Origin of the sequence: Megasphaera vaginalis (ex Srinivasan et al. 2021) (assembly GCF_000478965.1) — a bacterium.
Classification (GTDB): domain Bacteria; phylum Bacillota; class Negativicutes; order Veillonellales; family Megasphaeraceae; genus Megasphaera; species Megasphaera vaginalis.
Genome location: NZ_AWXA01000051.1, coordinates 1 through 57,554, shown reverse-complemented (window position 1 = coordinate 57,554; position 57,554 = coordinate 1). Strand labels below are relative to the sequence as shown.

At 49.6% G+C, this 57,554-nt stretch carries 52 protein-coding genes, 1 tRNA gene and 2 pseudogenes; 39 read left to right on the top strand and 16 right to left on the bottom strand.

What is annotated here, in order from left to right; all coding sequences use genetic code 11:
• Positions 1-44 precede the first annotated feature (44 nt).
• The 9 genes and pseudogenes from yajC to HMPREF1250_RS08855 all read left to right on the top strand — a co-directional run.
• A pseudogene (yajC, locus tag HMPREF1250_RS08895) lies at positions 45-311 on the top strand (preprotein translocase subunit YajC); the annotation flags it as partial.
• Positions 312-411: 100 nt separating this feature from the next.
• A complete protein-coding gene (locus HMPREF1250_RS08890) occupies positions 412-972 on the top strand; it encodes a 5-formyltetrahydrofolate cyclo-ligase (protein ID WP_023054366.1) in 561 nt (186 codons plus the stop codon).
• 30 nt (positions 973-1,002) lie between these two features.
• Positions 1,003-2,253 (top strand): protein translocase subunit SecD, encoded by a 1,251-nt coding sequence (secD, locus tag HMPREF1250_RS08885; RefSeq protein WP_023054350.1) that lies wholly within the window; start codon positions 1,003-1,005, stop codon positions 2,251-2,253.
• Positions 2,250-3,182 (top strand): protein translocase subunit SecF, encoded by a 933-nt coding sequence (gene secF, locus HMPREF1250_RS08880; RefSeq protein WP_023054341.1) that lies wholly within the window; start codon positions 2,250-2,252, stop codon positions 3,180-3,182. The genes secD and secF overlap by 4 nt, the downstream gene beginning before the upstream one ends.
• A 57-nt stretch (positions 3,183-3,239) precedes the next feature.
• Positions 3,240-3,449: a hypothetical protein gene (locus HMPREF1250_RS08875; RefSeq protein WP_036243137.1), complete on the top strand. Its 210-nt coding sequence runs from the start codon at positions 3,240-3,242 to the stop codon at positions 3,447-3,449.
• 267 nt (positions 3,450-3,716) lie between these two features.
• Positions 3,717-6,380, top strand: coding sequence for a valine--tRNA ligase (locus tag HMPREF1250_RS08870; protein ID WP_023054378.1), 2,664 nt, complete (start codon positions 3,717-3,719; stop codon positions 6,378-6,380).
• 8 nt (positions 6,381-6,388) lie between these two features.
• Positions 6,389-7,699 (top strand): bifunctional folylpolyglutamate synthase/dihydrofolate synthase, encoded by a 1,311-nt coding sequence (locus HMPREF1250_RS08865; protein ID WP_023054305.1) that lies wholly within the window; start codon positions 6,389-6,391, stop codon positions 7,697-7,699.
• 55 nt (positions 7,700-7,754) lie between these two features.
• The gene (locus tag HMPREF1250_RS08860) at positions 7,755-9,026 is read left to right on the top strand and encodes an O-antigen ligase family protein (protein ID WP_023054294.1); all 1,272 of its coding nucleotides are present in this window, start codon (positions 7,755-7,757) and stop codon (positions 9,024-9,026) included.
• Positions 9,027-9,132: 106 nt separating this feature from the next.
• Positions 9,133-9,771, top strand: a complete 639-nt coding sequence (locus HMPREF1250_RS08855) for a redox-sensing transcriptional repressor Rex (protein ID WP_023054357.1) — start codon at positions 9,133-9,135, stop codon at positions 9,769-9,771.
• Between the two features lie 144 nt (positions 9,772-9,915).
• Here HMPREF1250_RS08855 and HMPREF1250_RS08850 read toward each other — a convergent pair whose 3' ends face one another.
• Entirely contained in the window at positions 9,916-10,677 is a 762-nt protein-coding gene (locus HMPREF1250_RS08850; protein ID WP_023054304.1) for a transglycosylase domain-containing protein, read from the bottom strand.
• 265 nt (positions 10,678-10,942) lie between these two features.
• Here HMPREF1250_RS08850 and HMPREF1250_RS08845 point away from each other — a divergent pair, with 265 nt between their 5' ends.
• From HMPREF1250_RS08845 to HMPREF1250_RS08830, 4 genes are all read left to right on the top strand, one after another.
• Positions 10,943-12,175 (top strand): argininosuccinate synthase, encoded by a 1,233-nt coding sequence (locus HMPREF1250_RS08845; protein WP_023054315.1) that lies wholly within the window; start codon positions 10,943-10,945, stop codon positions 12,173-12,175.
• An 11-nt stretch (positions 12,176-12,186) separates the two neighbouring features.
• The gene (gene argH / locus HMPREF1250_RS08840) at positions 12,187-13,620 is read left to right on the top strand and encodes an argininosuccinate lyase (RefSeq protein WP_023054286.1); all 1,434 of its coding nucleotides are present in this window, start codon (positions 12,187-12,189) and stop codon (positions 13,618-13,620) included.
• Positions 13,621-13,797: 177 nt separating this feature from the next.
• Positions 13,798-13,956, top strand: coding sequence for a rubredoxin (rd, locus tag HMPREF1250_RS08835; protein WP_023054348.1), 159 nt, complete (start codon positions 13,798-13,800; stop codon positions 13,954-13,956).
• 87 nt (positions 13,957-14,043) lie between these two features.
• Positions 14,044-15,072 carry an alpha-hydroxy-acid oxidizing protein gene (locus tag HMPREF1250_RS08830; protein WP_023054383.1) on the top strand — a complete coding sequence of 343 codons (1,029 nt, stop codon included), beginning with the start codon at positions 14,044-14,046 and terminating at the stop codon, positions 15,070-15,072.
• A gap of 42 nt (positions 15,073-15,114) precedes the next feature.
• Here HMPREF1250_RS08830 and HMPREF1250_RS08825 read toward each other — a convergent pair whose 3' ends face one another.
• Complete coding sequence (locus HMPREF1250_RS08825; RefSeq protein ID WP_023054361.1) at positions 15,115-16,581, bottom strand: amino acid permease; 1,467 nt, start codon at positions 16,579-16,581, stop codon at positions 15,115-15,117.
• 217 nt (positions 16,582-16,798) lie between these two features.
• Between HMPREF1250_RS08825 and HMPREF1250_RS08820 the strand changes: the two genes are divergently transcribed.
• The 3 genes from HMPREF1250_RS08820 to HMPREF1250_RS08810 all read left to right on the top strand — a co-directional run bounded on the left by HMPREF1250_RS08820 (position 16,799) and on the right by HMPREF1250_RS08810 (position 19,905).
• On the top strand, positions 16,799-17,071 hold the full coding sequence (locus HMPREF1250_RS08820) for a chorismate mutase (RefSeq protein WP_036243164.1): 273 nt from the start codon (positions 16,799-16,801) through the stop codon (positions 17,069-17,071).
• A gap of 1 nt (position 17,072) precedes the next feature.
• Positions 17,073-19,235 carry an ATP-dependent RecD-like DNA helicase gene (locus tag HMPREF1250_RS08815; RefSeq protein WP_023054346.1) on the top strand — a complete coding sequence of 721 codons (2,163 nt, stop codon included), beginning with the start codon at positions 17,073-17,075 and terminating at the stop codon, positions 19,233-19,235.
• Positions 19,236-19,317: 82 nt separating this feature from the next.
• Entirely contained in the window at positions 19,318-19,905 is a 588-nt protein-coding gene (locus HMPREF1250_RS08810) for a ComF family protein (protein WP_023054340.1), read from the top strand.
• Between the two features lie 160 nt (positions 19,906-20,065).
• Here HMPREF1250_RS08810 and HMPREF1250_RS11855 read toward each other — a convergent pair whose 3' ends face one another.
• A complete protein-coding gene (locus tag HMPREF1250_RS11855; RefSeq protein WP_023054358.1) occupies positions 20,066-20,854 on the bottom strand; it encodes a DUF2326 domain-containing protein in 789 nt (262 codons plus the stop codon).
• On the opposite strand from HMPREF1250_RS11855, the gene HMPREF1250_RS12230 reads away from it, so the two are divergent.
• The 3 genes from HMPREF1250_RS12230 to HMPREF1250_RS08795 are packed head-to-tail and all read left to right on the top strand — an operon-like array spanning position 20,841 to position 24,326.
• Positions 20,841-21,071 (top strand): SHOCT domain-containing protein, encoded by a 231-nt coding sequence (locus HMPREF1250_RS12230; RefSeq protein WP_328512816.1) that lies wholly within the window; start codon positions 20,841-20,843, stop codon positions 21,069-21,071. The genes HMPREF1250_RS11855 and HMPREF1250_RS12230 overlap by 14 nt on opposite strands.
• Positions 21,072-21,120: 49 nt before the next feature.
• Positions 21,121-22,764: a recombinase family protein gene (locus HMPREF1250_RS08800; RefSeq protein ID WP_023054349.1), complete on the top strand. Its 1,644-nt coding sequence runs from the start codon at positions 21,121-21,123 to the stop codon at positions 22,762-22,764.
• Positions 22,761-24,326 (top strand): recombinase family protein, encoded by a 1,566-nt coding sequence (locus HMPREF1250_RS08795; RefSeq protein ID WP_023054281.1) that lies wholly within the window; start codon positions 22,761-22,763, stop codon positions 24,324-24,326. Before HMPREF1250_RS08800 ends, HMPREF1250_RS08795 begins: the two co-directional genes overlap by 4 nt.
• A gap of 420 nt (positions 24,327-24,746) precedes the next feature.
• On the opposite strand, the gene HMPREF1250_RS08790 is transcribed toward HMPREF1250_RS08795, so the two are convergent.
• Positions 24,747-26,123 (bottom strand): DUF389 domain-containing protein, encoded by a 1,377-nt coding sequence (locus HMPREF1250_RS08790; RefSeq protein WP_023054283.1) that lies wholly within the window; start codon positions 26,121-26,123, stop codon positions 24,747-24,749.
• Positions 26,124-26,371: 248 nt separating this feature from the next.
• On the opposite strand from HMPREF1250_RS08790, the pseudogene HMPREF1250_RS12315 reads away from it, so the two are divergent.
• The 6 genes and pseudogenes from HMPREF1250_RS12315 to HMPREF1250_RS08765 all read left to right on the top strand — a co-directional run.
• Positions 26,372-26,578 (top strand): annotated as a pseudogene (locus tag HMPREF1250_RS12315) (amidase domain-containing protein); the annotation flags it as partial.
• A 425-nt stretch (positions 26,579-27,003) separates the two neighbouring features.
• Positions 27,004-27,402: a hypothetical protein gene (locus HMPREF1250_RS08785; protein WP_155914516.1), complete on the top strand. Its 399-nt coding sequence runs from the start codon at positions 27,004-27,006 to the stop codon at positions 27,400-27,402.
• A 108-nt stretch (positions 27,403-27,510) separates the two neighbouring features.
• Positions 27,511-28,509 carry a permease gene (locus HMPREF1250_RS08780; protein WP_023054308.1) on the top strand — a complete coding sequence of 333 codons (999 nt, stop codon included), beginning with the start codon at positions 27,511-27,513 and terminating at the stop codon, positions 28,507-28,509.
• An 11-nt stretch (positions 28,510-28,520) separates the two neighbouring features.
• On the top strand, positions 28,521-28,853 hold the full coding sequence (locus tag HMPREF1250_RS08775) for an ArsR/SmtB family transcription factor (RefSeq protein ID WP_023054297.1): 333 nt from the start codon (positions 28,521-28,523) through the stop codon (positions 28,851-28,853).
• Positions 28,854-28,924: 71 nt separating this feature from the next.
• A complete protein-coding gene (locus tag HMPREF1250_RS08770; protein ID WP_023054298.1) occupies positions 28,925-29,344 on the top strand; it encodes a low molecular weight phosphatase family protein in 420 nt (139 codons plus the stop codon).
• Positions 29,334-29,561, top strand: coding sequence for a thioredoxin family protein (locus HMPREF1250_RS08765; RefSeq protein WP_023054309.1), 228 nt, complete (start codon positions 29,334-29,336; stop codon positions 29,559-29,561). The genes HMPREF1250_RS08770 and HMPREF1250_RS08765 overlap by 11 nt, the downstream gene beginning before the upstream one ends.
• A 125-nt stretch (positions 29,562-29,686) precedes the next feature.
• On the opposite strand, the gene HMPREF1250_RS08760 is transcribed toward HMPREF1250_RS08765, so the two are convergent.
• The 11 genes from HMPREF1250_RS08760 to HMPREF1250_RS08710 form a co-directional block, all read right to left on the bottom strand.
• Positions 29,687-30,289: an HD-GYP domain-containing protein gene (locus tag HMPREF1250_RS08760; protein WP_023054314.1), complete on the bottom strand. Its 603-nt coding sequence runs from the start codon at positions 30,287-30,289 to the stop codon at positions 29,687-29,689.
• Positions 30,290-30,316: 27 nt separating this feature from the next.
• Positions 30,317-30,823: an S-adenosylmethionine decarboxylase family protein gene (locus HMPREF1250_RS08755; RefSeq protein WP_023054374.1), complete on the bottom strand. Its 507-nt coding sequence runs from the start codon at positions 30,821-30,823 to the stop codon at positions 30,317-30,319.
• Between the two features lie 161 nt (positions 30,824-30,984).
• Positions 30,985-33,570: an ATP-dependent chaperone ClpB gene (gene clpB, locus HMPREF1250_RS08750; RefSeq protein ID WP_036243126.1), complete on the bottom strand. Its 2,586-nt coding sequence runs from the start codon at positions 33,568-33,570 to the stop codon at positions 30,985-30,987.
• Between the two features lie 262 nt (positions 33,571-33,832).
• Positions 33,833-34,480 (bottom strand): TetR/AcrR family transcriptional regulator, encoded by a 648-nt coding sequence (locus HMPREF1250_RS08745; RefSeq protein ID WP_023054330.1) that lies wholly within the window; start codon positions 34,478-34,480, stop codon positions 33,833-33,835.
• A gap of 13 nt (positions 34,481-34,493) precedes the next feature.
• Complete coding sequence (locus HMPREF1250_RS08740; protein ID WP_023054339.1) at positions 34,494-35,609, bottom strand: ABC transporter permease; 1,116 nt, start codon at positions 35,607-35,609, stop codon at positions 34,494-34,496.
• A gap of 3 nt (positions 35,610-35,612) precedes the next feature.
• Positions 35,613-36,734: an ABC transporter permease gene (locus HMPREF1250_RS08735; protein ID WP_023054296.1), complete on the bottom strand. Its 1,122-nt coding sequence runs from the start codon at positions 36,732-36,734 to the stop codon at positions 35,613-35,615.
• Entirely contained in the window at positions 36,731-38,488 is a 1,758-nt protein-coding gene (locus HMPREF1250_RS08730; protein ID WP_023054334.1) for an ATP-binding cassette domain-containing protein, read from the bottom strand. Before HMPREF1250_RS08730 ends, HMPREF1250_RS08735 begins: the two co-directional genes overlap by 4 nt.
• Positions 38,489-38,520: 32 nt before the next feature.
• Positions 38,521-39,510, bottom strand: coding sequence for an efflux RND transporter periplasmic adaptor subunit (locus HMPREF1250_RS08725; protein ID WP_023054279.1), 990 nt, complete (start codon positions 39,508-39,510; stop codon positions 38,521-38,523).
• 156 nt (positions 39,511-39,666) lie between these two features.
• A complete protein-coding gene (locus HMPREF1250_RS08720; RefSeq protein ID WP_023054376.1) occupies positions 39,667-40,311 on the bottom strand; it encodes a YigZ family protein in 645 nt (214 codons plus the stop codon).
• Between the two features lie 69 nt (positions 40,312-40,380).
• A tRNA-Val gene (locus tag HMPREF1250_RS08715) sits at positions 40,381-40,457 on the bottom strand.
• 52 nt (positions 40,458-40,509) lie between these two features.
• Positions 40,510-41,409: a DMT family transporter gene (locus HMPREF1250_RS08710; RefSeq protein ID WP_023054306.1), complete on the bottom strand. Its 900-nt coding sequence runs from the start codon at positions 41,407-41,409 to the stop codon at positions 40,510-40,512.
• 152 nt (positions 41,410-41,561) lie between these two features.
• On the opposite strand from HMPREF1250_RS08710, the gene HMPREF1250_RS08705 reads away from it, so the two are divergent.
• Positions 41,562-43,013, top strand: coding sequence for a nicotinate phosphoribosyltransferase (locus tag HMPREF1250_RS08705; RefSeq protein WP_036243123.1), 1,452 nt, complete (start codon positions 41,562-41,564; stop codon positions 43,011-43,013).
• A gap of 40 nt (positions 43,014-43,053) precedes the next feature.
• Here HMPREF1250_RS08705 and HMPREF1250_RS08700 read toward each other — a convergent pair whose 3' ends face one another.
• Positions 43,054-44,253 (bottom strand): nucleotidyltransferase family protein, encoded by a 1,200-nt coding sequence (locus HMPREF1250_RS08700; RefSeq protein ID WP_023054365.1) that lies wholly within the window; start codon positions 44,251-44,253, stop codon positions 43,054-43,056.
• A gap of 164 nt (positions 44,254-44,417) precedes the next feature.
• Between HMPREF1250_RS08700 and HMPREF1250_RS08695 the strand changes: the two genes are divergently transcribed.
• The 13 genes from HMPREF1250_RS08695 to purM all read left to right on the top strand — a co-directional run.
• Positions 44,418-44,954 (top strand): hypothetical protein, encoded by a 537-nt coding sequence (locus HMPREF1250_RS08695; RefSeq protein WP_036243120.1) that lies wholly within the window; start codon positions 44,418-44,420, stop codon positions 44,952-44,954.
• Positions 44,955-44,982: 28 nt separating this feature from the next.
• Positions 44,983-46,176, top strand: a complete 1,194-nt coding sequence (locus HMPREF1250_RS08690; protein WP_023054353.1) for an acetate/propionate family kinase — start codon at positions 44,983-44,985, stop codon at positions 46,174-46,176.
• Between the two features lie 134 nt (positions 46,177-46,310).
• A complete protein-coding gene (locus HMPREF1250_RS08685) occupies positions 46,311-47,000 on the top strand; it encodes an HAD family hydrolase (RefSeq protein ID WP_023054335.1) in 690 nt (229 codons plus the stop codon).
• 139 nt (positions 47,001-47,139) lie between these two features.
• Positions 47,140-48,105, top strand: coding sequence for a glycosyltransferase family 2 protein (locus HMPREF1250_RS08680; RefSeq protein WP_023054368.1), 966 nt, complete (start codon positions 47,140-47,142; stop codon positions 48,103-48,105).
• A gap of 26 nt (positions 48,106-48,131) precedes the next feature.
• Complete coding sequence (locus tag HMPREF1250_RS08675) at positions 48,132-48,929, top strand: C40 family peptidase (protein ID WP_023054300.1); 798 nt, start codon at positions 48,132-48,134, stop codon at positions 48,927-48,929.
• A 163-nt stretch (positions 48,930-49,092) separates the two neighbouring features.
• A complete protein-coding gene (gene alaS, locus HMPREF1250_RS08670; protein ID WP_196806867.1) occupies positions 49,093-51,696 on the top strand; it encodes an alanine--tRNA ligase in 2,604 nt (867 codons plus the stop codon).
• Positions 51,697-51,732: 36 nt separating this feature from the next.
• A complete protein-coding gene (locus HMPREF1250_RS08665) occupies positions 51,733-51,993 on the top strand; it encodes an IreB family regulatory phosphoprotein (RefSeq protein ID WP_023054302.1) in 261 nt (86 codons plus the stop codon).
• A 3-nt stretch (positions 51,994-51,996) separates the two neighbouring features.
• Entirely contained in the window at positions 51,997-52,416 is a 420-nt protein-coding gene (gene ruvX / locus HMPREF1250_RS08660; protein WP_023054289.1) for a Holliday junction resolvase RuvX, read from the top strand.
• Positions 52,416-52,691 carry a DUF1292 domain-containing protein gene (locus HMPREF1250_RS08655; protein WP_023054382.1) on the top strand — a complete coding sequence of 92 codons (276 nt, stop codon included), beginning with the start codon at positions 52,416-52,418 and terminating at the stop codon, positions 52,689-52,691. The genes ruvX and HMPREF1250_RS08655 overlap by 1 nt, the downstream gene beginning before the upstream one ends.
• Before the next feature lie 465 nt (positions 52,692-53,156).
• Positions 53,157-54,506 (top strand): NADP-specific glutamate dehydrogenase, encoded by a 1,350-nt coding sequence (gdhA, locus tag HMPREF1250_RS08650; protein WP_023054359.1) that lies wholly within the window; start codon positions 53,157-53,159, stop codon positions 54,504-54,506.
• Positions 54,507-54,860: 354 nt separating this feature from the next.
• Entirely contained in the window at positions 54,861-55,349 is a 489-nt protein-coding gene (gene purE, locus HMPREF1250_RS08645) for a 5-(carboxyamino)imidazole ribonucleotide mutase (protein ID WP_023054280.1), read from the top strand.
• A 36-nt stretch (positions 55,350-55,385) separates the two neighbouring features.
• Complete coding sequence (gene purF / locus HMPREF1250_RS08640; protein WP_023054355.1) at positions 55,386-56,804, top strand: amidophosphoribosyltransferase; 1,419 nt, start codon at positions 55,386-55,388, stop codon at positions 56,802-56,804.
• The coding region (purM, locus tag HMPREF1250_RS08635; protein ID WP_023054326.1) for a phosphoribosylformylglycinamidine cyclo-ligase at positions 56,791-57,554 on the top strand (764 nt) is incomplete at its 3' end. The genes purF and purM, both read left to right, overlap by 14 nt.

Sequence of the window (57,554 nt, the reverse complement as noted above, 5' to 3'; positions counted from 1 at the left end):
GCGCATCTTCATACGTATAAATTTTGGAGGTGAAAAGGATGGATATGGAACAATTACAGGCGTTTGCGCCTATTCTGCTGATGGTGGTCATTTTTTATTTCATGCTGTGGCGGCCGCAAAAGAAACAGCAGAAACGGCGGCAGGAAATGTTGGACAGCTTGCGCAACGGCGCGAAGGTAATCACTGCCGGCGGTATTTACGGCACGATTGTAGCGCTTCATGACGAGTACGTCATGCTTCGCGTTGCCGACAAGGTGGAAATAAAGGTTTCCCGCACTGCCATTACGCAAGTTCTGGGAAAGGGTGCAAAGACTGAAGGCAAGTCGCACAAAAAAGAAGACGTGTCTGATGAAAAGGTGACGGAAACCGCGGCGACACCGGCTGCTTCAGAAATGACGGAAACGACAAAACATGAAGAATAAGGTCCTGCTCCGGCAACGGATGAGGGAACTGTTACAACAGCTGCCTGCCGCAGTACAGTCGGCAGGCAGGGATGCTGTCTGCCGGTACGTGTCCGCTTTGCCGCAATATCGGCGGGCAGAACGGATTATGGCATTTCTCCACATGCCCGGTGAGGTCAGCCTCGATGCGTTGATCGCTGCGGCCGTTGTCGCCGGCAAAGAGGTCTACGTGCCGCGGTGTCTCGGTCCCGGGCTGATGGAGGCGGCCAGATTACCGTCACTGGCGGCTGCCGTCAGCGGCGCTTACGGTATTCGGACGGCACCGCCGGACAGTCCGGCTGTCGCGGCGACATCCTTGGATCTGATTCTCGTCTCCGGACTGGCCTTTGACGCAGCCGGGCATCGTCTGGGACGGGGCGCCGGTTTTTACGATCGTTATTTGCAGCCCTTGCGGCGTGACGTCAGCATTGCCGTAGCGTGGCAGGCACAGATCGTTGCGGCAGTACCGACAGAAGCGCACGATGTCCCGATGTCACTCATCGTGACGGAAGAAGGCTGTCATCATATTTAGGAAAGAAACGTACCCAAGAGAGGGGGATATATGTTGCGGAGCCGTAACATTTTAAAATTTTTCGGAGCAGTCATCATTATTTTAGCTGCCTTTATCATCTGCATTTATCCGCTGGCCAATTCCATCAAGCAGGGCCTCGATCTGCAAGGCGGTACGCATATTGTACTGGAAGCTGTCGATACGCCTGATGCTCCGGTAACGGAAGACTCCCTGGGGCGCGCCGTTTCTATCGTTGAACGACGTATCAATGAAATGGGGCTGACAGAGCCGATCGTCCAAAAAGAAGGCGCCCGCCGTATTATCGTCGAGCTTCCCGGTGAAAAGAATCCGGAAAAAGCGATCGAAACTATCGGCAAGACTGCCGTCATGGAATTTAAGGATGAAAGCGGTACGACCCGTCTAACCGGTTCCGATCTGAAAACGGCGAAAGAACAGATCGACGATGGCCATAAGAATGTCGTCGGCATCGAATTTACCGATGAAGGTGCCAAGAAATTTGCCGACCTGACGGCCTCCAATGTGGGACATAAGATCGCGATCACCCTCGATGGGGAAGTCTTGACGGCGCCTGTTGTCAACGAACCGATTACAGGCGGCAAAGCCGTCATTACAGGCAGTAAAACGCTGGAAGAAGCAAAAAATCTGGCTATCCTCCTGCGTTCCGGCGCATTGCCGGTAAAACTGCAAGTTCTGGAAGTCCGTACGATCGGACCGAGCCTGGGGCAGGATTCGAAGGAAAAGAGTGAAAGAGCTTTTGCCATCGGAATCCTGTTGATCATGATTTTCCTTGTCGTCATTTACCGCATGTCCGGCGTCGTCGCCAATATTGCTCTTCTTGTTTACGTGCTGATCCTGTTGGCGATCTTGAAGTATCTCGATGCTACGCTGACCTTGCCGGGGATTGCCGGGATTATTTTATCCATGGGATTTGCCGTCGATGCGAATATCCTGATTTTTGAACGATTCAAAGAAGAGGTGCTTGTCGGTAAGAGCTTGCGTACATCGATGGAAGCGGGCTTCCGCCGTGCCTTCAACACGATCCTCGATGCTAACGTTTCCGTTATGATCGCTGCCGTCGTACTGATTCTCATGGGCTCCGGTACGGTCAAAGGGTTTGCCGTCAACTTGGCTCTTGGCCTTATTGTCAGCATGTTTACGGCGATCCTTGTCAGCCGTTCGCTGCTTACGTGGTTTATCAATACGGGGTTGATCATGAATCCGTGGTTTTACGGACTGAACCGGCATCTTGACAAAGGCGGAAAAAAGGAGGGACAGGCATGAAATTCAACATTGTAGGTCATAAAAAATGGTGGTTTGCCCTCTCATCCGTTCTTGTCATTGCCAGTATCGTTTCGATTCTTATCAACGGGTTCAATTTCGGTATCGATTATACGGGCGGTACAATACTCGACCTTCATTTCAACCGGCCTGTCACGGTGGCGGAGGTGCGCCAGGTGACGGACGCCTCGCCGCTTGGCTTGGAAAGCAGCGTTATTCAGCTCTCCGGCGTTACGGATCAGAATTCATCTGCCGACGTTATGGTGCGCATGCGCAATTTATCCAGTGATGAAAGCAAGCAGGTCGCTACCGCCTTGGGAGATCGGCTCGGCGGCGCTGAGATCAGACGAACCGAATCGGTCGGCGCTGTTATCGGCTCGGAAGTGACGAAAAATGCCGTCATGAATCTGGCCGTCGCCTTTATTGCCTTGGCGGCCTATATCTCTTTTCGCTTTGAATACAAGATTGCCGTTTCGGCTATCGTTTCCATTCTACATGATCTGATTATGGTACTGGGCGTATTTTCGTTCTTTCACTTGGAGATCGACGCGTCCTTTCTGGCCGCGATTCTGACTGTCGTCGGCTATTCGATGAACGAAGCCGTCGTCATCTTCGACCGCGTTCGTGAAAATACGCGGACCCACAGGCGGACCGACACGTATGAGAAACTGGCGTATGACAGCATCGCGCAAAGTATTCATCGCAGTATCTATACGCTGACAACCGTTCTTTTTGCCTGCGGCGCGCTGCATTTCTTCGGCGGCGAATCGACGAAGAATTTTTCCCTGGTCATGCTCATCGGCTTTATCAGCGGTGCTTATTCGTCTATCTGCGTCGATACGTCCCTTTGGGTTGTTTGGAAGAATCATACGTCCGATCGCGGCAGCAAGTTACGGCAGGCGACTGCCGCCGAAGAAGGCGGAGAAAATTGAAGGCGAAATGCAGTCGTATCCTGAAAAATGGCCTGTTCGGTAGGAAGACAAGTATTCATGTCGCCGGAAGTCCTGCCCGCTTGTGCGGCAGCTCTGGTCGCGTTGGGAGATAAGCGTTTGGCATCAAGAAAGGGCGCATATTACAGGCTGATTATGAATGGGTTGCCGCCTGTTGCCGAAAAAGGCGCATTGTCTTTCATGGAACTGACAGACAGAAGAACCGTCTTGACAGGGACAGGTAAAGTTGCTACTATATTAACAATATAAAAAAGCAAAGACCGGAAGAAGCGGTAAGGAGCCGTCGTCAGAGAGATGCTTGTGCGGTGTGAAAGCATCGGCGGCTGTGCCGTATGTCACCCGTGAGCCGGCAGGAGGAAAGGCCTGCCCGGGAGCAGCCGTTATCTGTAGTTGAGCGGTCATGCTGGTGCATGGCAATATAGGTGGTACCGCGGAAGGGATTAAGCGTTCTTTCGTCCTACAGGAGATGATCCTGAGGCCGAAAAACGCTTTTTTTGTCGTGTAGGAGGAAGAGTTATGGAATGGAACAAGGAAAAACTTGAAGGGTATGCTCCCAATGAATTGGAAACGAAATGGTACGATTTTTGGGAACGGGAAGGCTACTTTCATGAAGCGCCGGATCCGGCAAAAGAACCGTTCAGCATTGTCATGCCGCCGCCTAACGTTACGGGGCAGCTGCATATGGGCCATGCGCTGGACAATACGTTGCAGGATATCCTCGTCCGGTTCAAGCGCATGGCCGGTTACAATGTGGCCTGGATTCCCGGCACCGACCATGCGGGGATCGCGACACAGGTCAAGGTGGAAGAACAGTTGGCTAAGGAAGAGGGAAAGACGCGCTACGATATTGGCCGCGACGAATTTCTGAAACGGGTTTGGGCTTGGAAAGAACAGTACGGCGGTCGCATTGAAAAACAGGTTCGCCGTCTCGGTTCTTCCTGCGACTGGAGCCGCAAGCGCTTTACGATGGATGATACCTGTGCCCGCGCTGTCCGTGAAGTTTTCGTTTCCCTCTATGAACGGGGACTGATCTATCAGGGCCAACGGATTACTAACTGGTGCCCTCACTGCAATACGGCGCTGAGCGATATTGAAGTCGATCACAGTGATGAACAGGGACATTTGTGGTATGTCAATTATCCCGTTGTCGGCGAAGACTGCTATGTCACGATTGCCACGACGCGACCGGAAACAATTATGGGCGATACGGCCGTTGCCGTCAATCCGCAGGATCCGCGTTTTGCCGGAATGATCGGTAAGAGGGTTGTCATTCCGCTGGTCCACCGTAAAGTTGAAATTATTGCCGACGAGTACGTCGATCCGGAATTCGGTACCGGCGCTGTCAAGATCACGCCGGCTCATGACCCGAACGACTTTGAAATGGGGCAGCGTCATCATCTGGAAGCAGTCATGATCATGAATCTCGACGGTACGATGAACAGCGCGGCCGGAAAAAAATATGACGGCATGACACGGGAAGAATGTCGCAAAGCCGTCGTTGCCGATTTACAGGAACTCGGCCTTCTCGATCATGTTGAAGAACTGAATCATGCCGTCGGGCATTGTTCGCGCTGCAAGACGATTGTCGAACCGTTTTCGACGAAGCAGTGGTTTGTCAAGATGAAACCGCTGACAACAGCGGCTCTTGACGCCGTAAAGGACGGAAAAACCGAATTTGTACCTGACCGGTTCAGCAAGACGTATAATCATTGGCTGGAAGACGTTCATGACTGGTGTATCTCCCGCCAGCTCTGGTGGGGACATCAGATTCCCGCCTGGTACTGTGCCGATTGCGGTGAAACGTCGGTAAGCCGCGAAGATCTGACGGAATGCCCCCATTGTCACAGCAAGCATATTACACAGGATCCCGACGTTCTCGATACGTGGTTCAGCTCGGCACTCTGGCCTTTTTCCACGATGGGGTGGCCCGACCGGACGGCGGATATCGAACAGTTTTTTCCGACGAGCGTGCTGGTCACGGGCTATGATATTATTTTCTTCTGGGTTGCCCGCATGATGTTCATGACCTGTGAATTCATGAAAGAGATTCCTTTCAGACACGTCTTTATCCACGGCCTCGTTCGCGACAGTCAGGGACGGAAGATGAGCAAATCTCTGGGGAACGGCATTGATCCTCTCGGCGTCTGTGAAGAGTACGGCGCCGACGCGCTGCGTTTTACCTTGGTGACGGGCAATACGCCGGGTAATGATATGCGTTTTTATATGGAACGGGTCGAAGCGAATCGCAATTTTGCCAACAAAATCTGGAATGCGGCAAAATTCGTTATCATGAATCTGGATGATTATGATGCCGGCTTTATTCCGGAAACGGATGATTTTACCTTGGCCGACCGCTGGATACTGTCGACTTTCAACGACACGGTTCGCAAGGTTACGGAGAAGCTTGATTCCTTCGAGTTGGGCGATGCCGCTGATGCCGTTTATAACTATATTTGGAATTCTTTCTGCGACTGGTATATTGAATTGGCCAAGCAGCGCCTCTATAAGCCGGATGATAAGGACAGCAGAAAGACGGTGCAATATGTCTTGATCTATGTTCTGACACATACGTTGGAACTGCTCCATCCGTTTATGCCTTTCGTAACGGAACACTTGTGGCAACATCTGCCTCATGAAGGGAAGAGCATTATTGTCGCACCGTGGCCCCAGGTACGGGCCGAATGGGACTTTTCCGCTGCTGCGGCAACGATGAATACTTTGATGGAGGCGATCAAGAACATCCGTAACATGCGTGCTGAAGCCAACGTGCCGATGGGCAAAAGGGCGCCGATCACCTTGGTTCCCGCCGATGACGTTATGGCGGTGACACTGCGCAGGTATGAGAACTATTTCTTCACGCTGGCCTTTGCCGACGGCGTCAATTTGTTGACACCTGCTGACGAAAAGCCGGAAAATGCCGTTGTCGCCGTTGTGCCTGGCATTGAAATATATCTCCAGCTGAAAGATCTGATTGATGTCGAAAAGGAAACGGCCCGCGTCCGGAAGGAACAGGAAAAAATGACGAAAGAAATTGAACGGCTCGTCAAAAAACTGTCGAATCAAGGCTTTCTGGCGAAGGCTCCGGCAGACGTCGTTGACAAAGAAAAAGAAAAGCTTGCCGGTTATCGGGAACGATTACAGGCGTTGACGCAACGTATGGAAACTTTGGAGAAATTGTAGGAAGGCGTATGATGACGTACGAAGAAGCTGTATATTATTTGGAACATGCTGCGGCCTTCGGCATTAAGCCGGGGCTGCAGCGCATTCGGGAACTGCTGCGGCGGCTGGATAATCCCCAGGATAAATACCGGACGATTCATGTGACGGGTACGAACGGCAAAGGTTCCGTTACGGCAATGATTGCGGCAGGTCTGACGGCGGCAGGCTGTAAGACGGGTCGGTACACGTCACCCCATCTGGAGGCGTATACGGAACGAATCCGTATAGACGGAGAGGATATAGCCCCGGACGACTTCGCCGCCGTTACCGCTGCCGTTGCCGCTGCGGTTGAGGCCATGGCCGCAGACCGTTGGGAGCGGCCGACAGAATTTGAAATGTTGACGGCTATGGCGTTTCTGTATTTTTTTCGGTGCCGCGTAGACTATGCCGTTATCGAAGTCGGACTCGGCGGCCTTCTCGATTCGACGAATGTGATTATGCCGCATCTCTCGGTCATAACTAATGTCGCCTTGGATCATATGGCGTACTGCGGCGATACGGTAGAGAAAATTGCCGTCCATAAGGCCGGTATCATCAAACCTGCCGTTCCTGTCGTGACGGCGGCGACAGAGCCGGCATTAGCTGTTATTGCGGAAAAGGCAAGAAACGGAAAATGCCCTCTTTATCGCTGCGACAAGGATTTTCACCTCGGCAGTTGTACCGTTCGCAGCGTGAGAAATACGTACGTCCAGGATAGTACGGTTATTTTCGACAAAGGAGACAGGCTGACCGTCACGACAGCGTTGGTCGGTGCGCATCAAGGGAGGAATGCGGCCCTTGCGGTTATGGCGCTGCGTCTTTTGCGGCCCTGTATCGGCGCTTTGACTGACGACGTGATCTGCAGGGCGCTGACAGGCGTTTCTTGGCCGGGACGCTTTCAAATAGTGGAACAAAACGGGCAGACCGTAGTAATTGACGGTGCTCATAATCCGGCCGGCATCGACACCTTTTGTCAGACCTATGACGCCGTCTTCGGCAAACGGCGGCGTGTCTTCGTCTTTGCCGTTCTGGCCGATAAGGATTACAGTCAGATGATGGGACGGCTGTTTCGGCAGGACGATCTTGTCTTTTGCGCTCCGGCGCCGTCACCGCGGACGGCAGATCCGGAAAAGCTCGTTGCCGCCATTCCTTGTCGCGCCGAGCCTTGCGCGACTTTAACGGTTGCGTTGGCAAGGGCCTTTGCCGCGGCGACGGCAGAAAAGGTGCTGGCCGTCGTCGGGTCTCTCTATATCCAGGGAGAAGTGCGGCGTTATCTGCGGCAGAAAGGATTTACCGTGTAAGTATCTGGACAACAGACAAAGAAGTTCGTATAATTGAAGTCAAAGGAGACACGTTATGAATCTGATGACTTTAAACCAGAGCAGTCCCCGGGACAAGGCGAGAAAACGCGTCGTCTATGCCCTTTTGGGGACTGCTTTTTTTCTGCCGTTGAATCTGATTGCCATGGAGATCTGTTTTGTGACGGCTGTATTGTGCGGCGCTTATTACCAATGGAAATATGGCGATGTTTTTCGGCGCCGCATGCCGCTGGCGGGTACTGTTCTCGCCTTCGCCGTCACGTCGTTCATTTCTCTGGCGGGGACGCCGCACTTCTTGTTGGCTTTGGCTTTTTACGCTTTCACGGTGCTGCAATACATTTTGCTTTATCAACTGACGACGGCCTTCGTCCGTGACAGCGAGAGGCATCTGTTTATCTGTTGTCTCCTGGCCAGCGGCCTTTGTGTCGCTGTTTACGGCTTGTATCAGTATGCTCACATGCTGACACTCAGGGAGGCGGAATGGGTCGATAATTCGACTTTTCCGTTGCTGCGGCGCCGTATGTACTCGACGCTGTACAATCCCAATTTGCTTTCGGCGTTCCTGCTGATGGTCCTCAGTCTCGCCGGAGCTTTCGCTTTAGAACGGCAAGATCGCCGTCAAAAGTTCGGCTGCTTCTGCTTGGCTGCCGTGTTTTTTCTCTGCCTGATATTGACTTATTCCCGCGGCGCCTGGATCAGCGTCGGTGCATTGGTTTTTTTCTTCGGTCTTTTCTGGGATAAGCGTATTTGGCTGCTGTTTTTGATCGTGCCTGCCGTGCTGTTGTTCTATCATGGCGGTGTTACGGAACGTCTCCTTTCTGTTTTCAGTCACCGTGATGCCGATACGTCCGTCGCTATGCGTCTCGACATGTGGAGTAGCGCGGTTTTGATGATTGCCGATCATCCTTTTTTCGGCATCGGCTGGGGCAGCTTCAAATATGTTTATCCCGTCTATAATGAATTGATCCAGGATGCGGGTATTGTGATTTTTCATGCCCATAATATGTACCTGAATATACTGGCTGAAACCGGCATCATCGGGTTCAGTGCCTTTATGTCCTTCTTTTTCGGCAATGGTTGGTATGCGTTCCGGTTTCTCCGCCGCCATGCGCTTCGTTCGCCGGAAGGGGCCTTCGCTATGGCTTTTATTGCCGCCGTTATGGCGTTAGCAATATGCAGTATCAGCGATTACGATCTCTTTAGTACTCAAATTTCACTTACTTTTTGGCTTCTGAGCGGCCTTTTTTCGGGGATATACGTAGATCATCGTAAAAAAATAAAAAAAAGTTTGCGAAATAATTCACAATAATATATAATAAGGACATATAAAAAGAAGTCCATATATATAGGTTATGGTTGCGTTCAGACACGGCCATAGCGAAAAATACGTCGTATTTTAGTTGGAGGTACCGTCCATGAGACAGAAGAAGGCAATATCGGATGCCGTCATCGAACGATTGCCGCTGTACTACAGGGATCTCTTATTGCTGCAGGATGCGGGAATTGATATCATATCGTCGGAAAAATTGGGAGAACGTCTGGGTATTACGCCGGAGCAGATCCGCAAGGATCTGACTTGTTTCGGTGCCTTCGGCAAAAAGGGCGTCGGTTATTATGTCAGTGAGTTGAGTCAGCAGATCGTTGAGATCATCGGCTTGGAACAACACTGGAAGATCGCCATTGCCGGTATTGGTCATTTGGGCTGGGCTTTGGCGAACTATAAGACCTTCGGCCGATTGGGATTCCGCACGACGGGGTTGTTTGACGTTGATCACCGCATTATCGGCCAGAACGTCGGCGGCATTGTCGTTACGCCGACCAGTGAAATGTCGGAAATCATTCGTCGTGAAGACATCCAGATCGGTATCATCACGACGCCGGCATCAGTGGCCCAGCAAGTGGCGGATCAGATGGTCGAAGGAGGGATACGCGGTATTTTTTCTTTTGTGCCGTTGCGGTTGAGCGTACCTGATCGGATTTTCGTCTTCCGCGAGGATCTGTCCATCGGTTTGAGCCGCATCTCTTATTACTTGACCAATAAAGCACGTGAATGATATTGTTTGAGACAACTCCCTGCGCCGGTATGGTGCAGGGAGTTTTATTTTGAAACAAAGGTTCGGTGGAACTACACGCATTGAATCTGCACGCCGTAGAGTCATTAGTATGCAGGAATACGATAATCCTTTGAGCCGCATGGATTATTTTGTGTTTTTTTGCAGATGAAGCGTTTCGGCGTAAGCGGCGACGGCTTCTTTTTTCGTAATGTATCCTTCTTCCGTCATGCCGGCCAGAACGATTCGTTGCCGGTCTTTGGCGGCGTTGTAATTTACCAACGGATTGTAGTAGGTCGGGGCCTGCAACAGGCCTGCCAGCAAGGATGCCTGCCCCAAAGAAAGATCTGACGGGGCTTTGCCGTAATAGGTATGGCAGGCTTCGGCGATGCCGGTGGCATTGGCTCCAAAGTAAGCTGTATTAAAATACATTTCCAAAATCTGATCTTTCGTATAATTTCGTTCCAACAAGATGGCGAGTATCAGTTCCTGGGCTTTTCGCGTTACCGTCTGTTCTTGGGAAAGAAGCATGTTTTTGACAACTTGCTGACTGATAGAACTGCCGCCTTCGACGGTTTTTCCTGATTGAAGATTAGTGGCCAGGGCGCGAAGGATCCCAATGGGATCGACGGCGCCGTGCTCGTAGAAGCGGCGATCTTCCGTAGCCAGTACGGCTTGCTGCAGAGATTTCGGTATTTCTCGCAGCGACGTCTTGGTTTTTCCCGCCTTTATTTTCGCCTCCATCGTTTCGCGAAAGTGCAGATAGATGTAGAGCGAATCGCCGGCGTTTTTTTCCGTTTGTTTGCTGACGGTCGTTCCGGATGTTGTGTGGTGGTTGTCCGTGAATGTTATCCACGCAAAGGTCATGGCGAAGACAAGGGCGAAAAGTATAGTGAATTTTAGTTTCATAAGGAGTCCTCCGTGAATCTATTGTATCATATTCTTGTGTAATAATTCTATCTTCGCCGTTCCTTGACGCACGCCGCTTCATATGATTTATCCGATTTTCTGCGAAATACGCCGGTAATGTGACCGGGAAGCAATTTGCAAAAAAATACACAAAAAATATTAATACGAAATACTTGCATAATATTTCAAACGGTAGTATACTGTCAGTCATAGATAAGAAATGTGCTTCGGCACACGAGTTCTGCATATGAGGGAGGAAATGAGAATGAATGAGATCAAGAAGATCGTTTTAGCATATTCCGGCGGGTTGGATACGTCCGTTATTATTCCGTGGCTGAAAGAACATTACGTTGGCGCCGAGGTTATCGCCGCTTGTGCCGACGTCGGCCAGCCCGATGATTTTCCGGCTATTGAAAAAAAAGCCTATGCTTCAGGGGCGGCAAAAGTTTACATCATGGATTTGAAAAAGGAATTTCTTGACGAATACGTTTGGCCGACGATTCAGGCCGGCGCCGTCTATGAGGGGAAATACCTCTTGGGGACGTCTTTTGCGCGGCCGCTTATTTCGAAAAAGCTTGTCGAAGTTGCCAAGGCTGAAGGCGCCGATGCCATTTGTCACGGCGCAACCGGCAAAGGAAATGATCAGGTGCGTTTCGAGTTGACTGTCAAGGCCTTGGCTCCGGAAATGAAACTCATTGCGCCGTGGAGAATGTGGGAACTAAAATCGAGAGAGGATGAGCTGAAATACGCTGAAGCGCATAATGTACCCATTGATTATCAATCGGAAGAAAATCCTTATCCCTACAGCATGGATTGGAATATCTGGCACTTAAGCCATGAAGGCGACGATCTGGAAAATCCCGCCAATGCGCCGAAGGATATGGTCTATATGGTTACGACACCGCCGGAAAAGGCGCCGGATACGCCGGCATATATCGAACTGACCTTTAAAGCCGGAAAACCGGTGGCTCTTGACGGCAAGGCCATGGATTCGTTGGAACTGATGCAGGCCGTCAATGAAGTCGGCGCGAAAAACGGCATCGGTATTGTCGATATTGTCGAAAACCGTTTGGTCGGAATGAAGAGCCGCGGGATTTATGAAAATCCCGGCGGGGCCATTCTCATGTATGCACACAGGGAATTGGAGTATCTTTGCCTTGATAGAGATACGTATCATTATAAAGAAAATGTAGCCAACAAGTATGCCGAACTCGTTTATGACGGCAAATGGTTTTCTCCGCTGAAAGAAGCGCTGGACAGCTTCATACAGTCTACGCAGCAAACGGTAACGGGGACGGTAAAGCTGAAGCTTTATAAAGGGAATATTATCAGCGCCGGCGCGCAGTCGCCGTATTCACTGTACAGTGAAGAATTCGTCACTTTCGGCGCTGACGAAGTGTATAACCAGAAAGACGCCGAAGGGTTTATTAATCTCTTCGGGTTGCCGCTGCAAATGAGAGCGTTCATGTTGCAGCAAATACGGAAGGAACAGGCGTAAGGAGTAACGTGATGAAATTATGGGGTGGCAGATTTACGAAAGCAACAGATAAAACAGCAGAGGCTTTTAATGCGTCTATTCAGTATGATTGCCGCATGTACGGCGAAGATATTTGCGGCAGTATCGCCCACGCTTCCATGCTGGCCAAACAAGGGATCATTACGACGGCCGATAAGGAGACAATCATTGCCGGACTGAAAGCAATTTATAAAGAAATAGAAGCCGGTGATTTTGCGTTTTCGATTGCCTTGGAAGATATTCACATGAACGTGGAGCAACGGTTGACAGAGGCTGTCGGTGAAGCCGGTAAGCGGCTTCATACCGGACGCAGCCGAAACGATCAGGTCGCGTTGGATACGCATTTGTATGTACGGCGGGAAATCGCTGCCGTGGCGAAGCTGCTGATCGCTTTGCAGCAGGCGATAATTGACGCTGCCGAAAAATACGGCGACGTTATCATGCCCGGGTATACGCACTTGCAGCGGGCGCAGCCCATTCTGTTCAGTCATCATCTGCTCGCTTATTTTTCCATGCTTTCCCGTGATTTCTGTCACCTGGAATACGTTTGGAAGTTAGCCGACATAATGCCGCTCGGCGCCGGCGCGCTGGCCGGCACGACATATCCTCTGGACCAGCAGTACGTTGCCGATTTGCTGCATTTCACAACCATTTATGACAACAGTCTGGATGCGGTCAGCGACAGAGACTATATTCTGGCTTTTCTGGAATTTGCAGCCAATTTGATGATGCATCTCAGCCGTTTATCGGAAGAATTTATTCTCTGGTCGTCATCGGAATTTAAATTTATAGAACTTGATGATGCGCATTGTACGGGGTCATCAATTATGCCGCAAAAGAAAAATCCCGATATCTGTGAACTGGTTCGCGGCAAAACCGGTCGTTTCTACGGGCATCTTATGGGACTTTTAACGGTAATGAAGGGGATCCCCATGGCCTATGACAAGGATATGCAGGAAGATAAGGAGGGGCTTTTCGACGCCGTCGATAACTTGAAATTCGCCTTGGCGATCTATGCCGACATGATCGGCGCCATGAAGGTCAATAAGGAGCGGATGCGCAGCGTGCTTGAAGAAGATTTTTCCAATGCCACCGATATGGCTGATTATCTGGTCAAGAAAGGACTGCCTTTCCGGGAGGCTCACGCCGTTGTCGGCAAGACTGTCCGTTATTGCATTGAATCCGGCAAGGTGCTGCAGGAACTGAGCCTTGAGGAATTCAAGGCGTTCAGTCCGGTTATCACTGCCGATATCCATCATTTTCTTTCTATCGATATCTGTGTGGAGCAGCGGAAGACATACAACGGCACGGCGCCGTCATCGGTTCGGCGGCAGCTTGCAGCCGCCGGAACGACGGTGGCTGCTGAACTGACCGTACAAGAGCGGTGGCAGTCCGTTGCAGATTCGCTGTATGAATTGGCGGACTGAAATGCGCTGTGCCTTGAATACGTCTGTCGTGCAAACAGGTGAAGTGAGGCTTGCGCGTTTATAATTTATTTCATCAAATTCGGCAATTTGCTGTTGCCAAAAAAATTTTTTCATGTTATGATATGACTGTAGTAATTAATAATAACAATCCGTTAATAATTTCGGGAGGTTTTTATCATGGATAAGTACGAATGCAGCGTTTGCGGTTATGTTTATGATGAAGCTGAAGGCGATGCCGATAACGGTGTTGCAGCAGGCACGAAATTTGCCGATTTGCCGGAAGATTGGGTTTGTCCTATTTGCGGCGCAGATAAAGATTCCTTCAATAAGCTTTAATAGGTATCTGTAATTTGGTACAATAAAACTACTATCATCGATAGTAGTTTTTTTTTACATAAAAGCGGCATAGAAGGAGGAGTTACAATGGACATGCAAGAAATACGTGTCAAGGCACGAGAAAAAATGAAGGGGTGCCACGTTTGTCCGCAGTGTGACGGCAAGGCCTGTATCGGCGAAATACCCGGGTTCGGCGGTCTGCGTACAGCGCGGTCTTTTATGCGCAATATTGAGGCTTTGCGTGAATACGGACTGGTCATGCGCAGCATGGTCGGCGTTGAAGAGCCGGATACGTCTGTGGAAATCCTCGGTCGAAAGTTGGCGCTTCCCGTTTTGGTGGCGCCTGTCGGCGGCATCGTTTTGAACGCAAAGGTTGACGGCGATCCGGCGGAAGTGGAACAAGCGTATGACGAAGCCGTTACGCAAGGGGCTATGGAATGCGGGACTTTGGCCTTTACCGGAGACAGCGGCGCGCCGTACATGTATGCTTCCGGTATACAGTCATGTGCGAAGCGGCCGGGTATCGTCATTCCGACGATTAAACCCCGCGAAGATGATAAGATCATCGAAAAAGCCGTGTTGGCAGAACGATCGGGAGCCTTTGCCGTTGCCTGTGATATTGACGCGGCGACGTTGATCAATATGCGGATTTTCGGACGGCCTGTCGGCCCCAAGCGTCCCGAAAGTATTCGTAAAGTTGTTCAGTCCATATCGCTGCCTTTCATCGTCAAAGGGATCATGTCTCCTGAAGAAGCGACAGCCTGTGCGGACGCGGGAGCAAAGGGTATCGTTGTCAGCAATCACGGCGGCCGTGTTCTCGACGGTATGGCCGGTACCGCCGATGTGCTGCCTGCTATTGCAGCAGCCGTCAAGGGGCGCCTGGCGATCTTTGTCGACGGCGGTGTGCGTCATGGTGAAGACGTGCTCAAAATGTTGGCTCTCGGCGCCGATGCCGTCCTCCTCGGCAGGCCCGTTTCCATCGCCGCTATCGGCGGCGGTGCGGCAGGTGTCAAGCTGGCGCTGGATACGATCCGCCGCGAGTTGGCTGATGCCATGATGATTACGGGTACGCAGAGCCTGCAGTCTGTGCCGCGGCATATTCTGCATAAGCTTTAAGGGTATAAAAAAGGTCCTCGCTTCCGCGAGGACCTTTTTTTGTCAGTCCAGGATATGCTGTTCGTTACCGCTGCGCGATAAGTCGACATTCTCCAGAGGAATGATACCGGTTTTATGTTTTGCCTTATGATATAAGTAAACGGCAAAGAAAACGGGAATACCGATATAAGCGACGCTGGCGCCGTACCAGTCGATCTCAGGTCCTGTAAAGGCCGAATAATTTTGTCCCGCCGTGACGATAAGGCAGAGGATCAAGGCCAAAATAGGGCCGAAAGGGAAGAAGGACGCCTTGTACGGCAAGGTGGATAAATCTTTGTTCTGCGCTTTGAAGGCGCGGCGGAACCGATAGTGACAGATGGCGATGCCGATCCAGGTGATAAATCCCGCCATGCCGCTGATATTGACAAGCCAGTCGTAGGCTTTGCCTTCACCGATCAGGGACGTGAGGAAAGCGGCGAGGCCGAAGATAACGGTAGCGAACAGCGCGTTCGTCGGTACGCCCCGCTTATTCAGCTTCAGGAAGCATTTCGGCGCCTGTCCCGTTTCTGCCATGGCGTAAAGCATGCGCGTCGATACGTACAAGCCGGAATTTCCCGCCGAAAGTACAGCTGTGAGGATAACGGCATTCATGATCGAAGCGGCGGCGACGAGGCCGAAGCGTTCGAATACCAGCGTGAAGGGGCTGATGGAAATATTTTCGATTGCCGTATTCAAAAGGTTTTCATCCGTATAGGGAATGAGAAAACCGATGATGATGAAAGAACCCAGATAAAAGAGGAGAATGCGCCAGAAAATGGAGTGAACAGCGCGGGGGATATTCTTTTCGGGATCTTCGCTTTCACCGGCGGCAATGCCGATCATTTCCGTTCCCTGGAAGGAAAAGCCGGCGACCATAAAGATGCTGAGCATTGCCGTAAAGCCGCCGACGAAGGGCGCTTCACCAATCGTCCAATTGACGAAGCCGGGCGACGGTTCGGGACCGACACCGATGATGAGAAGCGTGCCGACGGCGAGAAAGACGATGACTGTCAAGACCTTGATGCCGGCGAAGATAAATTCGCTTTCGCCGTACGAACGGGTGGAAAGATAATTTAAGATGAATAAGATGACGAGAAAAATACCGCTCCATACGGCTGCCGGCACATCGGGAAACCAATATTTCATGATCAGCGAACCGGCAACCAGTTCCGCTGCTACCGTAATGGCCCAGTTGAACCAATAATTCCAGCCGAGGGCGAAGCCGAGAGATTTGTCGACATACCGATTGGCGTAGGTTTCAAAGGAGCCGCTGACTGGCAGATACGCTGCCATTTCACCGAGGCTCGTCATGAGAAAATAGACCATGATGCCGATCAGCGAGTACGAGAGAAGAGCGCCGCCGGGACCGGCTGTACTGACTGTTTCCCCGCCGGCAACAAAAAGACCTGTGCCGATGGCGCCGCCGATGGCGATCATGTTCATATGGCGGGCTTTCAGACTGCGTCGCAGTTTTTGCTTGCTTTCTTCCATTCCATCACTACCTTCATGTAAAAAGTATGCTAAAAAATTGGTTTACGTTTTTATTATAGCGAATGAAGAGGTTCAATACAAACTCTTTTCATATATTTTCACGTGATGAAATGATAAAATATGAGGGAGAAGATAGTTTTTCCCTTGTCTTTATCGTATAATGAAAAATATATATTTAAAGGAATTATGTATTACAAATCGGTATGGAGTTGATACGATGGAGTTGGAAGTATGCCGTGCAGCTATTGATAAGATAGATCATCAACTGGCGCGGCTTTTGGAAGAACGGCTGCAATGGGTCGCCTCCGTCGCGGCGTATAAGCGGGCGCATCATATGGAAGTGTATGATCCCCGGCGGGAAAAAATCGTGTTGGACAGGATCGCTGCTTTGGCGCCGGATCCTGATCTTGCGCCGCACTTGCGCCGCATTTATCAAATGATCATGGATGAGAGCAAAGCCTATGAGCTGCAACGCATGAAAAGAGGATAAAATGACAGAAATTACGACGATTCAAGGCGTTATGGAACGCCTTCTGTTTGAAGCGCCCGATTCGGATTACCTTGTTTTTCGCCTTCGTCTGGAAAGCGATGATCTGTTATTGACCGTGACCGGGCACGGCAGCAAACCGCTTGTCGGGGACCGTCTTCGTATTTGCGGCGAATGGGTGCAGCACAAACGTTTCGGTAAGCAGTTTGCCGCTTCGGGATGGCAGCGTTTGGCGCCGGAGACGGCTGATGGGATCGAGAGTTTTCTGGCTTCCGGCGCCGTCGACGGCATTGGCCCCGCCTTGGCGCGCCGCATTGTGGCGGCATTCGGCATGGCGGCGATGGATATTATGGAGCGGGAGCCGGATCGTTTGCTGGAAATTGACGGTATCGGCAGGAAGAAGTTGGCCGTAATTACAGAAAGTTTCCGCGCCGAAAAAGAAGTCAACGGCGTAGCGCTTTTGTTGGAAGAGCATGGCGTAACGGGGCGATATGCTTCGCGGCTCGTACAGAAATACGGTGATGACGCGGCTTACGTTTTGGCCCATGAGCCGTATCGACTGATTCAGGAAATCGACGGTATCGGGTTTAAAACAGCCGACCAGATCGCCTTGGCCTTCGGCATGGAACCGTTTGCTGAAGAACGGCTGGCAGCCGGTATGACCTATATTTTGCAGGAACTGAATCGCAGCGGCCATGTCTGCGTGCCGGCAACTACTCTGACGGAGCGGAGTGCCGCCGTATTGCATGCCGACGAGGGACTGCTGCACGATGCCGCGGTAAGAGCCGTGCAGTGGGGGCAACTGGTTACTGCCGATTATGGCGGTACGATGTATGTGTATACGGCGGCGGCATATGAAGCGGAAACGCTCGTCGCCGAACGGATACGGGAAATGACGGCAATGAAGCCGTTACCTGTCAGGACGCACGTCTCACTGTTCTTGGATCGCCGTCAGGATACACGCCGTATCGTGCTGGCGGAAAAACAGCGGGAGGCCGTGGAGCGATCGCTGTCCTCTGGCCTGCTGGTTATTACGGGCGGTCCCGGTACGGGGAAGACGACGGTCGTGCAGACGATTATCCAGTTAGCTGAACAGGAAGGCTTAAAGATCGTCCTTTGCGCACCGACGGGACGGGCGGCTAAGCGGCTTTCGGAAACGACGGGACGGCAGGGGCAGACGATTCACAGGCTTCTGTGTCCTGCCGGTTACGTCGGCAGCAGACAGGTTTTTGAATATAATGAAACACATTTGCTGAAAGCTGACTTGGTTATTGTTGATGAAGTATCCATGCTTGACTTGGAGCTTATGGACAATCTCCTCCGGGCGCTGCCGCCTCACTGCCGCTGTATTCTCGTCGGTGATGCCGATCAGTTGCCGTCTGTCGGAGCCGGCGCCGTTCTCCACGATATCATTCGTTCGGAAACGGTTCCCGTCATCCGCCTCGAGACGATTTTTCGCCAGCATGACGGCGGTCGTATCGTTACCAATGCGCATCGCATCAATCGTGGTCAGTTGCCTATCGTCAATGAAGATGACGAGTTCCGTTTCGTAGAGATCAAAGAGGAAAAGGCAGGGGCCGAACAGATCAGTGCTCTTTATGCGGCAGAGAGCGCCGAACATGACGGTGTTTTTGCCGTCCAGGTCCTTTCGCCGATGTATCGTCAGGAATGCGGCGTCGATCAGTTGAACCGACTGATACAGGAACGTTGCAACGGGCCTGCACCGGATAAGGGTGAGATACAAGAGACCAAGGCCGTTTATCGTATCGGCGACAAAGTTATGCAGAAGCAGAATAATTATGACAAGGGCGTTTTCAACGGCGATATAGGCGTGATTTTTGCGGTGCAACAAGAGCGTATCCATGTACGTTACCCGGAGCAGGATGTGAAGTACGAAGGTCGGGAAATTGATGAGATCACGCTGGCATATGCCATTACGGTTCATAAGAGTCAGGGGAGCGAATACCATACCGTAATCATGGCGCTGACCGACAGCCATGCGATTATGTTGCAACGTAACTTGTTTTATACAGCCGTGACCAGAGCTAAGCGGAAGGTCATTCTTGTCGGGACGAAAGGAGCGCTGCACCGTGCCGTTGCCAATGTGCGTCAGAGACGGCGCTTTACGCTTCTGGCGGAGCGACTGCGGGGCGAAGAAATTTTGTAGAGAACGGCGACGAAGCGGATCATAATGCGTCTGTCTGCCGCTGTTTATCTGCTTTTGCCTGCGATCAGACGGGAGTCGTATCATGGATTTGAAAAACCAGTTTTTGAATATCCTTTTTCCGCCTCGGTGTCCCGGGTGCGGCTGTACCGTCAGCCGGCACGGCGATTGGTGCCCGAACTGTTTTAACCGCCTCTGGCAGCCGAGGCTGATTGACGGCAGCCGGCGGCAAAGGCAGCTTGACGGTTGTTATTGCCTGATGCAGTATCGCGGTGCCATGCGCCGGATTTTGCAGGCCCTTAAGTACGACCGCGCTTTTCAGTATGAAGCGGCGTGTCATACGGTTTTACAACGGGTTCCCTGGGCTGAAAGACTGCAGGATGTTGACGTTGTTATGCCGGTTCCCTTGGCGGCCGAGAAGGAATTGAACCGCACCTTTAATCAAAGTACGGTTATCTTCCGCGCTTGGGCGGAAACGCGTTGGCCGTGGTGCGACGGGCTGTTACGCCTGCGTGAGACACAGGCGCAATGGCGGCTTACAAGAGCGGAGAGGGAAGCAAACAGCAAAAAAGCCTTTGCCGTAAAAGAGACGGTTTCGGTAGATGGCCGAACGATTCTCCTTGTCGAGCAAAGATGCTTGGGATTGATACAATATTGGAAACGGTGTGCATAGCGAAAAAGTCCATATATAGCGAGGCCTAGGCAAACGTCGGCAGATGGCCGGCTTTTTTTGTGCCTAAAATCAGGAGAGCGGACTTATAGCAAAGGAGAAGAAAAAACGGCAATAAGAATACGGCAGTAACGATAGCTTTTTATCGTTACTGCCGTATTTTTTAGATTTTCTTTCCCCATTGAATACCAAACAGGGTTTCATCGTTTGGCCCCAATTTTATAACTGCATGGTTATTGAGCAGAGAAGAAATATCTGGCCCTAAATTGTCTTGTCGGTCAAATGCTATGAAGATTTGTTTTCCTCTGATGGTTGAATACAGTTGTAATAGTTGCCGTAAGTTTTCATCGGAAATATTCGGAAATAATAATGAATCGTGGGCAAGAGCTGGCAGTGGTGTCAATTTTAAAATACTTAAATCGTAAATCAGCATTCCTTTATAATTGGTGCCAGTTCCTGAATCTCTCGGTGTCTCAAAGGTATAGCTGTTGCTTTTTAGCAACCTGAGAATGGGCGCATTGTCTTCACCATGAGATATGAAGTCGCTGATTTTCTCCATTTCATCATTAATACTTTTTTCCATCTGATGCAGAAGCAATGTGGTTCGCTCTTCGTATCCATCATGACGGACGAACAGAAACAACAGATTATTGCTCTGCGCCGAGCTGGGGCCGGGTATGGCAGGATAGCGATGCAGCTCCAGATTTCTATCAATACGGTGAAGTCGTTCTGCCGGCGGCACAGTCTGGTAACCAGGATAGATGGAGCAGTATGCGAGCAGTGTGGGAAGCCTATTGATCAGAATCCGGGGCGGAAGCGGAAACGGTTCTGCTGTGATGCCTGTCGGAACAAGTGGTGGAACGCACATCTGACGCTGGTGAAGCGGAAGGCAGTCTATACTTTTACTTGCCCGGCCTGCGGAAAAGCATTCACTGTCTATGGCAATAGTCATCGGAAGTTCTGCTCTCATGATTGCTATATTGCTTACCGGTTCGGAGGTGTCCGCCATGGATAAGAAGTTATTTTTTAATGAAATAACTTTTCAGGTAACGATAAATCTGGCAAGGAAAATGTTGAATGATAAACTTATTACCAAGAAGGAGTACCAGTCCTTCAAGAAGGAAATGCTTCATAAATATCAACCGTTTTTCGGAGGGTTATACACTTGATAATTCTACTGGTTAGAGTGATATATATAGTTGGAAGGAGGGCTCAACTATGGAAAAGAAAATGTGGAAAATAGAACAGAAGGTTACCGAAATTTCCAAACGGAAGCGGGTTGCTGCCTATGCCCGAGTCTCTGTAGAGTCAGAGAGAATGCAGCATTCCCTATCGGCTCAGATTAGCTATTACAGTTCATTGATACAGAAAAATCCTACGTGGGAATATGCGGGGGTATATGCTGATTATGGTATTACTGGAACAAAGATTATTAAGAGAAAAGAGTTTCAACGTATGCTTGCAGATGCAGAAGCTAGAAAAATTGATATTATTCTTACGAAATCCATCCAGCGGTTTGCACGTAACACGGTTGACCTGCTTAAGACGGTTCGGCACCTAAAAGAGATTGGTGTCGAAGTCTGGTTTGAAAAAGAAAACATTTGTAGCCTAAGTGGTGATGGAGAGCTGATGCTGACAATCCTTGCCTCCTTTGCTCAGGAAGAAAGCCGCTCTATCAACGACAATATCAAGTGGAGGTTTCAAAAGAAATACGAAAAAGGAATTCCCCATGCAAAGTTCTTCATTTATGGGTACCGATGGAAAGATGGAGAACTAGTTATCCAGAATGAGGAAGCAGCGATTGTTCGGAGAGTCTTTAAGGGGTATTTAGCAGGGAAAACGCGAAGAGATATACAGCGAGAGCTTGCCAATATCGGAGCTCATACGATGTACGGCAACCTATTTCAGGATTCTACTATAAAGCAGATGTTGCAGAATCCTGTATATAAAGGGAACCTGGTCATTCAAAAGACCTTCGTAATAGATCCAATTACCAAACATCAGGTCATAAACCATGGAGAAAAGGATAAATATGTAGTGGAAAATCATCATGAGGCCATTATTGATGCAGCGACATTCAATCAGGTTCAGGAAGAGATGGCGTGGCGTAAGGAGGCGGGAAAGCAACGTGGCGGATATGCCAGAAATTTCCTAAACACATCCTGCTTTACAGGAATCATCAAGTGCGGTATTTGTGGAAAGAGCTACATCCATAACATAAGAAAGTACAAAGGAAAACCGAGTGAATACTGGTCGTGCCTGTCAAATAAAGGAAAAGCGGAGGAACGGTGCGGGGCCTATGGTGCCATTCCACAGCCTGCTCTTGAACGCGCTTGTATGAGTGCACTTGAAATGGCAATTTTTGATAAGACAGAGTTTTTACAGAGGGTAGAGAAAATAGTGGTGCCGGCTTATCATTCCTTGCTATTTTACTTAAAGGACGGCAAGGTTATTAAGCAGCCATGGAAATCGACAGCGTTAAAGGATATGTGGACGGAGAAACGGAAGGAACAAGTGCAGCAAAGAATGGTCCAATACCGTAAAAGTGGACTGTCCAGCCGTTATAGTGCCTTTTCAGAACGTATCTTTTGCCCGACTTGTGATGTGAAATTTGTCCGTTGTTTGGAAACACGTAAAAATAGAAGAGTAGCGTATTGGCGGAGTCGGAACAAACATAAATGTGTCCACACTAGCGGCATCCAAGAAGATTGGCTGAAAAAAACAGCGGCAGCCCTTCTTGGTGAATCTACATTTGATGAGCAAAAATTTCGGGAACAGGTGGAATGGATTGAGGTTCAGAAGAATCGGACCCTGTTGTTCCGGTTTTATTCTGGAGAAAATAAAGAGGTGCAATTGCCATGAAAAAAGTGCAGGTCATACCAGCTACACTACAGAATTACACAGAAAAACCTATTCATAGCCAGAAAAAGAGAAGGGTCGCCGGGTATGCACGCGTTTCAACCGACCGGGATGAACAGCTTACAAGTTATGAAGCACAGGTTGACTATTATACAAATTATATAAAGGGACGCAGCGACTGGGAATTCGCTGGGATGTACACGGATGAAGGAATTTCAGCGACAAATACCTTGCATAGGGAAGGCTTTAAAAGTATGATTCGTGATGCAATGGATGGCAGAATTGACCTTATCATTACGAAATCGGTCAGCCGTTTTGCGCGGAATACGGTGGATAGCTTGACAATCGTACGTAAGTTGAGAGATAACGGGGTCGAAATCTACTTTGAAAAAGAAAACATCTGGACACTAGACGCCAAAGGTGAACTTCTTATTACTATTATGAGTTCCCTAGCACAGGAGGAAAGTAGGAGTATATCAGAAAATGTCACTTGGGGACATCGGAAACGGTTTGCTGATGGGAAGGTCAGTTTGGCATTCAGTCATTTTCTTGGTTATGACAGGGGAGCGGACGGCAATCTGGTAGTGAATAAAGAGCAGGCAGAAACAGTAAAACTGATTTATCGTTTATATCTTAGCGGGTACACCTTTCATTCTATTGCAAAGAAATTGACAGAGCAAAAGATTCCAACACCTGCGAGGTGCAAAATATGGAGACCCAACACGGTGCGAAGTATTCTCATGAATGAAAAGTACAAAGGTGATGCGTTGCTTCAAAAGAAATTTACGGTGGACTTTCTTACGAAAAAAAGTAAGAGGAACGAAGGGGAAGTACCGCAATATTATGTGCAAAATAACCATGAGGCTATTATCAGTCCACAGGTATTTGACTTGGTACAGGAAGAGATGCGGAAGAGAAAAAATAGTAAAATTCGTCATAGCGGTATCTCCATTTTCTCCAGCAAAATCAAATGTGGACAGTGCGGCAGTTGGTACGGAGCCAAAGTTTGGCACTCGACTGATAAATACCGCCAGACCGTATATCGCTGTAATGATAAGTTCAAGAGACATTGTAAGACGCCACATCTGACTGAAAATGAGATAGAAAATATATTTGTCCGAGCAGTCAATCAACTTATCAAGAATAAAGATGAGATCCTTAGCAATATTATTCTGTTAAAGATTCGCCTAGTTGATACTACAGATTTGGAAAAGAAACGAAACGCATTAGAATTCAATATGAACCTGTTAGCAGAACGGGTTCAGCAACTCATCTCCGAAAATGCTTGCTTGACACAGGATCAAGTGCAATATAACCAAGAGTACAGCGAGCTAGTTAACCGCTATGAAAAAATAAAAATAAAGTATGACCAGATTTGCGATACCATGAAACAGCGTACAAGTAGGGGCCAGCAGCTAGAAAGATTTATTGAAAATTTACAGAAACAGGAATTTATTAGCATTTTTGATAAAAGACTGTGGTGCAGTTTGGTAGATTTCATTACTGTAAATGAGAAAGATGATATTTGGGTGACTTTTAAAGATGGCACAGAAATCAAAGCATAAATGGATATTTGGAAATGCAAGAGAGAAACGACATGACTTTCCGGGAAAACGGAGTACAGTATGTTAATGTATAGCATTCATATATTATTAACTTAAGCTTCACAGTTGATACCCCGCTGATTTATCTTTATTAGTAATCCGCGAAATAAAAATAGCATGAACTCATTCCGTTTTGTATAATAAAAGTAACGAAAATCCACAACACAAACGGAAGGCTTATGCCATGAATATTGTACAATATCATCACTCATGTGAAGTATCATCTTCCAAGATTCGTCAATTCTTTGCCGAATTCCATGTCAGCCAGTTCTTGCGAAACTACAATGTCTACAAGATGTGCGGCTTTGCAGTCATGACCGCAAAGCGCGTCCGAGGCAGTGTTTCAGAGGCGGTTCTTCTACCAACGGAAGCTGGAACGGTTTATTCCCAAGCAATGCCATTGCCGTAGAAACTGCTATCCTGTCCTTGCATTTGTACGATGAGCGAAACAGGGCTGTCGGTCTGTGTTTTGAGCCATTGCTGGATCTTCGCGGCATCGGTCGGGGAAAGTGGGGCCGAGACAGTGAGTTTTGCAAGAAATTGTTGTGATTGACTGCCTGATGTGCTTGCGTCCGTACTGTGGGCGGGCATGGTGCTGCCTTGGGCGGCAACAATTTGTGGAAATAGCGCAGGGAGCTGAGCATTCATAGCAACGGTGATTTGTTCATCGCTTTGCTGTGTTTGGTAGGCCGGATAATAAAGGCTCGCGAGCTCTTTATAGGATTTTCCTTTATCGTTGGCAACCAGTCCTTCGATCCGGTTCGTGATGATTTGTTGAATCTCTTTTTGACCGATGGTGTTTACATTGCCTTGCACGATGTGTAACTTGGCATCTGTCAGTTTGGAATACGACTGCATCGAGGCCTGGAGTTCTGCCACCTGATCCTCGGTTAGTGGTGTTCCAATGAGATCGACCCTTAAGAGTCCATCTTTGAAGGCATACGATACGGCACTCACTTTTTCAGAGGCGACTTCTTTTGCTATAAACGTTTTGATCTGCGTATCGCGGATGTTGTCGTTGACTGTTAGATAGGCCATGTAAATGCTAGGGATGGTGATGACGATGCCCGCGATTAGGAGAATGGTCCGCTGGTATTGCATGTGGCTTTCGTTGACCGTCGTCGATGCCGGTACGCGCAGCACCTTGAAGACTAAGAATGCGGAAAGCGTGATAAAGAATGCGTTGATAAAGAACAGGTAGAGCGCGCCAAGTACGAAGGTAGAAGAATGCGTGGCGATGCCGTAGCCTGCGGTGCAAAGCGGTGGCATCAAGGCCGTGGCAATAGCAACGCCTGGAATGACATTCGTTTTTTCTTTTCGGGTGTTACCAATGGCGCCAGCGATACCGCCTGCTAGTGCGATGATAACGTCCCAGATGGTCGGGGATGTGCGCGCTAAGAGTTCGGAAGATGCATCGCTGATGGGCGAAAGAGAAAAATAAATCGCCGAGGTAATCAAGGCGAAGGAGACTTGGAAGCCAAGCTTTACCATCGAATCCTTGATAAATTGCATGTCATAGGTTGCCATTCCGTAGCCTGTTGCGACAAGGCCACCCATTAAAGGGGAAATGAGCATGGCACCGATGATGACTGCGGTGCTGTTCATATTGAGGCCGACGGACGCAATGAGGATTGCGGTGATTAGAATGACGAGATTTGCGTCTTTCACCGAAGCATCGGACGCGATCCGCTGTCGGATTTCAGAGAATGGGGCCGAGTCGCCCTTGAGGTCTAAGAGTTGTGAAAAATTGAAGTTCATAGGGATAGATCTCCTTTCTGTTAGTTCCTATCTTTCATGATAGCATATTTTTCTCCGGAAAATCATTGTTGTACAGAAAAGTCTGATAATAATAGGTAAAATAGGAATAAAAGGAGTATTCTCGAGAATTTTTATATTGGCTAATTGTATAATGAAACTGAACACATAAAAAGATCCATAGCGAATACCTTCATGTTATGATTTATAATGGGCCCCTTGTCTAGACCACAGTAAAATGGAGTAGCACAGAAGTTAACATTGGCGATGTTATACAATTTTGGAACCCCGGTGATGAGGCGTGGACTCACGCTGGTATTATAACAAATCTAGACACCCCCTATGGAATTACATATGCCGGACATACTGATGATCATTTTCAAAGGCCACTAAGTGATGTATACCCGGATTCTTATACTGAGGTACGCTTTTTATGCCCAATAGACACTATTGATTAAGTACTCATGCTATGGGAAAATAGGTTAGAAGCGAATGATATAGGGGTGCGATAATTTTAAAATAAGGATTATACGCTGAATATAAGTGTATGATCCTTATTTTTATGAAATTAATAAAGTTAACTGCAATATTTTCAAAGTTAAGATTTGTCGTAATTTGAAGAATTATAAATTAATTCTTCAAATCGACTTTTAACTATTGCGGATCTGGGCAACTTCATTGCAATTAATAAAGAAATTCCTAGTGAGAAAGGAGTTAGAAAAAATAAGAGGGGTTAAAATTAGTATCCACCTATTTTTTTTTAAACATGCACACGGGGGTGTTCGAAATTCTGACTATCGTTCTATTGTATCAAATACAAACACCTTTGAGATGATATTTATACGACGGGGGCTACCTTGCAAAGTTGCGCGGCGGCTTTGAAATGTCGAGGCGCTGTCGCCGTGTACGGTCTCGTCATGGCCAGCAATGCCAAGTAAGACAGTTGTCCTCTGCCGCGTACGTGACGAAACAGGAGCCTTTTCGGTCTTATCTCTACGTTAACGAAACTGTCGATCATACCCATAAGCCTGAAATCGTTCAGTTTTTTACGGATATGGATTTGCGCCGCAGTTTTTTAGCGACCATTCGCGGCGCTTTTCGGAAAGGCCCAGGCAGTGACGGTCTTGTGGCTGCAGATTACGACTTTTTTTCTGGAGATCAGCATCGTTGGAGCGCAATCCGGGACGGCGGCCCGGAAGGCTTTAGCGCAGGCCTCGTCTTCTCTGCAGAGAGAACCGTTTTTGTGCAGTACAGCGCTTTTGAATCCGGAACTGCTGATTGATGACCTGCATAGCAACTGTTGTTTTCAACCGTTATCATATTGACGAATATCGATGGTATGGTATAATTTATCATATAGATATACATATATATGATAAGAGGTGTAGCGATGTTTACGTTCATTCAGCGTGAAATCCTGGGGATGAAGTGGCTGTCCGTAGTCTTTGGCGACCTTCTTGCGGCAGTCGGGCTTGATCTGAACGGACCGGTAGGCGGCAGTATTCATTTCTTTTTATATGACGTCAGCAAAATTACGATTCTTTTGTGTGTCCTGATTTTTTTGATTTCCTATATACAAAGTTTTTTTCCGCCTGAACGCAGCAGGAAACTGTTGGGGAACGTTCACGGTATCGGCGCCAATGTTTTGGGAGCTTTGCTGGGAACTGTTACGCCTTTTTGTTCCTGCTCTTCTATTCCGTTGTTTATGGGCTTTACAAGTGCAGGCTTGCCGCTGGGAGTAACCTTTTCCTTTCTCATTTCTTCGCCTATGGTCGATTTGGGAAGTCTGATTCTGCTTATCGGGGTTTTCGGCTACCGAATAGCCTTTCTCTATGTTCTTGTCGGGCTGGGCATTGCCGTCGCCGGCGGAACTGTGATCGAGCGCCTTCATTTGGAAGCGGAAGTGGCGGATTTTATTTATCATGCGCCCCTTTCAGCTCAGGCTGCGGCGCCGGAATTGACTGTCAGTGACCGCTGCCGGTATGCATGGGAACAGATGACCGGTACCTTTCAACGGGTATTTCCCTATATTCTTGCCGGTGTCGCCGTCGGCGCTATGATCCATAATTGGATTCCCGAAGCGGTGATCGGAGAAATTCTTGGCGTTCATAATCCTTTTGGCGTTGTCTTGGCTACGCTGGTCGGCGTGCCTATGTATGCCGATATTTTCGGGACGATACCGGTTGCGGAGGCGTTGCTGGGAAAAGGGGCTTTGCTGGGCCCCGTGCTCAGCTTTATGATGGCGGTTACGACGTTGAGTCTCCCTTCTCTCATTATGCTGAAGAAGGTCGTAAAGCCGAAACTCTTGTATACGTTCGTCGCCATCTGTGTCAGCGGTATTATTTTCGTCGGTTACGTGTTCAATTTGTTTCAGCATGTACTTATGTGAGGAGTGTTTGTATGAATGCCGTTGATGCCGCAGTTATCTGCAAGACCTTGGGAGATTCCAACAGAATGACCATTGTTCAGCTGTTGACGGACGGAGAATTATGCGCCTGTGATTTGTTGGCATATTTTCGTATTACACAGCCGACGCTTTCGCATCACATGAAGGTGTTGATAGAGTGTAATCTGGTCAGATCCAGAAAAGAATGGAAAAATACGTATTACTCGCTGAATTGCGAAACTGTTACCGCTTTTAGGAATTACATTGAGTCACTGCGCTGTGACGGCAAAAACGGATGGCGTGCGTCCTCTTGTTGTTCGCCGTCCCGTGCAGAGGAGTTTGAATAGTGCGGAAAAAGACATTTTTGCATTGTCCGGCAGACCGATGCTGGCGCTCCGGATGAGGAGATGATTTACTTGTGAGTAAACCGAGGATAGCCTTTATTTGTATACGCAACTCCTGTCGCAGTCAGATTGCCGAAGCGTTCGGCCATACCTTGGCAGGCGATGTTTTTACAAGCTGTTCGGCAGGAACGGAGATTGCAACGGAGCTTGATCGCGGCGCAGTGCGTATCATGAAAAACGTATATGGTATCGACATGGCGGCGGCCGGGCAAAAAAATAAAACACTGGACCAACTGCCGCCGCTAGATGGTCTCATCACGATGGGCTGTGGCGTACAATGTCCGGTTCATCCTGCAAAATGGAAACGGAACTGGGATTTGGTAGATCCAGTCGGGAAAAGTGATGCCCTGTATTTGGCCGTGATTCAGGAAATAAAAGAAAGAGTGATGGCCCTTAAAATGGAAATGGAAAGGAGGGGGAAAGATGGATATTAAGGTTATTGGCGGCGGCTGCAGCAAATGTGAAAAAATGTTGGAAGCAGTAAAAAAAGCTGTCAATCATTGCGGTATCGACGCCGATATACAGTATGTCACAGATTTTTCCGCAATTGCCGGTTATGGAATTATGCGTACGCCGGCGCTCATGATTGACGGAAGCGTCGTTTTAAGCGGCCGCGTACCGACTGTCGGGGAGATTGAAAAATACCTGTGATCATATGCTGCGCTTTGTTCTTGGATCGGCAGAGGCAGCAGGGCGGTAATTTTTCGCAGACAGGCCGAAAAGAAAACAGGCACGGTATTCGCCTTGCGGCGGGTACCGTGCCTGTTTTGTATATATTATCCTAATGTTTCAATGAAAGCCTTGACGATTTCCGGATCAAAGAGCAGACCGGAGGCGCTGAACAGCTCGCGTACGGCCTGTTGTTTCGTCTTTGCCCAAAATTCTGTCGACGGGTTGATGATCGTGTCATAATAATCGGCAACGGCGATGATGCGGGCGCCGAAAGGAATATTGGCGCCGCGGAGGTGTTTCGGAAAGCCGGAGCCGTCCCACCGCTCATGGTGATAGCGGATGTAGGGGACGATATCCTGGCAGCAGGGGATGTTTTCCAAGACGTTTCCGCCGGCGGCGGCATGCCGCTTATAAGTCGCTTTTTCCGTGCGGTTCAGATAAGGCATCTTGGACAGGAGCGAATTGGAAACGAAGAGCATCCCGATGTCATGCAACAGTGCGGCGTGTTTGATTTGGACTATTTCGCTTTTCGGCAATGCCAATTTGGTCGCAATACTGACGCTGTAATTGGCGACCTGGAGAGAATGCATGTAGAGACGTTGGTTTTTTAATTGGATAAAAGCAAGGAGCGCAGTCGTGATCGAATCGAGGGAGTCCTTTTCTTCAGCAGCGATGCCTGCCGCTTGCCGTAATGATAACATGTACATACATACAGAACCTTTCCATTCGGAATGTTAATTTTTCTTGCGGAAATTGCGGAATTGGTGAGTACGCTTCGGATGCCGCAAAATGTTCAGCATGGTAGCACTCGTCTTTTTTATGCGGGCTCCCGTGTTTTTCACACGGCGAACTGCCGTAATCTTTGAATTGCGTTTAGGACGCATATCACGAATCGAGCCGAAATCACCGCGCCGTACGCTGGTCGCCTTGATGCGGTCGGAATGGAGGGAGCTCTTTAAGGAACTCATGATCTGGTTGGCTTTGATGTCGCTGTTGAAGCTGTAAATGTCGACAGCCGTATAAGCCAGTTCGGGGTATACATGAATGCAGATGTGTGATTGATCTGAAACAGCCATGCACACCAACTCTTCGTCAAGACGAAAGAATGTGATGTCGTTCAATGCGGCGCCTACGACTGCCAGCGCCTGTTCAACAAAAGGGCGCAATTCTTCCGGTTCATGGAATTCGCAGCGGCAGTTATAAAAATCAATAAGTAAATGTTTACCCAACGTAGTATTCATGATATTCACCTGTTCGTAAGTTACGCCTTATTATATAATTTTTTCTCTTTCTTGTAAATAACCTTGCAGGGGCCGACGCATGAGTCTCTTCCCGGCGAACAGCGTAAAACGGACATAAAAAGAAGGCTCCAGTTGCAGGTGGAGCCTTCGGGAAGAGGAAATCAGACAGTTTCGCGCTTCGGTGTGAAGGTAAAGGCGTCATCGACATAATCGATGGAGACCGTGTCACATTCTCGGACGTCGCCGGCAATGAGCTTGCGACTGAGCGCTGTTTCTACGGTGTGGACAATCAGACGGCGCAGGGGACGGGCTCCGAAATGAGCGTCGAAGCCTTGTGCCGCCAACTGATCGAGGGCCTTTTCGCTGTACGTCAAGGTGACTTTGACCTGTTTTTCCAAGCGGTCGCTTAAGCGTTGGAGTAAGATTTCGGCAATGTGGCGTACCTGTTGCTCTTGTAATGCCTTGAAGACGATGGTGTCGTCTACGCGGTTGAGAAATTCGGGCCGGAAGTATTGCTTTAAAAGTTCCCGGACCGCTTTTTCCGCTTCGTCAAAGTCGTCGCGTTCCAGAATTTCATGGGAGCCGAGATTACTGGTCATGATGATGACCGTGTTTTTAAAGTTTACGACGCGTCCTTTGCCGTCGGTGAGACGACCGTCGTCAAGGATCTGTAAAAGGACGTTGAAGATATCGGGATGCGCTTTTTCGATTTCATCGAGCAGAATGACACTGTACGGACGGCGGCGTACGGCTTCTGTCAGCTGACCGCCTTCGTCGTAGCCGACATAGCCGGGAGGCGCTCCGATGAGGCGGGATACGGTGTGCTTTTCCATGTATTCGCTCATATCGATGCGGATAATATTGCGTTCATCATCAAAAAGTGATTCGGCCAATGTTTTTGCCAGCTCCGTCTTGCCGACGCCGGTCGGTCCGAGGAAGATAAACGAGCCGATAGGGCGGTTCGGGTCTTTAATGCCGGCTCGCGCTCTGATAATGGCGTCACTGACAACGTGAACCGCTTCATCCTGCCCGACGACGCGGCGGTGCAGCACGTCTTCCAAGTGCAGCAGTTTTTCTCGTTCGCCTGTCATCATCTTGGTGACGGGAATGCCTGTCCAGCGGCTGACGACTTGCGCGATATCTTCTTCGCCGACTTCTTCTTTCAATAGACGTGTGCCGTTTTCCGAGGCCAGACGGTTTTCCTGATCGGCCAGTTCTTTTTCCAACTCCGGCAGCTTGCCGTACTTCAACTCCGACGCTTTAGCCAGGTTGTAGTCGTGCTCTGCCTGTTCCATTTGATGGCGGACTTCGTCGAGTTCTTTTTTGATGGCCTGTGTATGAAGGATAGATTGCTTTTCACTGTCCCATTTTTCTTGCAGCGCCTTTTCCTCTTTTTTCAATTCGGCTTTTTTGTCGGTGATCTTGGCCAGTCGTTCTTTTGAGGCGTCATCCGTTTCTTTCGTCAGCGACTGTTCTTCGATTTCAAGTTGCATGATCTTATGCCGGATGTCGTCGAGGGGCGACGGCATCGATTCGATTTCCGTCCGCAATTTGGCGGCGGCTTCGTCGACAAGGTCGATTGCTTTATCTGGCAGGAAGCGGTCGGAAATGTATCGGTCCGAGAGAACGGCTGCCGAAACCAGTGCTTTATCGCGGATCCGGACGCCGTGATGTACTTCGTAGCGTTCCTTCAAACCGCGCAAAATCGTGATCGTGTCTTCTACAGACGGTTGATTGACCATGACCGGCTGGAAGCGGCGTTCCAAGGCGGCGTCTTTTTCAATATATTTCTGGTATTCGTTCAGCGTTGTGGCGCCGATGCAGCGCAGCTCACCGCGAGCCAGCATCGGTTTCAGCAAGTTCCCTGCATCCATGGAGCCTTCCGAGGCGCCGGCGCCGACGACGGTGTGAATTTCGTCGATGAAGAGGAGTATCTGTCCCGCCGATTTGGCGATTTCGTTCAGCACGGATTTCAGCCGTTCTTCAAATTCTCCGCGGTACTTGGCGCCGGCAATGAGTGCGCCTAGATCAAGAGAGTAAAGCGTCTTGTTCTTCAACGATTCGGGTACGTCGCCGGAAATGATGCGCCGCGCCAGTCCTTCGACGATGGCCGTTTTGCCGACGCCCGGTTCGCCGATGAGGACGGGATTGTTTTTCGTGCGCCGCGACAGAATTTCGATTGTGCGGCGGATTTCGTCATCTCTGCCGATTACGGGATCAAGTTTGCCCTGACGGGCCGCTGCCGTCAGATCGCGGCCGTATTTTTCAAGGGCTTTGTAGTTTCCTTCCGGATTATCGCTGGTAACGGATTGCTTTTTATTTTCTTTGATAATCCGGCGGATCTTGTCGCCTGTCAGGCCGAATTGCCGGCATACTTCCTGAATTTTGGCATCGCCTTCTTCCACGATGGCTTCAATGAGGTGTTCGGTACTGATAAATTCATCGTGCATCCCGTCGGCGCGCTGCTGCGCTTTGCCAATGATGCGGACCATTTCCGTCGACATGGATAATTGGCTCTGTCCTTTGACCGAAGGAATCTGCTTCAGCAGCTGTTCCAAACGTGCCTGCAACATCGGAATATCTGTCTGGCATTCACTGAAAATGGTGGACAATAACCCTTCGGGATCCTTTGTCAGTCCCAAGAGAAGGTGGACTGCCGTGATTTGCTGATGATAGTGGAGGGCCGCTGTTTGCTGCGCTTCCTGAAATGCTTCCATAACTTTCTGTGTATATTTTTCGTTTCCCATGATAAAGACTCCTTTCATCGTGCCGTCTTTGGGACGTGCTGTCATAGAGCAAGAGCGATTGGAACTCTCTTCAAGTATCATTATACCTGTTAAAGTCAAAAAGTCAAATAAAAATAAAAAGAATTTGTCTTTTTGATTTTTGTGAGCGGCGAAATCGCCGGCGCGGCGTTATACATGAGACAAAAGCTAAAATAATATGGAGCGGACAGGTGCGTCCAAGTTGCAGCAGGAGCATGATATAAAAAAAGGCCGATACAAGGTATCAGCCTTTTGGGCAGGTGTTTTCTTTTCGTAGACAATCCAAGACGCGCAGGGCGTTTTCTTTGATGATGGGAATAAAGGTTTTCTGACTGTAATGAGCAGGCAAATACGGAAGCAGCGGGTTATCTTGCCCCAAGAGGCAAACGAGAAAGGGTGACATCATACTGACAATGGCGCCGTAGAGACGAGGATCTTTCTTATCGTAGCCCAGATAGTCGCTGAAAAGAGAAAGAATCATTTCCATTTTCGGGAGCGCTTTGCTCGTCAGGATTTGTCCGATAAACGGTGACGGCGCCAGCATCTCTTTCAGCCACAGGCGTATTTGCCAGTTATCTTCGGCAAAGTCCGCTTCCAGAAGGCGACTGATGACGGATGCAATCTTTTCTCTGGATGAAGCGGTACGCTGACAGATGGCCGTCAGTTCATCCATGCTGAGCAGGTAGTTTTGCACTTCTTCTAATAAGGCGATGTACAGACCGTCACGGCTGCCAAAATGATAGTTAACGGCGGCTATGTTGACTTGAGCCGCTTCACAGATCTGTTTGCTTGTCGTTTTGCTGTAGCCATTGGCGGCAATGAGATGACCGGCGCAGATGAGTATTTTATTTCTCGTTTCCTTACCGTCTTCGCGGTGTGTTGCTGTTTTCATAGGGGTACCTTCTTTACGACAACTTGTGGCGGAACAGCCACGCTGCTGCAGGGAGCGTAACGGCAGCAATGCTGAGCATAGGGATGAAGTTGCGCCAAATCAGACTGAGACCGGCGCCTTCCAGATAAATGCGTCGGATCGCTTCAATGGCAAAACGTGTCGGGTTAGCATAGGTTGCATAATACAGGATATCCGGCATGTTGCGGACCGGTGTTGCCAACCCGGAAAGAAGCAGCATGGGCAGCAGGAAAACAAAACAATAGACCATGACTTGCTGCATGTTTTGAGCTACTGCCGAAATGGATAGTCCAATGCCGACGCAGCTGATGAGGAATAAAAAGACCGTGATGTAGAAGAGCGCCAGTGAGCCGACCATGGCGACGTGAAACCAGAAAACAGCGATGCAGAGCATCAATGTAGCTTGCACCAGACCAATGACGATAGGCGGAACGGCTTTCCCGATGAGAATTTCGCCGGGGCGCAGCGGTGTGACGAGAAGCTGCTCAAACGTTCCCTGTTCTCTTTCTCTGGCAACGGATAATCCGGCCAAGATCATGACTTGTGTCAGGGCGATCATGGGGATGAGAGAGGGGAGAAACATCCAGCGGGAAATCAGATTGGGATTGTACCAGGAAATCGTTTGTACCGTAATGAGCGGAGGGCTTTGACGCAGTTCCTGTGTATATGAGGCGGCTGCGGCTGCCGTATAGGATACCGTCATGGCGGAGGACATAATGTTTTTTCCGTCGGTAATCACTTGAACCGCGGCGGTTTCGCCGGCAGCAATGCGGTCGGCAAAATCGGCGGGAATCGTAATCACTGCCAAGACATCGCCGGAGTCGACTGCCGCTGCGATGTCCGCTGTGCCGGACAGATTCTGGCGGCGCGTGAAAATGCCGCTGCCGTCTAGCTTGCTTAGGAACGCCGCGGAGTAGGCACTGTGGCTCTGATCCACAAGAGCATAAGGAATGTCATTCAAGTTATATGTAGCCGTATAGCCGAAAAGAAATCCCTGAACCAGCACAGGCAGCAAAAGAATGACGCGGCTTTTGGAGTCTTTCAGCGTCGTTAGAAATTCTTTGCGGATCAGATGGAGAATGATCGAGAGCGAAGCGAGGTATCGGTTCATAAGTCAAAGCCTCTTTTTCGTTACAATAAAAGACAAGGCCGTGAAAAGAACGGCATAGGCGGCAAGGACCGAGCAGTTCCGCGTGATAATGAACCAGTTCGTGCCGGCGAGGAAGAGCGATTTCAGCAGTTCCATATAGTACGTTGCCGGCACTAGGTGGCCGATGACATTAATCGCGAAAGGCACATTGTGGAGATCGAATATGAAACCGCTGAGCATGACCGTTGGCAGCATACTGACAGTAAGGGCAATTTGGCAGGCGAGAAATTGATTTTTCAGGACTGAAGAAATCGTAAGTCCCATGCCGAGAGATACAAAAATAAATTCCATTGAAGCGAAGATGATGATCCACAGCGGGCCGTGCATCGGCACATGATAGAGAAAACGAGATGCAAAGATGCAGAGCATAAAGCCGGAAAAAGAAATGCAGAAATACGGAATCATCTTGGCCAGCACGATCTCAAGCGGACGGACAGGTGTAATGAACAGGGACTCCAGTGTGCCTCGTTCCCATTCTCGCGACATGACCAGGGTAGTGAGAAAGACCCCTACCAATGTCTGGACGATGACGATCAGCCCCGGGATAAAGAACCACGTACTCGTGTTCGCGTCGTTGAACCATTGGCGGCTGATAATATTGATCGAGCCGCGCGGCGTGAGTTCCGGCAGATAGGTGCCGCTGTGTTCAGCCGACCATTGGGCAATGCCGCTTTCCAAATAACCGCCGGCTGTTCGTGCCGTAGTGGCGTCGACGCCGTAAGTGATCATTTGGACACTGCCCGTTCCTTTAGCAAGACTTTCCGTAAAATCGGAAGGAATGATGAGGATCGCTTCTGCTTTTCGATGATCCAGCAACGCTTCGCCTTCATGCAGTGATGTAACATAATAAGGCGAAAAGTAGTCCGATCCGTCGAGAAAGCTGACCATATCCTGCGCTGTCGGCGACGTGTCTTCCAGAACGACGGCAACGGGAATGTTCTTGACGTCAAAGGACATACCGAAACCGATGAGGAGGATCATCATGATCGGGACGATAATGCCGATAATCAGACTGCTGCGGTCGCGGAACATTTGGAGAAATTCTTTTTTGATGAGTGCCTTCATGCGGCGTGAAAAGTTCGTCATGGTTGCTCCGCCTCTTTTCGGGACTGTTCTACAATGGCAATGAAGGCTTCGTTCATCGTGGCGTTTTGACCGGTACTGCCGCGAATCTCCTGCGGTGTTCCCAAGGCGAGAATGGTGCCGTGGTCTTGAATCATCATGCGGTCACAATATTCGGCTTCTTCCATGAAGTGGGTCGTGACGATAATCGTTGTGCCCGTATCGGCAAGGGACGTGATGCGCCGCCAAAAGGTGCATCGCGCCAAGGGATCGATGCCGCTTGTCGGTTCATCCAGAAAAAGAAGCGGCGGCTTATGGAGCAAGGCGGCGGCCATGGAAAGACGCTGTTTGAAGCCTCCCGGAAGAATGCCGGCAGGTGTGAGAAAATAGTCTGTAAGCTCAAATTGCTCGGTCACTTCGGCAATGCGCTGTACCGCTTCTTTACGGCGCAGGCCGTAAATGCCGCTGTAAAATTCGAGATTTTCTTTTACCGACAGTATCGGGTAGAGGGAAAACTTTTGGGCAACGTAGCCGACATTCGCTCTGGCGGCAGCGCGTGCTGTACGCAGATCCGTGCCGGCGACGGAAAGCGTTCCGCTCGTGGCCGGCAGCAGACCGCAGAGCATGCGGAAAGTCGTCGATTTACCGGCGCCGTTGGGTCCGAGAAGACCGAATATCTCGCCGCGACGGACCTGGAAAGAAGAATCGGAAACGGCTGTAAAATCACCGAACTTGCGAACTAAATGGCGGACCTCAATGACGATTTCCGGTGGCAGTTCATAAGAGTCTTTGTAGGAAACAGGAAAAGCCGCCGTACTTTCTTTCGTTTGTGCCGCTTGCCGGAGAAGCATCATAAAGCTGTCTTCCAGACGTGATGAAATGGGTGCGGCCGTCAGTTGCGGATATTTCTTTAAAAGCGCAAGCTGCGGCAGTTGGTCTTGCCGATATAGGCTAAAGCGGACTGTAGATCCGTCGGGCACGGCATCAATGACCTGCTCCTTATCATCGAGCAGCGCTGCTTGAACAATGCGGGACGGAACTTGCGGCGGCGGAGTTACGTTGAAAACTAAGCCTGCCGATAAGGCGCTGATTTCGGCAGGCGTGCCTTCACGAAGAATGGAACCTTCGTACAAAATGATGAGATGGCTGCATCTTTCCGCTTCGTCCATATAGGTCGTACTGACTAAAATGGACAATCCTTCTTCGCGCTGTAAGGTTTGCAGGATTTCCCAAAGCTCCCGCCGCGACAACGGATCGACGCCGACTGTCGGTTCATCGAGAATGAGCAAATCCGGCGAACGGACTAAGGTACAGGCAAGGCCCAGTTTTTGTTTCATGCCGCCGGAGAGCTTGCCGGCAAGGCGGTCGGTAAAGGCTGTCAGACCAGTCATGTGTAGCAGTTTTGCGAAACGCTTCTGCTGATCTTCCTGCAATACGCCGTGCAGGTCGGCGTATAATGTGAGGTTTTCGGCGACGCTCAGATCTTCGTACAGGCCAAAACGCTGCGGCATGTAACTCAAGCGGTCTTGTACAGCTTGGGGATCGCTGAGGACATCGGTTTCTAAGACGGAAAGCGAACCTGCAGTAGGCGCAAGCAGACCGCAGATAAGACGCAGCAGTGTAGTCTTGCCGGCTCCGTCGGGGCCGATGATGGCGGTGATCTGTCCGGCCGGAACAGTGAGCGAAATGTCTTTCAGCGCTTCTATCGTTTTTTTTGCAGGGGCATCGTAAAATTCTTTGCGTATATGGTTTGCAGTGAAAGCAATAGCAGTCGTCATGACGTATATCCCTTCTTCACTCAGGACCTTGTTCAAAAGGTAATCGTAGCCGGCATCCCCATGCGCAGTATATTGTCCTCATCGGTTACATAAATACGGACCTCATAAAGAAGAGCACTGCGCAAATCTTCCGTTTGTACCGTTTTTGGCGTAAATTCCGCAGTGTTGGAAATATATCCCACTTGGCCGATGATTTTTCTGTCAGGAAAGCTGTCAATGTGGATGAAGGCCTGTTTACCTTCATACAATTCACCGAGGCGATTTTCCGAAACATAGGCTCTGATCCATTTTGCCGAATCCGGAGAAAGCGTAAATACCGGTTTTTGCGGCGTTGCCATATCCCCGGTTTCGAGAAGGCGGGAACGAATGACGCCGTCTTGCGGAGCCGTAAGGGTGGTTTGGCTTAAGTTGCACTTTTGCAGCTTCAATTGCTCCTGTAGCTGTTGCAGCTGCGCTTCGGCAGCGGCAATATCTTCCGAACGAGGACCGATTGCTGTCAAGTTCTGGGCAGCCTGCGCGTTTTGCAGATTAGCCATGGCAGCTTTATACCTTGCTTCACCGTTATCAAGCTCTTGTTTGCTGACGGCATCTTGGTTATACAGCGTGAGCAGTCTGGTATATGTTGCTGCCGCATTGTCGGCATCAGCCTGCGCTGATGCCGTAGAGGCTTGTGCACCGGCCAATTCCTGCGGCCGGGAACCGTTATGTAATTTGTTCACGACAGCCTCTTGTTGTGCTATTTGCGCTTCCATGGCGGCAATCTGCAATTCCAACGGCTGTGTGGCGAGCTTTGCCAAGACATCGCCTTTTTTGACGCGGTCGCCTTCGTCGACATACATCTCTTCAATTCGTTCGCTGCTGTTGAAAGCCAGCGATACCTGACGGATATCGACATTGCCATACAGTACGAGTGCCGGGTCATCTTTCTGAGCAGCAGTATAGGCGTAATAGCCCAAGGCTGCCAGCAGTACGATGGCGAGAAGAAGCAGCGTTTTTTTATGCGCGAGCAGTTTCTCTTTCATGACATGATCCTTCTTCCTTTTGTGTGAATATAGGTGACGCCTCTTTCTTTGATTGTATTGTATCAAAATCAAATTTGAATTACAATTATATACGCCGTGTTTTTTTTTGCAAAAAAAAGAAACGATCCCTTTCGCGGAAATCGTTTCATAATCTGGCTATTTTTTTCGGATCTGCGGCAATATTCTCGGCGTGCCTTTTTCTACGACAGCGCTGCCGTTAGTTGTGTCGGATAACTTTTGCAAGAATGAATCTGTCGTGTCTGACGGAAGGAACAGCGCAAAGGAGACGGAGTCGGTGAAGCTGCGGTCGGTTATGACGGCGCTGCAGTCCGTTGCGAGACGTTCGATCGAGTCAACGGAGGAATAGGTTGTCTTTACAGTCAGCACGTCGCAGAGAATATGGTCGGCAATATTGGCTGCTTCAACGACGAGCGCGGCACTGTGCCCATAGGCGCGGATAAGACCGCCTGTACCCAGCTTGGTGCCGCCGAAGTAACGCGTCACGATGATCAGGGCATTGGTCAGGCTGTGCGCCTTCAAGACTTCGAGGATCGGTTTTCCTGCCGTTCCCGACGGTTCACCGTCATCGCTTGCTTTCTGCAACTCCGCCCTGGCGCCGAGGCAGTAAGCATAGCAGTTGTGGCTGGCGTCCCAATAGTTCTTTCGAGCCGACTGTAAGCGAGCGGCAATCTCTTCTTCCGAAACGACTTCATAAAGAACCGCGATAAAGCGGGACTTCTTGATCACATATTCGCATTCCGCCATACCGGACGGTGTCGTAAAAAGAGGAAGAATCGCCATGATGAATCGCTCCTTCAGCATCGCCTATGCAAAAATCCATCGCTGCAGCGATGGATTTGATAGACCGTATGGTGGGAATAAGTGGATTCGAACCACTGACCTTCACGATGTCAACGTGACGCTCTAACCAACTGAGCTATACCCCCAAGAGACTTTACCAGTATACATGAAGATGAATCCGGTGTCAAGATAAAAGTCCTATGGCAAACTCTTTTTATTAAAAATGGCGCGGCTGGGGATCTGTGCGCTAAAGATGCCGACAGTCATCAGTACGGCGCCCATGACTTCATTGAATGACATCAGTTCATTGATCAGGATGAGGCCGGCAATGGCGCTGAAAATCATTTCGAAACTGCATAACAGCGAGGCTTCCGTTGGCGGCACTTTTTCTTGTCCGATGATCTGCAATGTGAAGCCGACGCCGCTGGAGAAGAGACCGCAGTAGAGGATAGGCACCATGGCGCCGCTGATCATGGAGAACGTCAATGTTTCTCCGGCGAAGGGCATGGCCAGGAGATTGAAGATACTGCAGCCGATGAATTGGCCGAACGCCAAGGTCAGACCTGAATAATACCGAACGAAGCAGCCTACGGCCAAAATATGAAGGGTCCAGAAAATGACGCCGAGCAGTACGAGCGCATCTCCTTGATTAATCGCCTCACCGGCGCCGTGAAAAGCAAGGAGATAAAGTCCGGCAAAAGCCAGTACGCAGCCGATGACATGAGAAATGCGCAGCGCATTTCCCAAAAGGAGACCGAAGAGCGGGACAAAAACGATGTACAATGCCGTAATAAAACCGGCTTTGCCGGCAGTCGTATAAAACAGGCCGACCTGCTGCAGCGCCGCGCCGGAGAAGAGAATAAAGCCGAGAATGGCCGCCGCGCCGATTACCGGTATCCGGCAGCTTCCGGCAGGCGCCGTGTTCTGTCCCTTGCTGAAGGCCCGCCAGACCAGGGGGAGAATGGCGATGGCGCCGATGAGAAAACGGATGCCGTTGAAGGCGAAGGGGCCGATGGCGCCGGTGCTTACCCGTTGAGCGACGAAGGCCGTTCCCCAGAAGAAGGCGGCCGTTATGAGCATGAATCTGTATTTCAGCAATTTAGGTATCTTCCTTTCGTCATGTGAAGTTACTTATTATTGTATCATGCGTTGTAAAGCGCCCGGAGAATCGGTTCTTCCGTGGGAATGGATTTGCCTGCCCGGAGCTGTTGCGTTATAATAAATACAATACGTATTTGGAGGCGACCGCGTTGTATACGAAAGCATTATTGACCGATCTATATCAATTGACCATGATGCAGGGGCTTTTTTTTGAAGGAAAGCACAGACAAACCTGTACCTTTGACAGATACTACAGAACGAATCCCTTTCACGGCGGCTACACCGTCATAGCGGGGTTGGAGCATCTGATCGACTATGTGCAGCACATTCGGTTTACAGAAGATGATTTGGCTTATCTGAGAAGGACCGGCATTTTTGCGGATACATTTTTAGCCTATTTGAAGGGCTTGACTTTTACCGGCGATATTTACGCCATGCCTGAGGGAACCGTAGCGTTTCCGCAGGAAGTGCTGTTGCGCATAGAAACGAAAAAAGATGAAGCCATGTTGCTGGAAACGTGCATGTCCATGATCATGAATCACGAGAGCCTGATTGCGACGAAAGCCCGCCGCGTACGGACTGTGGCCGGCAGCGATAATTTGATGGAATTCGGCCTGCGCCGTGCGCAAGGCAAGGCTGCCGGCGTCTATGGCGCCCGGTCCGCCATGATCGGCGGTTTTAACGGCACGAGCAATGTTCTTGCCGGCGCCCTTTTCGACATTCCCATTCTCGGAACGATGGCGCACAGCTGGATCATGACTTTTCCGAGCGAATTGGAAGCCTTCAGAGTCTATGCGAAATATTATCCGAATAACTTAATCCTTTTGGCCGATACATATAATACATTAAAGCAGGGCGTTCCCGATGCCATTACCGTTTTCAGCGAAATGAGAGCAGCCGGGACGTTGCCGCAAATGTACGGTATCCGCCTGGACAGCGGGGATTTGGCGTATCTTTCCAAAGAGGCGCGGAAAATGTTTGAAGCTGCGGGATTCAATGATGTCGTCATTGCCGCATCCAATGATTTGGATGAAAATTTAATCAGTGTATTAAAGAGCCAGGGCTGTGAAATCAACTCCTGGGGCGTCGGCACGCATTTGATTACCGCCGAAGACAGCCCGTCTTTGGGCGGTGTTTTCAAACTGGTCGGCCAAGATGAAGACGGCAAATTTGTGCCGAAAATCAAGATGAGCGACAACGCCGAAAAGATTTCCAATCCCGGCCGCAAGAATGTGCTGCGCATTTATGACAAGGCGAGCCGTAAGATGAAGGCGGATATTATCATCCTTGAAGGCGAAACAATTGATGCCGAAAAGGATCTGCAGCTGACCAGTCATAAAACACCGTGGCGTTCCCGCATTCTCGCCGGCGGTACATACGACGTGCGGAAAATGTTGCAGCCTGTTTTTCAAAAGGGAAAGCTTGTTTATGAAAAGCCGTCGCTTAAAGAAATCATGGCCTATGCGGAGAGCGAGATCAATACACTTTGGCCCGAATATCTGCGCCTTGTCAATCCCGAAGAAATGTGGGTACAGAGAAGCGCCGAATTGTCGGCTTTGCGGGAACGCGTTCTGCAGGCCGAATCGTCATACTTCCTGTGATCAGAGACGAAAAGGAAGCGCCGTTGCGGCGCTTCCTTTTTTATACCAAAATCGGCTTTTCAACGTATTCGCTGCCGCCTTGGCGGGCATCTTTGCGGCAGAAGAAAAAATGCTGCATATCGGCAGCCAACAGGTCGTATGTCAGTTGTTCGCGTGCCGTTTCCGTCAAAGCCGCCCGCTTCGACAAATCGGTCAACAGCGGCAGCCCGGCAATCGCCTTGGCTTCCTTTAAAAAGCGCCTGCCCCGTTCGCCGGCGCCCAGAATGCGGGCATATTGCGGCCCTGTGCGGAGAAAGGCGTTCATCGTCTCCTGGTGCAGGCCGAGTACGATATAAGCGCTCATGCGGCAAAGGCGGCTGTACGAATAGCGTTTCGTCTTTATTGCGGCCAGTGCCGTCTGCCAATCGGCAGTACGATTCATAGCCGTTTTCCAACGATTTTCCAATCCTTCCGCGAAGGCTGTCAGCGATTTCAGTTCTGCAAGAGAGCGCCGGCGGCTTTCATATAAAACGGCATCGTGATAACGGGCATAGTCCGTGTAAGTGCCGTTTTTGACTGCATCGCACAGAGAAGGCAGTACTGCCGGCGGGATATAGCGGCTGTATTCGGCGGTGGCGATACCGTTGCCGATGGCTTTGCGCAATGCCGTTGCGCCGACGAAGTCACCGTCCTGCAGTGCAGCCGTATGCCGGCCGCAGCGGGGCACGGTCAGCAGTGAAAGCGTCGGAGCATAGGTGCGGCTGGCCTTGGCGTATTCCCAGGCCAGCAGGTTGTTCGGCAAGGTCAGCGCTGCTGCGAAATCCGGATTTTGCCGATACAATTTTTCCGTAAGGCGCGTGCCGTATGTTGCGTTTTTGCGGTCACATCCGGGAGCCGATACGGCATCATCCCGATTGACAGCGGCCGTAATCGCAGCTGCCGATAACGTTTCCGTGCCGCAGGCGATTGCTTGACAGCCCAACGCTGCCGCGAGTCGGACGGCTGCTGCCGCAAAGTAAGGGGCGCTGTTCAAGACGCAGGCCGCCGGCAGTTCAATGACGCAATCGGCGCCGCCCTGTAATGCCCAAAAGGCACGCAGGCGCTTGTCAAACAACGCCGGCTCGCCGCGTTGTACGAAAGAGCCGCTCATGATGACGACGATAGCTTTTTGGTCGCCTGCCCGTTGGCGCAACGTGCGGAGTAAATACGCGTGGCCCGTATGAAAGGGATTGAATTCTGCCGTGACGGCAATGCTGTCCATAGGTGATATGTCTCCTTTTTTTCATTATATCATACCTGAGACGGGCAATCACGGATCGGCTCCGTCAAGGGTGTGAAAAATTTGCGGGAATATGTCGGCAAACGAATTGTTTTATGCTATAATGAATAAAGTCTGTTAAAAGAAAGCATGTAAGGGTGAGCAGAATGAAGTTTTTCAAAATCTTGGCACTGTCGGCGATAACGGCAATTTCCGTGGTCCTGTCCGGCTGCGGTACGGCAACTGTAGATGAAGAGTACAGTTTCGGTTATACGCAGATGAAATCGGCCGAATCGGAAATTTTTCTCTTGACTCCGTTTCAGCTGGGGCGCGTAAAGAGTCAGATTCCCAGCGGCTTTATGTACATCGGCAGTGACAATCACATCAATATCATCGCTACGGCGGAACCGGCAGCAACGACGCCTCCCCAAGCGGCAGCAGAACATGCGGCGGCCATGCTGAAACAGACGCCGGATATTACGGATCTGCAAACGAAGACCTCGGCGACGACGGTAAGCGGCAGAAACGCTGTTGTCATTGACAGCACTTATGACGAACCGGTAGACGGCAAAAAAATGGCGCTCGTCGTGCGAAGTGTCTTCTTTGAAGATAAAGGCCAGACGTGGAACGTCATGTACATGTATCCCAAAGGCGATGCCATCGGGGAGGAAGTGACGGAACGTATTTTTGGCCAGTTACAATAATTCAAACAGACGAAAGAGGGTAAATTGCATGATCGTATTGGTTGTAAACTGCGGTAGCTCGTCCTTGAAATACCAGTTGGTAAACATGGACAACGAAGAAGTCATGGCAAAAGGATTGGTGGAAAAGATCGGCCTGTCCGATTCGCAGCTGACCCACAAATGGAACGGACAGAAGAAGGAAATTCGGCAGTCTATTCCTGATCACCATGTAGCCGTTAAACTTGTTCTCGATATTCTTACAGACGGCGAATGCGGCGTTATCAAATCGATGGACAGCATTGACGCCGTAGGCCATCGTGTCGTTCACGGCGGCGAAGAATTCGCCTGCTCCACCTTGATCAATGACGATGTCATGAAAGCCCTGGAAAGATGTTCGGCCATGGCGCCTCTTCATAACCCGCCGAATATCATCGGTATCAACGCCTGCAAAGCTATTATGCCGCAGGTGCCGCAAGTTGCGGTTTTTGATACGGCGTTCCACCAGACGATGCCGCCCAAGGCTTATATGTACGGTCTGCCCTATGAATTATATACAGAAGACGGTATTCGCCGTTACGGATTCCACGGCACGAGCCATCGTTACGTCGCCGGCCAGATCGCCAAGGTTATGGGCAAAGCGGTGGAAGAACTGCGTATTATCAACTGTCATCTCGGCAACGGGTCTTCTCTGGCCGCCATTCAGAACGGCAAATGTGTGGATACGACCATGGGCTTTACGCCGCTTGCAGGTGTTTTGATGGGTACGCGCTGCGGTGATATTGATCCGGCTATCGTTTTGCATGTTATGGAAAAGAAGGGGCTTTCTACGCAGGCAATGGATACGCTGATGAATAAAAAGTCGGGCGTACTCGGCATTTCCGGCGTATCCAGCGATTTCCGCGACCTAGGCGACGCTGCCGAAAAAGGCAACGAACGAGCTAAATTGGCTCTCGACATGTTCCATTATCAAGTCCGCAAGTTAATCGGATCCTTGGCGGCCGCCATGGGCGGTGTCGACGTCATTACCTTTACGGCAGGTGTCGGTGAAAACGGTATCGAAGACCGTGCCGCCATTTGCGAAGGGCTGGAATATTTAGGTGCCAAACTTGACGCCAAGCGCAATGATGTCCGCGGCAAGGACGCGCTGATCAGCACCGATGATTCGACGGTAAAGCTGTATGTTATTCCGACTAATGAAGAAATCATGATTGCCAGAGATACGAAGGAACTGGTGTCAAAATAGTTTTTTTCCTCTACAGGAGCCGTTTTTGCAAACGGCTCCTGTTTCTTTTGCCGCCGCAACTGGACGATATGAGGTAAATGCTATAAAATACTTATTGTAATGAAGACGATCGGCGGCTAATGGGAGGAAAGACAGTGCACATACTTTATTGGGATATAGACGGAACTATTTTAAATACAGGTCGAGCGGGGCTTTATGCGATTGAAGACGTTTACCGCGAACTTTGCGGCGATGCGGCAAAAATACCGGAAATTTCCGCCGGCGGCCGCACGGACAATTATATTTGCCAGCAATTGCTTTATAAGGGGACAGGCGTTATGCCAACTGACGCGGAAGTAAGCAGTTTCTGCCGGCGCTACGAACGACAGCTTCTTAAATGGTTGAAGAAGAAACGGCAAGACGGAACCGTTTTTGCCAATGTTCGCGATATTTTGGATTTCTTTGTTCAACGAGAGGATTTTAAACTCCTCTTGCTGACGGGAAACAGCGCTTACGGCGCTAAGTTGAAGTTGGAAGTCTTCGGCCTGGATCATTATTTTGATTTTGATCATTCCGGCTTTGCCTGCCAGTATTATTATCGCAATGAGTTGGCGCAGAATGCCTGTGCTATCGCCAAAAGAACATGGGGCAATGCTGTTGAGACGATGTTTGTGACCGGCGATACGCCGTATGACATTGAATGCGGCAAGGCGATCGGGGCCAAGACGATTTCCGTCGCTACCGGCCATTACGGTTATGACGAGTTACGTTCGTTCCAGCCTTGGAAGCAGCTTCGGACGCTACCTTCGGCGGCGGAATTTTTGCGGCTTTTGTCTGTGGAATAAGGTTTTTGGAGGATGAAAACTGCACAGCCACGGCCTTTTCTGGCAAAAACGAGAGAATGATGATATAATAAAAAAAGTTCTTGAAGGATTGTTTTTCGGCGGTTCTTGAGAAGAAAAATACGGGAAGGTATCTATAAGCGTGAATGTATTTTTAAAGGATGAACGAAAAATTCTTTCGATCGTTGTCCCTGTGTATAATGAACAATTAAATATAGAGAAATTCTATGAAGAAGTTACGCAGGTTTTGGGAACCGTCGATATGGCTTACGAAATCATTTTTGTCGATGACGGTTCAAATGACACGACACCGTTGGTGCTGAGTCGCCTGACGCAGCAAGATGAGCACGTACGGGCCTTTATTCTGGCCCGTAATTTCGGGCATCAGCTGGCTCTCACGTGCGGCATGGATCATGCTCGAGGCGATGCCGTTATCACTATGGACGGAGACTTGCAGCATCCGCCGGCGATGATTCCCGATTTATTGCAAAAATGGCGTGAAGGTTATGATGTTGTACAAACCGTTCGATTGGCGACGGACGATGCCGGTTTCGTCAAACAGTTGACTTCATCAGCATATTACAAGGTTTTAAATGCCTTATCGCCGGTACATATTACACCGGGAGGATCTGATTTCCGTCTCATGGACAGAAAGGTACTGACGACTTTTCGGCGTTTTCGTGAACATGGCCGGTTTATTCGCGGCATTGTCGGCGACATCGGATATAAGACGGCGACTATCGATTTTATAGCGCCGAAGCGTTTTGCCGGGACTTCAAAATTTTCGATGAAGAAAATGCTCCGTTTCGCCTTGGACGGCATTACGTCATACTCTAACCTGCCGTTGCGCATATCCTTTTACGCCGGCTTGCTTAGCGGCTTATTCAGTATTGTCATCATCATGCATGCCCTTTATTGCAAAATCACGGGCCAGGCGACTCCGGGGTGGACGACAACGATCGTCGTCGTCTGTCTCATGGGCGGGCTCCAATTGATTTTCATGGGAATTATCGGCGAATATATAGGCCGAATATTTGAAGAAGTAAAAGATCGACCCCTTTATTGGCTTCGTGCTGAACTTGGCAAGAGACAAAAGGACGGCGAGTAAGACTGAAGCAGAGAAAGAAGCGATCTATGACAGATAACGTGCAAAAAATGGAAGGGAGACGGGAGAACAGTATGTGGCAAAACGTTTCTAAAGTGGCGTTCGTTGCGGTACTGCTGCTGATAACGACTGTTCCTGTCGGGGCTTACGGTGTCGGTGACCGCGGCAGTCAGGTCGCATCAATACAGAAGCAGCTTCGAAAATTCGGTTATGCCGTCAGCGCCGACGGTATTTACGGCCGAGAGACGAGCAAAGCCGTAGAGCATTTTCAGGCCGATAAAGGGCTTGCGATCAGCGGGACCGTTGATGAGGCGACGTATAGGAAGCTGTTGGGAAAAGCAATGCCGAAAGAAAAGGCAGGGAAAGACAGAAAGACTAGCCGGAAAACTGACAGCCTGCCGTATTCTGGCGGCGGAGACCGCGCCGATTATTTAAGAACGAAGAAATCTGCGGGCAATGATGTAATCGGCAGGAAAATTGTTTCATCAGCTTATCGGTATCTCGGCGTACCGTACGTATTCGGCGGTAATACACCGTCGGGATTTGATTGTTCGGGTTTTACAAGATACGTATTTTCACATAACGGCATTACACTGCCGCGCATGGCTGACGAGCAATATCTTGTGGGAGCCTCCGTCAGGCGTCGCGACTTAGTGCCGGGTGATCTGGTGTTTTTTTCCACCTATGCGTCCGGCGTCTCTCATTCCGGAATCTATGTCGGTGACGATAATTTTATTAGTGCCACGTCGAGCGGCGGCATTCGTATTGACAGCTTGAACAGCGATTATTGGTCCAGTCGTTATGTCGGCGCGAAACGCGTGCGTTAACGGGCAATTCGAAGGTCGGCAGCAAATAAACAAAGCGGTTCGTTTGCTGCCGGCTTCGTCTTTTACGGGGAAACAGTTGCGATAAGGCTGATAATGAGTGTATAATTTGGCAATAAATAAAGGAATAAATTGAGATTTTAAAGGAGTGTTACTGATGAAGTACATGACGGGAAACGAAATACGGAAAGCATACCTGGAATTTTTTAAAAGCAAACAGCATCTGGTTCTTCATAGTTTTTCTCTGGTTCCCGAAAATGATCCCAGTTTGCTCCTCATTGGCGCCGGCATGGCTCCGCTTAAACCGTACTTTACGGGAAAGCTCGTACCGCCGTCCTACAGAGTGGCGACGAGCCAGAAATGTATCCGCACCGGGGATATTGATAATGTCGGCAGAACGGCACGGCATCATACGTTTTTTGAAATGCTCGGCAATTTTTCTTTCGGAAATTACTTCAAGAAAGAAGCCATCGCCTGGGCCTGGGAATTCTTGACGAAGGTTTTGGAACTGGATGAATCCAGGTTATATGTGACTATTTATCCCGATGACGATGAGGCTTACGGTTATTGGCACGACATGATCGGGCTGAGTGACGAACGCATTTTTAAGCTTGATGACAATTTTTGGGAAATAGGGGAAGGGCCTTGCGGTCCGGACAGTGAAATATTCTACGATCTCGGTCCCGAACGCGGCTGCGGTCAGCCGTCCTGCACGGTCGGTTGTGACTGCGATCGTTATCTGGAAATCTGGAATCTCGTGTTTACGCAGTTTAACCGTAATAAAGACGGAGAATATATTCCTCTTGAAAAGAAAAACATCGATACTGGTGCCGGATTGGAGCGACTGGCTTCCGTCATTCAGCAGAAAGAATCGAATTTTGAAACGGATCTGATCTTTCCGATTATTGAAGCGGTTCGTGACCTTTGCCGGGGAAATTATGAGGATCCGGAACAAAAAGTGGCGATGAAGGTCATTGCTGATCATATTCGGGCTGTGACGATGCTGATCAGCGACGGGGTTTTGCCGTCTAATGAAGGACGCGGCTACGTGTTGCGCCGCGTATTGCGCCGTGCCGTTCGGTTCGGCAGATTGTTGGGAATCGAAGCGCCTTTCCTCAGTTTGCTGGTTGATACCGTAGTCGCAATGTTTGGTGAAGCGTATCCGGAACTGGCGGAACGGAAAGAACTGATCAAAAAGATAATTGATACGGAAGAACGCCAGTTTGGCGCTACCTTGGCACAGGGGCTGGAATTACTCAACGGAATGATCGAAGCAAGAGGCGAAAGCACCGTCCTGGACGGCGCACAGGTCTTCCGACTTTATGACACCTATGGGTTCCCTGTGGAATTGACGCAGGAAATTGCGGCGGAAAAGGGCCTATCCATAGATGACGCCGGTTTCGAAGCGGCGATGCGGGAGCAACAGGAACGAGCCCGTGCCGCCCGAGCGGATGTGGCCGCCAAAGTCATTACGCCGGATACGACGGATTTGGACCGGAGTTGCCTTGTACAGGATCCGTCGGCTAAGGATGGGACCATTGTCCTGCTCGGTAAAAACGGTGCGGCAATCGAAGCGGCCGGAGACGGTGAAGAAGTAACGATCATCCTTGACAGGACGCCGTTCCATGCCGAAGGCGGCGGTCAGATCGGCGATACGGGACTGCTCGTCAACGATACCTGTAAGGCAGCGGTAACAAATACGAAGAGTTTGCCCAACGGGTTAGTTTATCTTATTGCCACTGTGCAGGAAGGTGTGCTGCACAAGGGCGATACGGTGCAGCTGGTTGTTGATAAGGAACGTAATCTGGCGTTAGCGCGCAACCATACGGCTACGCATTTGCTCCAAGCGGCACTGCGCAAGGTTTTGGGCAATCACGTCAATCAGGCCGGTTCTCTGGTGACACCTGAGCGGCTTCGCTTCGATTTTACGCATTTTTCGTCCATGTCGGCCGATGAAATAGCCGATGTCGAGGCTGAAGTGAATAAAGAAATATTAAAGGCGATCAGAGTGGAAATTGAAGAAATGCCGATTGATGCCGCCAAAGAAAAGGGGGCCATGGCGCTTTTCGGTGAGAAATACGGCGACATCGTTCGCGTCGTGACTGTTCCCGGATTCAGTTGTGAATTATGCGGTGGAAGCCATGTCGATAACACGGCTGTGATCGGGTCTTTCCGTATTCTGACCGAAGCCGGGATCGGTACCGGCGTGCGCCGCATTGAGGCTGTGACCGGTGCCGGCGCATTGGCAAAGGCAAAGGCCGATGCGGCTGTATTGACGGAATTGGCGGCGCAGCTGAAGACGAAGGAAGGCGAATTGACGGTTCGGGTGACACATCTTCTGCAACAACTTCGCGACAGCGAAAAAGAATTGCAGCAGCTGAAAAAAGAACGGTCGCTTTCAGCGCTGGACGCGATCCTTGCCTCGCAGGAAGAGATGGGCGGAATTTCCTGTATTGCCGCGGCAGTTTCCGTTGATTCCATGGACGGCCTGCGCGACTTGGCCGATACCGTTTTGGATAGAGCCGGCGGCGTTGTTCTTTTGGGGGCCGTTATCGGCGATAAAGTGAATTTTGTCTGCAAGGTGGAAAAGGCCAGGACAAAGGACGGTATTCATGCCGGTAAGATCATTAAGGAAGCGGCCCAGGCTGCCGGAGGTAACGGCGGCGGCCGTCCCGATATGGCGCAGGCCGGCGGCAAAGAGCCGGAAAAGTTGGATGCGGCTTTGACGGCAGGCAAGGCGGCGTTGCAGTCGATGATTGCTAAAGGATAAAATAGTACTTGATTTTCCATAAAAGGACGTGAGCATATGGCAGTAAATGACGAAACGATGGTCGTGCGGACGAAGGATGAAGAGCGCAGTGTAGCAGCGATGATTTTGGAAGATGTTTACAAAGCATTGGAAGAAAAAGGCTATAATCCGATCAATCAGATTGTCGGCTATTTGATTTCCGGCGATCCGACATATATTACGAGTCACCATAATGCAAGAAGTAATATTCGGCGCATTGAACGGGATGAATTAATTGAAGAACTGCTGCAGTCCTACGTGAAGCAGCGTAAACTTTAAACGATGCGTATTTTGGCATTGGATATCGGTTCGAAGACGATCGGCGTGGCCTGTAGCGACGCTTTGCTGATTACGGCCCAGGCTGTAGAAACGATTCGTCGTCAATCAAAGAAAAAAGATTTGGCACGATTGGCGGAATTAGTCAAAGAGAAGGAGATTCATCGTATCGTCGTCGGCAAACCGCGTCACATGAATGGGGATCATAGCGAAAATATTGACAAGATAGAGCATTTTGTTGCAGAATTAAAAGAGGCGATACCCAATATGGAGGTCGTCTATTGGGATGAACGCCTGACTACGGTCATGGCGCAGCGGCAGCTGAAGGCGGCGAAGGTGCGCCGGGAAAACCGCAAAAAGGTGGTTGACGCCATAGCGGCCGTATTTATACTGCAGAATTATTTAGATGCCCAAGGAGGTCTGTGATGTCTGAAGAAATGTTGGAAGAAGTACAGGTCGTTACTGTTACCGGTGAAAACGGCGAAGAAGAATACTATGAAGAAGACGTGAGAATCGAACATGACGGCAAACAATTTTGTGTGCTTATTCCCATTCCCGACGAAGAGGAGGACGAGATTGACGGCGACGCCATTATTGCCCGTCTTGACGAGGAAGACGGTGAAGTCATTTACGTGGCGCCTACGGATGAAGAATTCGAGGCTGTTTCCAAAAAGTACGACCAAATTATTGAAAATATGTAATTGAGAAATAACGAATATCGCTTCCGGAAAGAGCCGGAAGCGGTATTTTTTTGTAGTGAGATGCCACCTCTTTTACCGCATGAGATAGCGGCTGTCCAATAAGCACTTGCGACCGTCTTCAAACAGCGCTGTTTTTCCGTTATGCATGGGAAATGGCGGGATTTATTGACGTTTTTTAGGTCATACAGTCTGAAAAATGATTCACAAGAAATATAAGGTAAAAAAATATAATAACTATAAATCATAGTTCGAATAATTTTAAAGAATATAAGATATAACGTTTAAATTGTTTTTATTTTCACAAATAACCCTTGCGGTTTTATTTGACCATGCTAAAAATAAAAAAGACGGCGTTTTATGTGTAAAAATAATTTTTACGATGCGGTATTTGCAATAAATAAGAAAAGTGCTATGATTAAGGCATAGAAATCAGGTTAGGTAAAATTTTTAACGAGGTGATTTGAAATGAACAAGTATTTGGAATCAGTAATTGAAAATGTCAGAACGAAACATGCCAATGAACCGGAATTCGTTCAAACCGTCGAAGAAGTATTGACTTCGTTGGAACCGGTAGTGGAAAAACATCCGGAATACGAAAAATTCGATCTGCTGAATCGTTTGGTAGAACCGGAACGTCAGTTCACTTTCCGTGTCGTTTGGGAAGACGACAAGGGTGAATACCATACGAATACGGGCTATCGTTTCCAGTTTAACGGCGCTATCGGGCCATACAAGGGTGGTCTTCGTTTCCAGAAGAACGTATATCCCGGCATCATTAAATTCCTTGGCTTTGAACAAATTTTCAAAAATGCTTTGACAGGGCTTCCTATCGGCGGCGCTAAAGGCGGTTCCGATTTTGATCCTGCCGGTAAATCCGATGCTGAAATCATGCGTTTCTGCCAGAGCTTTATGCAAGCCTTGTATCGTTATATTGGTCCCGATATCGATGTTCCTGCAGGTGATATGGGCGTCGGCGGCCGTGAAATCGGGTATCTTTATGGCGAATACCGCCGCTTGAAGGGCGCTTTTGAAAACGGTGTATTGACCGGTAAAGGGTTCAGCTTCGGCGGCTCCCGCATTCGTCCGGAAGCTACCGGCTTTGGCGCCGTTTATTACTTGGAAAATGTTTTGAAAGATGACGGCCAGGACATTAAAGGCAAGACGATCGCAGCTGCCGGCTTCGGCAATGTAACGTGGGGTATCTGCTTGAAGGCTGCTGAACTCGGCGCCAAAGTTATTACCTTGTCCGGTCCTGACGGATATATTTATGATCCCGATGGCGTTACTACAAAAGAAAAAATTGATTATCTCCTTGAAATGCGCAGCAGCGGCCGTAACCGCGTACAGGATTATGCTGATAAATTCGGCGTTCAATTCTTCCCGGGTGAAAAACCGTGGGGCCAGAAAGCCGATATTGTAATGCCGTCTGCCATGCAGAATGACGTTCATATGGAACAGGCTAAACAAATTGCCGCTAATGGCGTTCGGTACTATATTGAAGTTGCCAACATGCCGACAACCAACGATGCATTGAAATTCTTAATGGAACAGAAAGATATGATCGTTGCTCCGTCTAAAGCTGTTAATGCCGGTGGCGTAGCCGTATCTGCTTTGGAAATGAGCCAGAATAGCGAACGTCTTGTCTGGACTGCAGAAGAAGTAGATGCTCGTCTCCATGAAATCATGAACACGATTTACAAGAACTGCAAAGACGCATCCGAACGCAACGGATTGGGTTACAACCTCGTCGCCGGTGCCAACATTGCCGGCTTTGAACGTGTAGCTGACGCTATGCTTGCACAAGGCGTATTCTAAGCGTTACCGTTTAGGCCATAATGCATTGTTGCAAAAAATAGGTTGAAGTTGAAAAAGAAGAATGAGTTAAAGAAATTATACTTTAACTCATTCTTCTGTTATTTTACAGGAATGGGTAACGAATATTTCCCTAATAGATTGTCGGTCCTTTTATTGACCGATATATGTTTTTTTGATAGAATTTACATATATTTTGATAATAATTTTGTACCAAGGAGATGCGCTGTGATGCTCAGGCTGTGGACTTCGTGTGTTGACATTGAAGACGTGCTGGCTATCGGTGTATCCTGACGGGCAGATACCCAAAGGCAACTGGCGTTGTTTTTGGGTTTTGTTTTTTTTGAGGAGGGTCTTATGAAAGTCGGATTGATTATGGGCAGTGATTCGGATTTACCGGTCATGCAAAAAGCACTGGATGTGTTTAAAGACTTTGACGTAGCCTGTGAAGTTGTGTTGGCTTCTGCGCACCGTACGCCTGAAGTAGTCAAAGAATTTGCAGGCGGCGCAAAAGACCGCGGCTTAAGCTGCATCGTTGCCGGCGCCGGGATGGCGGCACATTTGGCCGGGGTTGTTGCCAGCTTTACGACGCTCCCCGTTATCGGCGTACCCCTTGAAGGCGGCAGTCTGAAAGGGATGGACGCCTTATTGGCCATGGTTCAGATGCCGTCCGGCATTCCGGTCGCTACTGTTGCCATCAATGGGGCCAAAAACGCCGCCTTACTGGCATTGCAGATCGGTGCTGTCAGTGATCCGGTTTTAGCGGCGAAATACCAAGCGTATCGTGACGATATGACGCGTCAGGTTATCGCTAAAAACGAAAAATTGCAGGCTTCATTACTATAGTATCAGGGGAAACGTAAGTGCGTAGAGGAGGGTTTCATGTTTTACGATCCGATTTGGGATAAGCAGCATGAAGAATGTGGCGTAATAGGTATTTATGATAGGAACTTGGATATTCCCAGATATCTTTATTGGGGTCTTTTCGCCTTGCAGCATAGAGGACAGGAAAGCGGCGGTATGGCACTGATTAACGGGTCCGATATCCGTACGTATCGCGGCATGGGGCTGATCAGCACCGTTTTTGAGAAAGGGGTTCCTCAGGAAGAAGGCCATATCGGGATTGGGCATGTCCGCTATTCGACGACGGGCTCCAATAATCCGCGAAATATACAGCCTTTAGCTGTATACACGGCAATGGGCGAGATTGCCTTGGCGCATAACGGAAATTTAACGAACACGCGCGCTTTGCGGGAAGAGCTTGACAAGGCGGGCGCCACTTTTCAAACGACGATGGACAGCGAGATCATCGTTAATCTGATTAGTCGCAGTCGGAAAGAGACCTTTGAAGAGCGGATTATTGAGAGCATGAATCGGGTACAAGGCGCTTTCTCTCTTGTCCTGATGACGAAGGATAAGTTGTACGGCATTCGCGATCCTTATGGATTTAGACCGCTTTGCATCGGCAGGACTTCTGAAGGCGGCTGGGTTTTGGCCTCGGAAACCTGTGCGCTTGACGCCATCGGGGCCACCTTTGTCCGGGATGTCAAGGCAGGGGAATTTATCGAGATCAGCGAAGCCGGTATCAAGGCGACGCGCTATGCCGAAGCCGGCAGGAAACAGGTCTGTTCGTTTGAATATATTTATTTTGCCCGTCCCGACAGCATTATCGACGGGCAAGATGTTTATCAGGCGCGGCTAAATATGGGCAAAGAAATGTGGGCGGAAACTCAATATGACGCCGATCTTATCATCCCCGTTCCGGATAGCGGTAACACGGCCGCTATCGGTTATTCCATGGCTTCCGGCATTCCCTTCAACTTTGGCCTGATCAAAAATCGCTACATGGGACGCACCTTTATTAAACCGAATCAAAAACAGCGCGAATTGGCTGTCCGCATGAAACTCAATGTCGTTAAATCCGTTGTCCGGGGAAAACGGATCATCATGGTTGATGATTCCATTGTCCGCGGGACGACGAGCGGCATTATTTGCAAGCTCCTGCGTGAGGCCGGCGCAAAGGAAGTCTATATGTGCGTATCGGCGCCGCCTATCAAGTATCCTTGCTTTTACGGCATTGATACGTCTGTTCGCAAAGAACTGATTGCGTCGGCGCTGGATGAAGAAGCGATCCGGAAATATATCGGCGTCGATAAGCTCCACTTCATTACGCTGGAAGGTCTGGACAGGGCGCTTGTCGGTATTCCCCGTGAAGATATGTGTCTGGCTTGCTTTAATAACGATTACCCCACGACGATTCCCGTCAGCACTGAGGAAGGAGAAAAATATGCGCTCGAATGATGAAACGAAGAAGACCTTAACCTACGCTGATGCAGGTGTTGACATTGATGCCGGCAATAAGGCGGTCGAATTGATGAAGGACTCCGTAAAAGCTACGTATCGTCCTGAAGTGCTCGGCGATCTCGGCGGTTTCGGCGGTCTCTTTTCTTTAATAAACAGTGACATCAAGAAGCCGGTTTTGGTGAGCGGGACTGACGGTGTCGGCACTAAGCTGCGTTTGGCTATTCTCATGAATAAACATGATACCGTCGGACAGGACTGTGTGGCCATGTCTATTAATGATGTGCTCGTGCAAGGCGCGGAGCCGTTGTTCTTCCTCGATTACATTGCAGTCGGTAAGCTGGATCCCGTTCAGGTTGCGACGATCGTCAAAGGTGTCGCCGCCGCCTGCCGGGAATCCGGATGTGCGCTTCTTGGTGGCGAAACGGCTGAAATGGCAGGATTTTATGCCAAAGACGATTATGACCTGGCCGGTTTCGGCGTTGGCATTGTCGATCGTGACAAGATCATTACCGGTGAAACGATCGGCGCAAATGACGTGTTGATCGGGTTGCCTTCTACAGGGATTCATTCCAACGGCTTTTCGTTGGTCCGTAAGATTGTCTTTGAACGGATGAACATGCAGCCGGATCAGTACGTTGATGAATTGGGCATGTCGATCGGGGAATGTCTATTGACGCCGACGCGGCTTTATCCGAAGGTATGTCTGCCCATTATTCGCAATTTTGACGTCAAGGGCATGGTGCACAA

Excerpts from the sequence above, each read along its gene's own strand:
- HMPREF1250_RS08890 (WP_023054366.1), top strand. The coding sequence starts at position 412 with ATGAAGAATAAGGTCCTGCTCCGGCAACGGATGAGGGAACTGTTACAA.
- secD (WP_023054350.1), top strand. The coding sequence starts at position 1,003 with ATGTTGCGGAGCCGTAACATTTTAAAATTTTTCGGAGCAGTCATCATT.
- secF (WP_023054341.1), top strand. The coding sequence starts at position 2,250 with ATGAAATTCAACATTGTAGGTCATAAAAAATGGTGGTTTGCCCTCTCA.
- HMPREF1250_RS08875 (WP_036243137.1), top strand. The coding sequence starts at position 3,240 with ATGTCGCCGGAAGTCCTGCCCGCTTGTGCGGCAGCTCTGGTCGCGTTG.
- HMPREF1250_RS08870 (WP_023054378.1), top strand. The coding sequence starts at position 3,717 with ATGGAATGGAACAAGGAAAAACTTGAAGGGTATGCTCCCAATGAATTG.
- HMPREF1250_RS08865 (WP_023054305.1), top strand. The coding sequence starts at position 6,389 with ATGATGACGTACGAAGAAGCTGTATATTATTTGGAACATGCTGCGGCC.
- HMPREF1250_RS08860 (WP_023054294.1), top strand. The coding sequence starts at position 7,755 with ATGAATCTGATGACTTTAAACCAGAGCAGTCCCCGGGACAAGGCGAGA.
- HMPREF1250_RS08855 (WP_023054357.1), top strand. The coding sequence starts at position 9,133 with ATGAGACAGAAGAAGGCAATATCGGATGCCGTCATCGAACGATTGCCG.
- HMPREF1250_RS08850 (WP_023054304.1), bottom strand. The coding sequence starts at position 10,677 with ATGAAACTAAAATTCACTATACTTTTCGCCCTTGTCTTCGCCATGACC.
- HMPREF1250_RS08845 (WP_023054315.1), top strand. The coding sequence starts at position 10,943 with ATGAATGAGATCAAGAAGATCGTTTTAGCATATTCCGGCGGGTTGGAT.
- argH (WP_023054286.1), top strand. The coding sequence starts at position 12,187 with ATGAAATTATGGGGTGGCAGATTTACGAAAGCAACAGATAAAACAGCA.
- rd (WP_023054348.1), top strand. The coding sequence starts at position 13,798 with ATGGATAAGTACGAATGCAGCGTTTGCGGTTATGTTTATGATGAAGCT.
- HMPREF1250_RS08830 (WP_023054383.1), top strand. The coding sequence starts at position 14,044 with ATGGACATGCAAGAAATACGTGTCAAGGCACGAGAAAAAATGAAGGGG.
- HMPREF1250_RS08825 (WP_023054361.1), bottom strand. The coding sequence starts at position 16,581 with ATGGAAGAAAGCAAGCAAAAACTGCGACGCAGTCTGAAAGCCCGCCAT.
- HMPREF1250_RS08820 (WP_036243164.1), top strand. The coding sequence starts at position 16,799 with ATGGAGTTGGAAGTATGCCGTGCAGCTATTGATAAGATAGATCATCAA.
- HMPREF1250_RS08815 (WP_023054346.1), top strand. The coding sequence starts at position 17,073 with ATGACAGAAATTACGACGATTCAAGGCGTTATGGAACGCCTTCTGTTT.
- HMPREF1250_RS08810 (WP_023054340.1), top strand. The coding sequence starts at position 19,318 with ATGGATTTGAAAAACCAGTTTTTGAATATCCTTTTTCCGCCTCGGTGT.
- HMPREF1250_RS12230 (WP_328512816.1), top strand. The coding sequence starts at position 20,841 with ATGGCAATAGTCATCGGAAGTTCTGCTCTCATGATTGCTATATTGCTT.
- HMPREF1250_RS11855 (WP_023054358.1), bottom strand. The coding sequence starts at position 20,854 with ATGACTATTGCCATAGACAGTGAATGCTTTTCCGCAGGCCGGGCAAGT.
- HMPREF1250_RS08800 (WP_023054349.1), top strand. The coding sequence starts at position 21,121 with ATGGAAAAGAAAATGTGGAAAATAGAACAGAAGGTTACCGAAATTTCC.
- HMPREF1250_RS08795 (WP_023054281.1), top strand. The coding sequence starts at position 22,761 with ATGAAAAAAGTGCAGGTCATACCAGCTACACTACAGAATTACACAGAA.
- HMPREF1250_RS08790 (WP_023054283.1), bottom strand. The coding sequence starts at position 26,123 with ATGAACTTCAATTTTTCACAACTCTTAGACCTCAAGGGCGACTCGGCC.
- HMPREF1250_RS08785 (WP_155914516.1), top strand. The coding sequence starts at position 27,004 with ATGTCGAGGCGCTGTCGCCGTGTACGGTCTCGTCATGGCCAGCAATGC.
- HMPREF1250_RS08780 (WP_023054308.1), top strand. The coding sequence starts at position 27,511 with ATGTTTACGTTCATTCAGCGTGAAATCCTGGGGATGAAGTGGCTGTCC.
- HMPREF1250_RS08775 (WP_023054297.1), top strand. The coding sequence starts at position 28,521 with ATGAATGCCGTTGATGCCGCAGTTATCTGCAAGACCTTGGGAGATTCC.
- HMPREF1250_RS08765 (WP_023054309.1), top strand. The coding sequence starts at position 29,334 with ATGGATATTAAGGTTATTGGCGGCGGCTGCAGCAAATGTGAAAAAATG.
- HMPREF1250_RS08760 (WP_023054314.1), bottom strand. The coding sequence starts at position 30,289 with ATGTACATGTTATCATTACGGCAAGCGGCAGGCATCGCTGCTGAAGAA.
- HMPREF1250_RS08755 (WP_023054374.1), bottom strand. The coding sequence starts at position 30,823 with ATGAATACTACGTTGGGTAAACATTTACTTATTGATTTTTATAACTGC.
- clpB (WP_036243126.1), bottom strand. The coding sequence starts at position 33,570 with ATGGGAAACGAAAAATATACACAGAAAGTTATGGAAGCATTTCAGGAA.
- HMPREF1250_RS08745 (WP_023054330.1), bottom strand. The coding sequence starts at position 34,480 with ATGAAAACAGCAACACACCGCGAAGACGGTAAGGAAACGAGAAATAAA.
- HMPREF1250_RS08740 (WP_023054339.1), bottom strand. The coding sequence starts at position 35,609 with ATGAACCGATACCTCGCTTCGCTCTCGATCATTCTCCATCTGATCCGC.
- HMPREF1250_RS08735 (WP_023054296.1), bottom strand. The coding sequence starts at position 36,734 with ATGACGAACTTTTCACGCCGCATGAAGGCACTCATCAAAAAAGAATTT.
- HMPREF1250_RS08730 (WP_023054334.1), bottom strand. The coding sequence starts at position 38,488 with ATGACGACTGCTATTGCTTTCACTGCAAACCATATACGCAAAGAATTT.
- HMPREF1250_RS08725 (WP_023054279.1), bottom strand. The coding sequence starts at position 39,510 with ATGAAAGAGAAACTGCTCGCGCATAAAAAAACGCTGCTTCTTCTCGCC.
- HMPREF1250_RS08720 (WP_023054376.1), bottom strand. The coding sequence starts at position 40,311 with ATGGCGATTCTTCCTCTTTTTACGACACCGTCCGGTATGGCGGAATGC.
- HMPREF1250_RS08700 (WP_023054365.1), bottom strand. The coding sequence starts at position 44,253 with ATGGACAGCATTGCCGTCACGGCAGAATTCAATCCCTTTCATACGGGC.
- HMPREF1250_RS08695 (WP_036243120.1), top strand. The coding sequence starts at position 44,418 with ATGAAGTTTTTCAAAATCTTGGCACTGTCGGCGATAACGGCAATTTCC.
- HMPREF1250_RS08690 (WP_023054353.1), top strand. The coding sequence starts at position 44,983 with ATGATCGTATTGGTTGTAAACTGCGGTAGCTCGTCCTTGAAATACCAG.
- HMPREF1250_RS08675 (WP_023054300.1), top strand. The coding sequence starts at position 48,132 with ATGACAGATAACGTGCAAAAAATGGAAGGGAGACGGGAGAACAGTATG.
- alaS (WP_196806867.1), top strand. The coding sequence starts at position 49,093 with ATGACGGGAAACGAAATACGGAAAGCATACCTGGAATTTTTTAAAAGC.
- HMPREF1250_RS08665 (WP_023054302.1), top strand. The coding sequence starts at position 51,733 with ATGGCAGTAAATGACGAAACGATGGTCGTGCGGACGAAGGATGAAGAG.
- ruvX (WP_023054289.1), top strand. The coding sequence starts at position 51,997 with ATGCGTATTTTGGCATTGGATATCGGTTCGAAGACGATCGGCGTGGCC.
- HMPREF1250_RS08655 (WP_023054382.1), top strand. The coding sequence starts at position 52,416 with ATGTCTGAAGAAATGTTGGAAGAAGTACAGGTCGTTACTGTTACCGGT.
- gdhA (WP_023054359.1), top strand. The coding sequence starts at position 53,157 with ATGAACAAGTATTTGGAATCAGTAATTGAAAATGTCAGAACGAAACAT.
- purE (WP_023054280.1), top strand. The coding sequence starts at position 54,861 with ATGAAAGTCGGATTGATTATGGGCAGTGATTCGGATTTACCGGTCATG.
- purF (WP_023054355.1), top strand. The coding sequence starts at position 55,386 with ATGTTTTACGATCCGATTTGGGATAAGCAGCATGAAGAATGTGGCGTA.